The 57,671-nt window shown below is 66.3% G+C and carries 49 protein-coding genes, 1 tRNA gene and 1 pseudogene (2 of these 51 running past the window's edge); 16 read left to right on the forward strand and 35 right to left on the reverse strand.

The genetic code is table 11. The features are described from left to right. The 13 genes from murC to dinB all read right to left on the reverse strand — a co-directional run. A protein-coding gene (gene murC / locus G9E11_RS05165) for a UDP-N-acetylmuramate--L-alanine ligase (RefSeq protein ID WP_190603413.1) crosses the window boundary here: on the reverse strand, positions 1-88 show its 5' end (the start). It extends 1,289 nt beyond the left edge of the window; 88 of the gene's 1,377 nt are visible here — the first part of the coding sequence; it begins with the start codon at positions 86-88; the stop codon falls past the left edge of the window. Then, complete coding sequence (murG, locus tag G9E11_RS05170) at positions 85-1,185, reverse strand: undecaprenyldiphospho-muramoylpentapeptide beta-N-acetylglucosaminyltransferase (RefSeq protein WP_190603415.1); 1,101 nt, start codon at positions 1,183-1,185, stop codon at positions 85-87. Before murG ends, murC begins: the two co-directional genes overlap by 4 nt. A gap of 10 nt (positions 1,186-1,195) precedes the next feature. Further along, a complete protein-coding gene (gene ftsW, locus G9E11_RS05175; protein ID WP_190603417.1) occupies positions 1,196-2,527 on the reverse strand; it encodes a putative lipid II flippase FtsW in 1,332 nt (443 codons plus the stop codon). Positions 2,528-2,529: 2 nt separating this feature from the next. Next, the gene (murD, locus tag G9E11_RS05180; RefSeq protein WP_190603419.1) at positions 2,530-4,134 is read right to left on the reverse strand and encodes a UDP-N-acetylmuramoyl-L-alanine--D-glutamate ligase; all 1,605 of its coding nucleotides are present in this window, start codon (positions 4,132-4,134) and stop codon (positions 2,530-2,532) included. Then, positions 4,116-5,225, reverse strand: a complete 1,110-nt coding sequence (mraY, locus tag G9E11_RS05185; RefSeq protein WP_190603421.1) for a phospho-N-acetylmuramoyl-pentapeptide-transferase — start codon at positions 5,223-5,225, stop codon at positions 4,116-4,118. Before mraY ends, murD begins: the two co-directional genes overlap by 19 nt. Next, positions 5,222-6,694: a UDP-N-acetylmuramoyl-tripeptide--D-alanyl-D-alanine ligase gene (locus G9E11_RS05190; protein WP_190603423.1), complete on the reverse strand. Its 1,473-nt coding sequence runs from the start codon at positions 6,692-6,694 to the stop codon at positions 5,222-5,224. Before G9E11_RS05190 ends, mraY begins: the two co-directional genes overlap by 4 nt. 6 nt (positions 6,695-6,700) lie before the next feature. Then, positions 6,701-8,347: a UDP-N-acetylmuramoyl-L-alanyl-D-glutamate--2,6-diaminopimelate ligase gene (locus G9E11_RS05195; RefSeq protein WP_190603424.1), complete on the reverse strand. Its 1,647-nt coding sequence runs from the start codon at positions 8,345-8,347 to the stop codon at positions 6,701-6,703. Positions 8,348-8,429: 82 nt separating this feature from the next. Next, positions 8,430-10,238, reverse strand: coding sequence for a peptidoglycan D,D-transpeptidase FtsI family protein (locus G9E11_RS05200; protein ID WP_190603426.1), 1,809 nt, complete (start codon positions 10,236-10,238; stop codon positions 8,430-8,432). A gap of 43 nt (positions 10,239-10,281) precedes the next feature. Next, on the reverse strand, positions 10,282-10,947 hold the full coding sequence (gene ftsL / locus G9E11_RS05205) for a cell division protein FtsL (protein WP_190603428.1): 666 nt from the start codon (positions 10,945-10,947) through the stop codon (positions 10,282-10,284). Then, complete coding sequence (gene rsmH / locus G9E11_RS05210; protein WP_190603431.1) at positions 10,944-11,942, reverse strand: 16S rRNA (cytosine(1402)-N(4))-methyltransferase RsmH; 999 nt, start codon at positions 11,940-11,942, stop codon at positions 10,944-10,946. The genes ftsL and rsmH overlap by 4 nt, the downstream gene beginning before the upstream one ends. Positions 11,943-12,114: 172 nt before the next feature. Next, a complete protein-coding gene (gene mraZ / locus G9E11_RS05215) occupies positions 12,115-12,543 on the reverse strand; it encodes a division/cell wall cluster transcriptional repressor MraZ (protein ID WP_102973964.1) in 429 nt (142 codons plus the stop codon). A 358-nt stretch (positions 12,544-12,901) separates the two neighbouring features. Further along, entirely contained in the window at positions 12,902-13,273 is a 372-nt protein-coding gene (locus G9E11_RS05220) for a DUF3040 domain-containing protein (RefSeq protein WP_102973963.1), read from the reverse strand. A gap of 315 nt (positions 13,274-13,588) precedes the next feature. Next, the gene (gene dinB, locus G9E11_RS05225; protein ID WP_190603665.1) at positions 13,589-14,749 is read right to left on the reverse strand and encodes a DNA polymerase IV; all 1,161 of its coding nucleotides are present in this window, start codon (positions 14,747-14,749) and stop codon (positions 13,589-13,591) included. A 141-nt stretch (positions 14,750-14,890) separates the two neighbouring features. Between dinB and G9E11_RS05230 the strand changes: the two genes are divergently transcribed. Together G9E11_RS05230 and G9E11_RS05235 are read left to right on the forward strand one after the other, a co-directional pair. Continuing rightward, positions 14,891-15,448 (forward strand): hypothetical protein, encoded by a 558-nt coding sequence (locus G9E11_RS05230; protein WP_190603433.1) that lies wholly within the window; start codon positions 14,891-14,893, stop codon positions 15,446-15,448. Beyond that, a complete protein-coding gene (locus G9E11_RS05235) occupies positions 15,445-16,539 on the forward strand; it encodes a polyprenyl synthetase family protein (RefSeq protein ID WP_414635171.1) in 1,095 nt (364 codons plus the stop codon). Before G9E11_RS05230 ends, G9E11_RS05235 begins: the two co-directional genes overlap by 4 nt. An 87-nt stretch (positions 16,540-16,626) precedes the next feature. Here the strand turns inward: G9E11_RS05235 and G9E11_RS05240 are convergent, their stop codons facing one another. Continuing rightward, entirely contained in the window at positions 16,627-16,980 is a 354-nt protein-coding gene (locus G9E11_RS05240) for an Rv2175c family DNA-binding protein (protein ID WP_190603436.1), read from the reverse strand. A 250-nt stretch (positions 16,981-17,230) separates the two neighbouring features. Here G9E11_RS05240 and G9E11_RS05245 point away from each other — a divergent pair, with 250 nt between their 5' ends. Beyond that, positions 17,231-18,547, forward strand: a complete 1,317-nt coding sequence (locus tag G9E11_RS05245; RefSeq protein ID WP_190603437.1) for a lytic transglycosylase domain-containing protein — start codon at positions 17,231-17,233, stop codon at positions 18,545-18,547. Positions 18,548-18,660: 113 nt separating this feature from the next. Beyond that, complete coding sequence (locus G9E11_RS05250; protein WP_190603439.1) at positions 18,661-20,904, forward strand: Stk1 family PASTA domain-containing Ser/Thr kinase; 2,244 nt, start codon at positions 18,661-18,663, stop codon at positions 20,902-20,904. Positions 20,905-21,007: 103 nt separating this feature from the next. Here G9E11_RS05250 and G9E11_RS05255 read toward each other — a convergent pair whose 3' ends face one another. Together G9E11_RS05255 and G9E11_RS05260 are read right to left on the reverse strand one after the other, a co-directional pair. Further along, on the reverse strand, positions 21,008-22,399 hold the full coding sequence (locus tag G9E11_RS05255; RefSeq protein ID WP_190603441.1) for a class II 3-deoxy-7-phosphoheptulonate synthase: 1,392 nt from the start codon (positions 22,397-22,399) through the stop codon (positions 21,008-21,010). A 133-nt stretch (positions 22,400-22,532) separates the two neighbouring features. After that, positions 22,533-23,261, reverse strand: coding sequence for a lysophospholipid acyltransferase family protein (locus G9E11_RS05260; RefSeq protein WP_102973956.1), 729 nt, complete (start codon positions 23,259-23,261; stop codon positions 22,533-22,535). Positions 23,262-23,372: 111 nt separating this feature from the next. Between G9E11_RS05260 and G9E11_RS05265 the strand changes: the two genes are divergently transcribed. Genes G9E11_RS05265 through G9E11_RS05275 form a run of 3 tightly spaced genes read left to right on the forward strand, consistent with a single transcriptional unit; the run spans position 23,373 to position 25,655 of the window. After that, complete coding sequence (locus G9E11_RS05265) at positions 23,373-24,161, forward strand: alpha/beta hydrolase (protein WP_190603443.1); 789 nt, start codon at positions 23,373-23,375, stop codon at positions 24,159-24,161. Then, positions 24,158-24,970 carry an alpha/beta hydrolase gene (locus tag G9E11_RS05270; RefSeq protein ID WP_190603445.1) on the forward strand — a complete coding sequence of 271 codons (813 nt, stop codon included), beginning with the start codon at positions 24,158-24,160 and terminating at the stop codon, positions 24,968-24,970. The genes G9E11_RS05265 and G9E11_RS05270 overlap by 4 nt, the downstream gene beginning before the upstream one ends. Then, positions 24,963-25,655: a GlsB/YeaQ/YmgE family stress response membrane protein gene (locus G9E11_RS05275; RefSeq protein ID WP_190603446.1), complete on the forward strand. Its 693-nt coding sequence runs from the start codon at positions 24,963-24,965 to the stop codon at positions 25,653-25,655. Before G9E11_RS05270 ends, G9E11_RS05275 begins: the two co-directional genes overlap by 8 nt. Before the next feature lie 8 nt (positions 25,656-25,663). On the opposite strand, the gene G9E11_RS05280 is transcribed toward G9E11_RS05275, so the two are convergent. Continuing rightward, complete coding sequence (locus G9E11_RS05280; protein WP_246468678.1) at positions 25,664-26,809, reverse strand: ROK family glucokinase; 1,146 nt, start codon at positions 26,807-26,809, stop codon at positions 25,664-25,666. Positions 26,810-27,004: 195 nt separating this feature from the next. Here G9E11_RS05280 and G9E11_RS05285 point away from each other — a divergent pair, with 195 nt between their 5' ends. Continuing rightward, positions 27,005-28,825 (forward strand): AMP-dependent synthetase/ligase, encoded by a 1,821-nt coding sequence (locus tag G9E11_RS05285; protein ID WP_190603448.1) that lies wholly within the window; start codon positions 27,005-27,007, stop codon positions 28,823-28,825. A gap of 16 nt (positions 28,826-28,841) precedes the next feature. Here G9E11_RS05285 and G9E11_RS05290 read toward each other — a convergent pair whose 3' ends face one another. Both G9E11_RS05290 and G9E11_RS05295 read right to left on the reverse strand, forming a co-directional pair. Next, complete coding sequence (locus G9E11_RS05290) at positions 28,842-30,230, reverse strand: MinD/ParA family ATP-binding protein (protein ID WP_190603450.1); 1,389 nt, start codon at positions 30,228-30,230, stop codon at positions 28,842-28,844. Between the two features lie 211 nt (positions 30,231-30,441). Then, positions 30,442-33,837 carry a pyruvate carboxylase gene (locus G9E11_RS05295; RefSeq protein WP_190603452.1) on the reverse strand — a complete coding sequence of 1,132 codons (3,396 nt, stop codon included), beginning with the start codon at positions 33,835-33,837 and terminating at the stop codon, positions 30,442-30,444. Positions 33,838-34,170: 333 nt separating this feature from the next. On the opposite strand from G9E11_RS05295, the gene G9E11_RS05300 reads away from it, so the two are divergent. Beyond that, positions 34,171-34,992, forward strand: coding sequence for a ParA family protein (locus G9E11_RS05300; protein ID WP_190603454.1), 822 nt, complete (start codon positions 34,171-34,173; stop codon positions 34,990-34,992). Positions 34,993-35,084: 92 nt separating this feature from the next. On the opposite strand, the gene G9E11_RS05305 is transcribed toward G9E11_RS05300, so the two are convergent. The 5 genes from G9E11_RS05305 to gcvH form a co-directional block, all read right to left on the reverse strand. Next, complete coding sequence (locus G9E11_RS05305) at positions 35,085-35,681, reverse strand: MerR family transcriptional regulator (protein ID WP_190603455.1); 597 nt, start codon at positions 35,679-35,681, stop codon at positions 35,085-35,087. Between the two features lie 252 nt (positions 35,682-35,933). Continuing rightward, positions 35,934-36,440 (reverse strand): bifunctional nuclease family protein, encoded by a 507-nt coding sequence (locus G9E11_RS05310; protein ID WP_102973947.1) that lies wholly within the window; start codon positions 36,438-36,440, stop codon positions 35,934-35,936. Then, on the reverse strand, positions 36,440-37,156 hold the full coding sequence (gene ftsR / locus G9E11_RS05315; protein WP_190603458.1) for a transcriptional regulator FtsR: 717 nt from the start codon (positions 37,154-37,156) through the stop codon (positions 36,440-36,442). The genes G9E11_RS05310 and ftsR overlap by 1 nt, the downstream gene beginning before the upstream one ends. A 22-nt stretch (positions 37,157-37,178) precedes the next feature. Further along, complete coding sequence (locus tag G9E11_RS05320) at positions 37,179-37,655, reverse strand: FHA domain-containing protein (protein ID WP_111903683.1); 477 nt, start codon at positions 37,653-37,655, stop codon at positions 37,179-37,181. Positions 37,656-37,801: 146 nt separating this feature from the next. Next, positions 37,802-38,188, reverse strand: coding sequence for a glycine cleavage system protein GcvH (gene gcvH / locus G9E11_RS05325; protein WP_111903684.1), 387 nt, complete (start codon positions 38,186-38,188; stop codon positions 37,802-37,804). Positions 38,189-38,341: 153 nt separating this feature from the next. On the opposite strand from gcvH, the gene G9E11_RS05330 reads away from it, so the two are divergent. Then, positions 38,342-39,214, forward strand: coding sequence for an Fpg/Nei family DNA glycosylase (locus G9E11_RS05330; RefSeq protein WP_190603460.1), 873 nt, complete (start codon positions 38,342-38,344; stop codon positions 39,212-39,214). A gap of 96 nt (positions 39,215-39,310) precedes the next feature. Here G9E11_RS05330 and G9E11_RS05335 read toward each other — a convergent pair. From G9E11_RS05335 to G9E11_RS05380, 10 genes are all read right to left on the reverse strand, one after another. Next, positions 39,311-39,384, reverse strand: a tRNA-Pro gene (locus G9E11_RS05335). A gap of 138 nt (positions 39,385-39,522) precedes the next feature. Beyond that, positions 39,523-41,073: a ribosome biogenesis GTPase Der gene (der, locus tag G9E11_RS05340; protein WP_190603462.1), complete on the reverse strand. Its 1,551-nt coding sequence runs from the start codon at positions 41,071-41,073 to the stop codon at positions 39,523-39,525. Between the two features lie 10 nt (positions 41,074-41,083). Further along, positions 41,084-41,803, reverse strand: coding sequence for a lysophospholipid acyltransferase family protein (locus G9E11_RS05345; protein ID WP_190603463.1), 720 nt, complete (start codon positions 41,801-41,803; stop codon positions 41,084-41,086). Further along, entirely contained in the window at positions 41,796-42,509 is a 714-nt protein-coding gene (gene cmk / locus G9E11_RS05350) for a (d)CMP kinase (protein WP_190603465.1), read from the reverse strand. The genes G9E11_RS05345 and cmk overlap by 8 nt, the downstream gene beginning before the upstream one ends. Then, entirely contained in the window at positions 42,509-43,618 is a 1,110-nt protein-coding gene (locus tag G9E11_RS05355; protein WP_190603467.1) for a prephenate dehydrogenase, read from the reverse strand. The genes cmk and G9E11_RS05355 overlap by 1 nt, the downstream gene beginning before the upstream one ends. Positions 43,619-43,621: 3 nt before the next feature. Continuing rightward, positions 43,622-44,845 (reverse strand): pseudouridine synthase, encoded by a 1,224-nt coding sequence (locus tag G9E11_RS05360; RefSeq protein ID WP_190603469.1) that lies wholly within the window; start codon positions 44,843-44,845, stop codon positions 43,622-43,624. A 106-nt stretch (positions 44,846-44,951) separates the two neighbouring features. Further along, positions 44,952-45,581 carry an SMC-Scp complex subunit ScpB gene (gene scpB, locus G9E11_RS05365; RefSeq protein WP_190603471.1) on the reverse strand — a complete coding sequence of 210 codons (630 nt, stop codon included), beginning with the start codon at positions 45,579-45,581 and terminating at the stop codon, positions 44,952-44,954. Next, entirely contained in the window at positions 45,578-46,417 is an 840-nt protein-coding gene (locus G9E11_RS05370) for a segregation and condensation protein A (protein WP_190603472.1), read from the reverse strand. Before G9E11_RS05370 ends, scpB begins: the two co-directional genes overlap by 4 nt. A gap of 5 nt (positions 46,418-46,422) precedes the next feature. Continuing rightward, complete coding sequence (locus G9E11_RS05375; RefSeq protein ID WP_190603474.1) at positions 46,423-47,322, reverse strand: ParA family protein; 900 nt, start codon at positions 47,320-47,322, stop codon at positions 46,423-46,425. Positions 47,323-47,561: 239 nt separating this feature from the next. Then, a complete protein-coding gene (locus tag G9E11_RS05380) occupies positions 47,562-48,902 on the reverse strand; it encodes a cation:dicarboxylate symporter family transporter (RefSeq protein WP_190603476.1) in 1,341 nt (446 codons plus the stop codon). A gap of 140 nt (positions 48,903-49,042) precedes the next feature. Between G9E11_RS05380 and G9E11_RS05385 the strand changes: the two genes are divergently transcribed. Further along, a complete protein-coding gene (locus tag G9E11_RS05385) occupies positions 49,043-50,764 on the forward strand; it encodes a sensor histidine kinase (protein ID WP_190603478.1) in 1,722 nt (573 codons plus the stop codon). Then, on the forward strand, positions 50,761-51,474 hold the full coding sequence (locus G9E11_RS05390; protein WP_190603479.1) for a response regulator: 714 nt from the start codon (positions 50,761-50,763) through the stop codon (positions 51,472-51,474). Before G9E11_RS05385 ends, G9E11_RS05390 begins: the two co-directional genes overlap by 4 nt. 152 nt (positions 51,475-51,626) lie before the next feature. Here G9E11_RS05390 and G9E11_RS05395 read toward each other — a convergent pair. Continuing rightward, positions 51,627-53,178: pseudogene (locus G9E11_RS05395) on the reverse strand (HNH endonuclease signature motif containing protein). A gap of 239 nt (positions 53,179-53,417) precedes the next feature. Between G9E11_RS05395 and G9E11_RS05400 the strand changes: the two are divergent. The 4 genes from G9E11_RS05400 to G9E11_RS05415 all read left to right on the forward strand — a co-directional run. Continuing rightward, positions 53,418-54,074: a GntR family transcriptional regulator gene (locus tag G9E11_RS05400; RefSeq protein ID WP_190603482.1), complete on the forward strand. Its 657-nt coding sequence runs from the start codon at positions 53,418-53,420 to the stop codon at positions 54,072-54,074. Continuing rightward, complete coding sequence (locus G9E11_RS05405; RefSeq protein ID WP_190603484.1) at positions 54,067-55,587, forward strand: MmgE/PrpD family protein; 1,521 nt, start codon at positions 54,067-54,069, stop codon at positions 55,585-55,587. The genes G9E11_RS05400 and G9E11_RS05405 overlap by 8 nt, the downstream gene beginning before the upstream one ends. Next, positions 55,588-56,493, forward strand: a complete 906-nt coding sequence (gene prpB, locus G9E11_RS05410) for a methylisocitrate lyase (RefSeq protein ID WP_190603486.1) — start codon at positions 55,588-55,590, stop codon at positions 56,491-56,493. It abuts the gene before it with no gap. Positions 56,494-56,563: 70 nt separating this feature from the next. Then, on the forward strand, positions 56,564-57,671 hold the 5' portion of the coding sequence (locus G9E11_RS05415) for a bifunctional 2-methylcitrate synthase/citrate synthase (RefSeq protein WP_190603488.1). Its footprint extends 44 nt past the window's final position; only the first 1,108 of its 1,152 coding nucleotides appear in the window; its start codon is at positions 56,564-56,566; its stop codon lies off the right edge, out of view.

Consider the following 57,671-nt stretch of genomic DNA (forward strand, 5'->3'; position numbering starts at 1 on the left):
TTGCGACGGCGGACATGCCCACGCCCCCGATCCCGATGAAGTGCACGCGGCCCAGTGCTTCCTGGCTGAGTGCTGCGTTGGTGGTCATTTGGATACCGCTTCCAGTACGAGGTCGGCCATGAGCTGATCGGCATTTCGGATGCCAAGGTTCTCCGCGTTCGCCGCCATCGCGTCGAGGCGGGAACGGTCGGTCAGCAGCGGAATGAGGCTGGAGCTGACCCATTCGGGGGTGAAGTCACGGTCCGCCACCAGCAGGGCGCCGCCCGCTTCCACCAGTCCGCGGGCGTTCAGCGCCTGCTCACCGTTGCCGATCGGCAGCGGCACGAAGACTGCGGGAACGCCGACGGCGGCGACTTCACTTACGGTGGCGGCGCCGGAACGGGCGAGCAGCAGGTCAGCCGCGGCGTAGACAGTTTCCATGCCATCGACGTACTCAAGCTGGCGGTAGCCGTCGGCGCTCAGCGCGTTGCCTTCTGAGTCCGCCACAGACTTGCCGCGGCCGGTGATGTGGATGGTCTGGACGCCGGCCTTCGACAGTGCTTCGAGCGAGGCCGCCACAGTGCGATTGATGCTTTGTGCCCCGGACGAACCTCCGGTCACGATGAGCACCGGCTTCCCGGGCTGGAGGTCCAAGGTGCGCAGGGCGCCGTTCCGCGCGGTTGCCCTGACCATGGCCGAGACTTCGCGGCGCATGGGCATGCCCACGTGGCGGGCGTTGCGCAGCGGGGTGCCGGCGAAGGCCACGGCCACGTGCCGGCTCAGCCGCGCTCCGACCCGGTTGGCCAGGCCCGGCCGGGTATTGGCTTCGTGGATGACGATGGGGATCTTTCGCCGCCAGGCAGCGAGGTACATGGGCGTGCAGACGTAGCCGCCCACGCCGACGAGGACGTCTGCGCCGGCGTCGTCGAGGATGCGACCGGCCTGCCGCACGGCGCCGGCGAGGCGTCCCGGGAGGCGGAGCAGGTCCGCGGAGGGCTTCCGCGGGAACGGGACACGGTCGATGGTGGCCAGTTCCAGCCCGGCGGCCGGGACCAGCCTGGTCTCCATGCCGGCGGCCGTTCCGACCGCGAGCAGACGGGCGTCGGGGCGGGCATCGCGGATGGCGGCGGCGATGGCCAGCAGCGGGTTGATATGGCCTGCTGTTCCGCCGCCGGCGAGGACCACGGACAATGACTCGGTTTTCATCAGGTGCTGGTTACGCTTTCGTACGGGATTTCTTGCGCCCGGGCAGCCGCAACGGACCGAGCAACTTACGGGGCCGGATGTTGGGCGCCATCTGTTCCCGGGCCAGTGACAACACTACGCCGATCGCGCAGAGCGACATCAGCAGCGCCGAGCCGCCGTAGGAGATGAAGGGCAACGGGACGCCGATCACCGGCATCAGGCCGGTGACCACGGCCATGTTGACCGTCCCCTGGCCCAGCAGCCACACCATGATGGTTCCGGCAAGGACCCGGTGGAACAGGTCCTCCTGCGCCACCACCACGCGGTAGATGGCAGCACCCAGGATGGCGAACAGGACCAGGACGACGACGGTCCCCACCAGCCCGAGTTCCTCACCGATGATGGCGAAGATGAAGTCGTTGTGGGCTTCGGGAATCCAGCTGTATTTCTGCCGGCTCTGACCGAGCCCGACGCCGAACCAGCCGCCCGACGCCAGCCCGTAGAGGCCGTTGGTGGACTGGTAGTTGGCGTCGATGCCGTCGCCGCAGCTCTGGCCGGTCCACCACGAGGTAATGCGGCAGACCCGGTTGGAGCTGGTCATGGCCATGAACGCTATGACCGCACCCAGGCCCACCGCCGCGAACCCGAACAGGTAAAGGCGCACACCGGCGAAGAAGAGGGCGGCGGCCGTGATGAGCATGATGATCATGCCGGTGCCGAGGTCGTTTCCGACCAGGACGAGTCCAATGATCCCCCCGGCTATGGGAACCACGGGGACCACTGCGTGTCCCCAGTGGTGCAGCAGCGACGCCTTCTTGGCCAGCACGGTGGCCATCCACAGGGCCAGGGCAAGCTTGGCTGCCTCGGAAGGCTGCAGGGTGAAGAACCCGCCGACGTCGATCCAGTTCTTGTTGCCGTTGACGCTGGTGCCAATGACCAGCACGAGGGCCAGCAGGGCGTAGGCAATGATGATGCCCAGCCACGCGAGCCGCTTCAGCCATACGACGTTGATCCGGGACAGCATGAACATGCAGAAAATGCCGATGCCGGCGAACAGGCCCTGTTTGAGTGCCGCCGTGTACGGCGACTCACCCGCGGCAATGGCCTCCACACTGGAGGCAGAGAGCACCATCATGATGCCGATGGCGGTCAGGGCCAGCGTGGTGCCCAGGATGAGGTAGTAGGTGGAGCCGTTGCGCGACTTGCCGTTTCCCTCAAGGGCGGACCAGAAGCGCCTGTACCACCGGAGCAGCCGGCCGCTCGTGGGAATCCTGGATGCCGGAGTCTCCGGTGCAGCACCCGGTCTGGGGTTCTCCCCCGCCCGCTGCCGGGCGGCCGCGGGACGTGTGGGTGTGCTGACCATTCTTACTCCTTGCCGGTCCGGGCCTCCCCTTCCACGAGCTCGCGGACCGCTGCAATGAAGGCGTCGCCACGGTGAGCGTAGGAAGAGAACTGATCCATGGATGCAGCAGCCGGGGCCATCAGCACAGTGTCACCCGAGGCAGCGAGCTGTGCCGCCGATGCGACGGCCCGTGCCATCACCGCCTCCCCGGTTTCGGCTGAATCCGGCGCGGCGCCATCTCCGGTTCCGGCAGACTGCACAATTTCAGTGTGGCCTGCCGCCTGCCGGATGACGGGGACATCCGGTGCGTGTCGCTGCAGGGACTCTTCCAGAGTCGCCGTGTCCTTGCCGATGAGCACCACGGCCTTCAGGCGGCGTGCATGGTCGCGGACCAGGTCGTCGTAGCTGACGCCCTTGGACAGGCCGCCGGCAATCCACACCACAGGGTCGAAGGCGGCCAGGGACGCGGAGGCGGCGTGCGGGTTGGTGGCTTTGGAGTCGTTGATCCAGAGAACGCCGTGCTGCTTGGCAACCGGCTGGATGCGGTGGCTTCCCGGGATGTAGGCCTGCAGTCCCTCGCGCACGTGCTCGGGGCTGACGCCGTAGGCGCGCACCAGGCCGGCGGCGGCCAGGGCGTTGGCCACCATGTGGCGGGGGGCCACCGGGCCGAGGTCGGACATGGACGCCAGTTCGACGGCGCTGTCCTTCCGCTCGGCGATGAAGGCCCGGTCAACGAGCAGGCCCTCCACGACGCCGAGCATGCTGATGGCCGGCGTGAGGGTGGTGAACGCCACGGCGCGGCAGCCCTCCACCACGTCAGCGTCCTCCACCATGCGTTCGGTTTCGATCTGCTCGTCGTTGTAGATGCAGGCCTTCTGCGTGTTTTCGTAGATCTTGGCCTTGTCGGCGAGGTAGGACTCGTAGGAGCCGTGCCAGTCCACGTGGTCCTCGGCGACGTTGAGGCACACGCTGGCCACCGCCGAGACGGAATCGGACCAGTGCAACTGGAAGCTGGAGAGCTCCACCGCGAAGACCTCGTACTCCACCGGGTCACGCAGGGCATCGAGGATGGGCGTGCCGACGTTGCCCACTGCGATCGCTTTCAGACCCGCGGCCCGCAGCATGGACTCGGTCAGGCCGACCGTCGTCGTCTTGCCGTTCGTGCCGGTGATGGTGAGCCAATCGGCGGTTTTCCGGCCCTCGCGGACGCGCAGGCGCCAGGCGAGTTCGACGTCGCCCCAGACCGGGATGTGTGCACGGGCGGCAGCCGCGAGCAGGGCCTGGTCCGGACGCCAGCCGGGCGAGGTGACCACGAGGTCCGGCTTCAGGCCGTCGATCTTTGGCAGGGAGCGGACGGCCTCCTCCCCCAGGAGGACGTCGGCGGCACCCACGATCCGCAGCGTGTCCGCCTTGGCCTGCGCAGTTTCCGTGGTGGCGCCGTCGACCACCACCACGCGGGCGCCGAGTTCGATCAGGGTGTCCGCGGCAGCGAAGCCCGAGACACCGATTCCGGTGACCACGACGCGCAGTCCGGCCCAGTCGGAATCCCAGCTGACCAGGCCGCCGAGCCTGGCCGGACCGGATACTTCAGGGTGGGATTCGGAGCCGTTCACAGGAGGACCACCCATTCTGCGTAGAAGATGCCAAGGCCCGCGGCGACGAACAGGCCGGCGAGGATCCAGAACCGGACAACCACGGTGACTTCCGCCCAGCCCTTGAGTTCGAAGTGGTGCTGCAGCGGCGCCATCTTGAAGAAGCGCTTGCCCTTGGTCACCTTGAAGTAGCCCACCTGGATGATGACGGAGAGCGTGATGAGGACGAACAGGCCACCGATGAAGGCGAGGAGCAGTTCGGTGCGGGAGAGGATGGCGAACCCTGCGATGGCGCCGCCGATCGCGAGGGAGCCGGTGTCGCCCATGAAGATTTTGGCCGGTGAGGTGTTCCACCACAGGAAGCCAACCAGCGCGGCGCTCATGATGGCCGCGAGAAGCGCCAGGTCCAGCGGATCCCGGACGGAGTAACAACCGCCACCGGCCTGACGCGGCGAGCCACAGGCCTGGTTGCTCTGCCAGATGCCCATCAGCGTGTAGGCGCCAAAAACCATGACGGCGGCGCCCGCGGCCAGTCCGTCCAGGCCGTCGGTGAGGTTGACGCCGTTGGTGGCGGCGGTGACGATCAGGTTTGACCACAGCACAAAAAGGATCGCGCCAAGGACGGTGCCGCCGAACGCCAGGTCCAGCCACGGGATGTCACGGACCAGCGAGATCTTGGTGGACGCCGGCGTAAGGCCGTCCGTATCCGGGAAGTACAGGGCCATGACGGCGAAGATGATGCCCACCGCCGCCTGGAGGATCAGTTTCGCCTTGGCGTTCAGGCCCAGGCTGCGCTGCCGTGAGATCTTGATGAAGTCGTCCAGGAAGCCCACGAGGCCCATCCCCACCATGAGGAACAGCAGGAGCAGCGCCGAGGCCGACGGCCCGGCCGACTCGGGGTTCATGAGCCACATGATGAGGTGCGTCAGGCCGTAGCTCAGCAGGACTGCGCCCACCACCACGGTGCCACCCATGGTGGGCGTGCCGCGCTTGGTGTGGTGCGAGGTGGGTCCGTCATCGCGGATGAACTGGCCATAGCTCTTGCGGACCAGCAGGCGGATGAACAGCGGCGTACCCACCAGAGCCAGCAGCAGGGCCAGGCCAGCGCCGATCAGTAGTGCAATCACAGCAGCTCGCTCCCTTCATTGGCATTTGTGGGGGTGGCGTGTGGGGGTAATGCTATCCGATCGCCCAAGTGGCGCAGTCCGACGCTGTTTGAGGACTTGAAGAGCACCAGGTCGCCGGGTTCCAGCAGCTCCTGGAGCAGTTCGTATGCCTCATCAACAGTCTCGGCGAAGATGCATTCATCGCCCCAGGACCCTTCCTGCACGGCGGAAACGTACAGCGAACGCGCTTCCCGGCCCACCACCAGGAGGCGGGAGATGTTCAGCCGCACTACCTGCGTGCCGACTGCGGTGTGCTCGCGGATGGAATCGTCGCCCAGTTCCAGCATGGCCCCGAGCACGGCCCAGGTGCGGCGTCCGCGGCCGAGGTCGGCCAGCGTGCGCAGCGCCGCACGCATGGATTCCGGGTTGGCGTTGTACGCGTCGTTGATCACCGTGACGCCGTCGGGCCGTTCGGTCCGCTCCATGCGCCAGCGGCTTGCCGCGGACTGGGAGCTCAGCGATGCGCTGATCCTGTCAGCCGGTATGCCGGCTGCGTGCGCGGCCGCCGCGGCGGCGAGGAGATTCGCCACGTGGTGTTCGCCGATGAGTTTGCTGCTGACCCGGACCGTGGGCTCCCCCGGCACTTCGAGGTCGAACTCGGGGTTGCCTGAGGCGTTGGTGTCCAGGTTGGCGGCCCGGACGGCGGGAGCGTCCGGATCAGCATCCCGGGAGGAGAAGCCCAGAACAATGCCGCGGGTCCGGGCGGCCATGGCGGCAACACGCGGATCGTCAAGGTTCAGCACGGCGGTGCCTGCAGCGGGTACGGCCTCGGCGAGTTCGCCCTTGGCGGCCGCGATGTTTTCCACGCCGCCGAACTCCCCGGCGTGGGCTGTTCCGACGCCGAGCACCACGCCAATCTCCGGCCGGACCATGTCGGCCAGGTAGCGGATGTGTCCGATGCCGGTGGCCCCCATCTCGATGACCAGGAACCGGGTGTCAAAGCCCGCCTGGAACACGGTGAGGGGCACGCCGACCTCGCCGTTGTAGGAACCCTGGGGTGCAACGGTAGGCGCCTCGGCCGACAGGATTCCCGCGAGCAGGTCCTTGGTGGTGGTTTTGCCTGCCGAACCGGTGATGCCGATGACGGTCAGCTGTTCACCCGCCGACTCGCGGTGCTGCCTGATCCGCCGCACTGCCTCTGCCGCGAGGGCGCCCATGGCCAGCACCGCATCCTCGACGACGACGGACGGATAGTTCCGGCCGCCGTCGTCCTTGATTTCGCGTTCGGTGAGGGCCAGAACCGCTCCGCGGTCAAAAGCGGCACCCACGAAGCTGTGCCCGTCTGCGCTTTCGCCCGGTTTGGCGACATAGAGGGAGCCGGCAACGGCCTCCCGCGAGTCGGTCACCACGGATGCGGGGGTGACGCCGGGGTCGGCAAGCAGCCGGCCGTTGGTGATTTCGGCGATTTCCGCCGCAGTAAGTTCAATCATGTCGGTCTAGGACTCTATCCCGTCGTCTTGGAGAACGGTGAATCCTCGTGCCGTCAAGGCGTTCCGTAGTTCCACCCTGTCGTCGAGGGCAAGGTTCACTCCCTTGACCTCCTGCCACACTTCGTGCCCACGCCCCGCAACCAGGATGGTGTCCTCCGGAGCCGCCAGGTTGACGGCCTCACGGATGGCGGCAGCGCGGGGGAAAACTTCCATGATCTTGCAGTCGAGCCGCTCGGTTTCCTTGGCGTCCGTGGCACCGACCAGCACCTCGGCGCGGATCGCCGCGGCGTCCTCATCGTGGGGGTCGTCATCGCTGACGATCACGACGTCGGCGAGCCGGGCTGCGGTGGCGCCCATGGAAGGGCGCTTGCCCTGGTCGCGCTGGCCGGTGGCGCCGAAAACCACGATCACCCTGGACGCGGGCTCCGGGGACCGGACGGCCTCCAGGGCGCGTGCCAGTGCATCCGTGTTGTGCGCGAAGTCGACGACGGCGGCCGGCCGGGTGGAGACCAGCTGCATGCGGCCGGGCACTGCCACGGTGAACGGATCCCGGGCATCGAGTGCTGCCTGCACTTCGGCGGGGTCTGCACCGCCGGCGAGCACCATGGTCAGGGCCAGCGCCGCGTTGGAAACATTGAACGCCCCGGGCAGGCCCGTGTGTACGCGCAGTTCCGTGCCGTTCCGGCCGCGGAGCGTGAATTCCGTACCGAGGCCGCGGGGCTTCGGTGCGGTGACGGTCCAATCGGCGGCCGGCCCGCTGCCGGGCTGGAGGGTTGCGAGCGTGGTGACCGGAAGCTCAGTCCGGGCGGCAAGCCGCCGTCCCCATTCGTCGTCGACCGTCACGACAGCAGCACGGGCGCGTTCGGCGGTGAACAGCTCCGCTTTGGTCCGGTAGTACTCCTCCATGGTGCCGTGCAGGTCCAGGTGGTCCTGGGTGAGGTTGGTGAAACCGACGACGTCGAAGACCACGCCGTCCACGCGGCGGAAGGACACCGCGTGCGAGGAGACCTCCATGGATGCGGCGTCAAGGCCGCGTTCCCGCATGAGGGCAAGCAGGGCGTGGACATCGGTGGATTCCGGGGTGGTCAGGAGGCTCGGAATCGGGTCCCCGCCGGCCAGGATCTCGATGGTGCCGATGAGTCCGGTCTTCTTGCCCATCGCCTGCAGCAGGGCGTTGATGAAGTACGTGGTGGTGGTTTTTCCGTTGGTGCCGGTCACGCCGAACATCGAGGGGCCGGGGAGGTCGGCGGCCTGGCTCCGGTAGATCAGCCTGGACAGGCGGCCCACCACGCTGCGGGGCTCGGCCACCACAAGCACGGGCACGGCGAGGTCCGAGCCGACTGCAAGAAGCCGCGCACCGGCGTCGTCCGTCAGTACCGCAGCCGCGCCGGACCCGATCGCCGTCGCGGCGAAGTCGGCACCATGCCGCGACGCCCCCGGCAGGGCAACATACAGGTCTCCGCGTTCCACGGAGCGGGAGTCGAGCGAGATGCCGGTGACCTGAACGGACGCGGAGGCCCGGGGCACCGGAACACCCACTGACTGGCCGATGACACCCAGTTCGACGGCGGCAACGGCGGTGGGCCGGAAGCCGCTCTTGGATGCCTGCCCCTCCGGGGCGTCGGCAGTGCCGGGGTCATGGTGCTGTGACAACTGGATCTCCGTTGGTGCTAGCGGACCAGCGGACACGACAGAACTGTTGTTCAGGTGCACCGCGGGTCTTTCTTGGCGGGCGTTACTTAGCGAACTGCGGCAGCCTGACGGGCGTGCCCTTGGACGGCGGAACGTTGTACGTCCGCAGTGCCTGGCTCATGACCGAGCGGAACACGGGCCCGTTGGTGATCCCGTAAATGGATCCCTTGGGACGCTGCAGGACCACCTCCACAATAAACCGCGGATCGTCCATCGGCGCCATCCCCACCATCGAGGCGGTGTACCCGCAGAAGCCTGCGGTCCCGTCGTCGCAGGGCGATTGCGAGGTACCGGTCTTGGCCCCGACCCGGTAGCCGTCGATCGCGGCCTCCTTGATCTGGCCTTCGGTGACGGCACTTTCGAGGATGTCCCTCACCTGCTGCGCCGTCTGCTCCGAGACCACCCTGCGGGATGGCTTGGCCGCCACCTTTTCCTCGGTTCCGTCCGGGCTGATATAGCTGTCGATGAGCCGCGGCTGCAGCATCACACCGTCATTCGCAATGGACTGGTAGGCGCGGACCGTCTGGAGCGTTGACTGCGAGACACCCTGCCCGAACAGGACCGTGTACTGCTGGCGGCCGTCCCACTGGTCGGCCGGGGTCAGGATGCCTTTCGCCTCGGCCGGCAGGCCGATCTCCGGTGCCTCACCGATTCCGAACTTCTGCAGCCAGTCGTGCCGCTGGTCTTTGCTGAGGCGCTGGCCTGCCATCACGGTGCCCGTGTTCATGGACCAGCCCAGGATGCCCGCCAGGGTCCGCTTCTCGGTCCCGTGGGAAAAGGAATCGTCGAATTGCTGGCCGTCCACCACCAGGGAGGGCGGGATAACGAACGTGTCCAGCGGTTTGGCCTTGCCCTCTTCGATGACCGCGGCGGCGGTGATCATTTTTTCCACAGACCCGGGCTCGTAGGCGGCCGTAACGGAGCGGACGCCACGGTCCTTTGCGGCCACCTTGCCGGGGTCGTTGGGGTCGGGCGTATTGGTGTCGGCCATGGCGATGATGTTGCCGGTCTTCACGTCCGAGACGATGATGACCCCCCACTCGGCACTGAGCTTGTCCGACTGGGTCTGGATGGCCTGCTGGGCGAAATACTGGAGATCCGAGTTCAGCGTGAGTTTGACGTCCTTGCCGTCCTGCGCGGGCGTCAGTTCGTCGATGCCCACGGGAATGCGGAGGCCGTCGGCGCCGATTTCGAACACGCGCTTGCCCGCAGTGCCGCGCAGTACTTCGTCCTGGGTCTGCTCGAGGCCGGCCAGACCGGTGGTTCCATTCTCGAGGAAGCCCACAATGCCGCCGGCCACCGAGCCGTTTGGGTAGACGCGCTTGCTGGTTCCCTCGGAGAAGATACCCGGGATCTGCAGTTCCGAGACCCGGTTTTCGACGTCGGGCCGGAGGTCCTTCGCCACTATGTAGTAGGTCCTGGTTCCGGTGACGGATTTCCGCACGTCCTCGGCGTCCATGCCAAGGACGGCAGCAAGCTCGGAGATCCCCTGGTCCCGGGAAACGGTGACGAGTTCGTCCTTGCCGTTTACCTTTTCAAGACGCTTGAAGGATTCCGTCTTGGTGTTTACAGACTGGTCAACAGTGATGTTGTAGCGGATCACGCTGTTCGCCAGCACTGCTCCGCCGGCGTCCAGGATGCTGCCGCGCTCGGCCGGCAGCACGGTGGGGCGCAACCGGTTGTCCAAGGCAGCTTCAGCCATGCCGCCGACGTCCAGTCCCTGCACCAGGAAGAGCTTTCCGCCGACAACCACCAGCAGTGCAAGCATGATGCTGAGTCCGAGACGGAGCCTCTTCGTGGCGTTAGCAGCCTTCTTCTTGCTTGCCTTGCTCTTGCCTTGCGCCACGCTCATCCCCTACTGCTTGCCATGCGGCTACCAGCCGCCTGTTCCTGCCCTACTGCCCCGGCGTCCTTTGCTCGGGCGCTGGAATGGTGCCCCCGTTGAGGGCCGCGGGCTTGGCCGCAGCCGCCGGCGCGGCCGGCTTCGCAGCAGCCGGGCTCTTCGGCTGGGCAGCTGCCGCTTCACCGGCAGCCGGTGCCCTGCTTTCCAGCGGCTCGCCCGAACTGGCGGGCGGGACCACATTCAGTTGACCCGGGACGGCAGGGGCAGCGATCACCGCTCCTGCCGAGTCTCCCTTGACCGCCGGCTTGGCATCCCCGCTCACGGTCAGCGTGGAAAGATCAACCTGTCCCTTGCCGGTGGAAGCAACCATTCCCAATTGTGCGGCCTTGGCAGCAAGATTCTGGGGAGCCTCAAAGTTTTGCACCTGCTGTGTCAGATCCTGGTTCTCTTTGGTCAGCTTGGTCTGTTCCGCACGGAGCTTGACCAGCTGGTACTGCGCTGTGGAAACAGTGATGTTGAGCACCAGCACCGCAATCAGCGCGGCCGCCAGCATGCCGAAGCAGAGAACAACGAAGGGCGCGCGGCGCTTCGCCGGTGCTGACCGGACCAGGGACAGCGGGGTGCGCGCCTTGCGGGCCGACCCCGGAAGCCCGGCCTCTATGTCATGGACGCTCGGGCCGGACGGAAGGGCGAGGTTCCTGGCAGCTGCGGTGCTCATGTTGCTCTCCTGGCTCTGATGCGTTCCACTGCGCGCAGCCGGGCTGATGCTGCGCGCGAATTCTCTGCGATCTCGACGGCGGTGGGCACCTCGGTGCCTTTGGTCAGGGTTTTGAGTTCGGCCTTGTGTTCTTCAAGCTCCACGGGGAAGCCGAGCGGAGCTGATGATTTCGAGCGGGCTTGGAAAACGCCCTTGACGATTTTGTCTTCCAGGGAGTGGTAGGACATCACGACGATCCGGCCGCCGAGCGCGATGGCATCCACCGCCGCCGGAACGGCCCGCTCGAGGACTTCGAGTTCCTCGTTGACCTCGATGCGCAGGGCCTGGAAGGTGCGCTTGGCCGGATGCCCGCCGGACTTGGCTGCGGCAGCCGGAACCACCGCCCTGATCTGTTCGACGAGTTCCCCCGTGGTGGCGAACGGCTTTGCCGCCCGGGCGGCAACGATCCTGTTGGCGATGCGCCCCGCGAACTTTTCCTCACCCCACTTGCGGATGATCCTGACCAGTTCCTCTTCGCTGTAGTTGTTAACGACGTCCGCCGCCGTCTGGCCGCGGCTGGTGTCCATCCGCATGTCCAGGGGTGCGTCAAAGGAATAGGCGAAACCGCGTTCGCGCTCGTCGAGCTGCAGGGACGAGACCCCGAGGTCCATTAGGATGCCGTGGACCTCCGGAATGCCGAGGTCCTCCAGCACCTCGGCGATTTCGTCGTAAACAGCGTGGACCAGGTCCGTGCGGTCCGCGAAAGGCTGCAGCCGTTCACCTGCCAGCGCCAGGGCTTCTTCATCACGGTCGATGCCCACGAGGTGCAGGTCAGGAAAGCGCTGGAGCATGGCTTCGGAGTGCCCACCCATGCCGAGCGTGGCGTCAATGGCCACCGGCGTTTCACCGCGCAGGCGTGCCGCCTCGAATCCGGGCGCCAAAAGATTGATGCACCGGTCCTTCAGGACCGGTACATGGCGTTCGGACGTGGGCTTCGGCTGGTCGGGTTCTGTCATGCCTTCGTCCTTCCTTGAGCGCCTGGAATGATTCCTTGGGGTGGTTTCTTGGGCCAGATCCCCATCCGCGCCTATCCCGTTGGCTGCCTGGCTCCGGGGAAGTGAGCCAGGTAGTCGGCAGGGATGGGCGGCTGGAGATCTCGTCCAAGAAACGGATACGGTTCGGGCCGGCCTAAAGGATGCCGGCGATGGGGTTGTCAGTTTCAGAGAAGGAGGTTTCCTTTTCCGCCAGGTACTCATTCCAGGCTTGCGCATCCCAGATCTCCGCGCGGGTGCCGGCCCCAATAACGGCCAACTCCCTGCCGAGACCTGCATACTCCCGGAGCGCGGGAGGTATGGTCACGCGCCCCTGCTTGTCAGGTACCTCGTCCGAGGCTCCAGAGAGAAAAACCCGGATGTAGTCACGAGCCGACTTGTTGGAGATCGGAGCCTCCCGGATCTGCTCGTGTACCCTCGCGAATTCCTGCTCGCTGAAGACGTAGATGCAGCGCTCCTGGCCTCGCGTGAGAACAAGTCCGCCGGCAAGTTCCTCACGGAACTTGGCGGGAAGAATGATCCTGCCCTTTTCGTCAAGACGCGGCGAGTGTGTCCCAAGGAACACGTCCCACCGCCCGTCTGCCGTCTGAAGCCGAACAACCCCCGCGCTGCCACTACCCTCTTACGCGCTCCACTTTACTCCACTTCTCCCCACAGTCAACGCGACGCGGGCAATTCTCTGCTACTGGGACGAACATATTTCCGCGGAATCGCGGGGATTTTGCCCGGGGGTGGAAAGTGGAGGGAAATTGGGCCGCCCGGGGACCAGTTCCGCGGGTCAACAGGCGCCGTTCCGCTGGTTAAAGCAGAATGACCCGCCGTAGCGGGTCATTCCTGGATTATGGGCGACCAACCGGGATGGACCCCGTGGTGCAATATGGAGGGTGGTGCGAAGTGGAGGTGGTGGGAAGTGGAGCGCGGACTCAGGACTCCCCGCGGCGCCTTTCATCCCATCGTTCTTCAAGGCTGTTCATAAAGGAGCTCTTGCTCTTCGACTTCCGGCCATGCCCGCCGGCCTTCGCTTTGCCGGCGGCAACGCTGCGCATCGTGGCAAAGTAAACTCCGGCACCCATGACGACGAACCCGAGGACCCCTACGAATATGTTCTGGAGGGAGACCCCTACCAGGAGGAGCAGCACCCCGGCCAGCGTGGCCAGTACGCCAATAACGATGTGCCGGGTGGACCAGCTGCGGCCGGGATCCGAGCCCATGGAATTGGCGAACTTGGGATCGTCCTCATGCAGTTGCCTCTCGAGTTGCTCGAGCAGCTTCTGTTCGTGCTCCGAGAGCGGCATCACGACCTCCTTAAGTAGGCCAACGTCCAGACAGGCCGGAACCGGTTGTTCCTGCCTCGTCAACGACCGGCATGCCATCCAGGTTCCCGGTCCTGCCAGCGTTGGCAGATCCAGGAATTCAAGCATACTGACGCGGCGGGTCAGGTGATCCACACATGTCGACGTTCGAAATCTTTGTATCTATAAGGATAGTTTGTTGGGCGCTGTTCTGAAAGACGCTTTTCACGGGCGGCAAAACTGCATGGGCCTTGACCTGACACTGATCCGCGGCCATGAACACGGTTTCCCGCGCCCGCCGGTGTCGCCGGAATCACGTCAGGGGTTGCCGCTTCCGGGCTCAAGCAGCCGGGCCGGAAGAACGGACTTGCTGCCGAACTTCTCCGCCACCTTGTCCAAAGCCTGTTCAGCGGCCCGCCAGTTGTCGTCGCGCCTGTCCAGGCTCAGCTGAAGGGATGTCTGGGCGGCCGCTTCCAGCTGCTCCGCACGGACACCTACCAGCCGGACCATCAGGGGACGGCTGCCCAACGACTCCAGCAGCTGAATGGCCACGGCATAGATGAGCTGCGCGCTGTCCAGCGGCGTGTGGACCGTGCGGCTTCGGGTCACCGTCGAGAAATCGGCGTACCGCAGCTTGAGCGCCACAGTCCGGGCCACTAACCCGGAAGCGCGCAGCCGCTCGGCGGTGCGGTGTGACAGCCGCAGCAGCTCCCGGTGCAGCAGGGCATTGTCCGCCGTGTCCAAGGCGAACGTTTCCTCCGCTCCGATACTCTTCTCCACCCGCACCGGGGTGACCGTCCGGCTGTCGATACCCCAGGAGAGCCGGTGAACGTGTTCGCCCGTGGCGCCCAGCACCTTCTTGAGCGAAGAGACCGGGGTGGCGGCAACATCCGCCACGGTACGGATTCCCATGCGGGCCAACACTTCCGCCGTCTTGCCTCCAACACCCCACAGGGCGTTGACCGGAAGGCTGTGAAGATAGGGGACGGTCTGCTCCGGACGGATGAGCAGCAGCCCATCCGGCTTGCACCGGGTGGAAGCGATTTTGGCCACAAACTTGCTGGCAGCGATCCCCACGGACGCCGTGATGCCAAGTTCGCTAGCAACCCTTCTCCGGATCAGCTGCCCTATGTCACTCGGCGGACCAAGCCTGCGGATTGCCCCTCCGACGTCAAGGAATGCCTCGTCCACACTGAGCGGCTCAACGAGCTCGGTGATGGACTCGAAGATGCCCATCAGCTGGCCGGAGACTTCGTAGTACAGCTTATGCCTGGGCTCGATGATAACTGCCTGCGGACACAGCCTGTGGGCCACGGCCATAGGCATCGCCGATTTCACGCCGAACCTGCGCGCCTCGTACGAAGCTGACAGCACCACGGAACGCTCCGCCGGAAAACCCACTATCACCGGCTGGCCACGCAGATCAGGGCGGGCGCGCAGTTCTACCGAGACAAAAAAAGCGTCCATATCGACGTGCATGATGCTCGCCCGCCGGAGCTCCCGCAGCCGCGCTTCCGCCTGCCCTCTGTCGTCGTCCAGCCCCACATCTGCAATCCTATGCCCTGCACCTGACTAAACTGGAGGCTGAATCCGGCATCAACACCCAGGAGGACCGCACCTGTGAAGGTCATTGGAACGCTCATGCCTGCCCGCCTTGGGCTGCTCGCCGCTGGAGCGGCCGTAGTGGCGGCGGCATCGGCGTGCACGGCACAGGCGCCCGGTTCCGCAACACCCGCCCCAACGGCTTCGGCCTCCCCCGCTGCCGCGGCAACGAACACAGCGGCCGCCACGGCGTCCGCGACGGCAACCGCCAGCCCGTCTGCTTCCCCCGGCACGTCGGCCACCGTAGGAGCGCTCGTCGCCGGCTTCCCGTCAAAGCTTCTTCCCGTGATGCCCGGGGCCAAGGTGGTAGCCAGCAGCTTCGACAAGTCAATCTCCCCGGCCACCGTCGCACTGGTTGGCTCCATCTCCGCCAAGCCGGCCGCCGTCGTCGCCTATTACACCAAAGCCCTGGAGGGACAGGGCTTTACGGCTGTTCCCGGCAACGCCGTGGGAAGCGTGGCGTCCAAGGACTTCGTCCGCGCGGGAAGCGAGACCGTGAATATCGCCGTCCCGGCTACGGGCGGCGTTTCAACCTTCACCATCGGCGCCAACGTGACTCCCGAGTCCGTCAAGTGATGGTGGCCGAGCAGCTTCGCGTGGAGCAGGCGGACTTCGTGGCCGCCGTGGCGGGAAAGCTGACAGACTTCCTGACCACCCGGCAGTCGATCATGACCGCAATCTCGCCGGACATCGATCCCATCATGGGATCAATCTCCAACCTGGTCACCGGCGGCAAGCGGCTGCGTGCCCTCATGTGCTACTGGGGATGGCGCGGAGCGGGCGGCCCTGCCTCCGCCGAAGACATCATCACAGCAGGCGCAGCCCTTGAGCTGTTCCAGGCCGCTGCACTGATCCACGACGACATCATTGACCGGTCGGACACCCGCCGGGGCGGACCCAGCGTGCACCGCCGCTTTATCCAGCTCCACGAGTCCCAGGGCTGGGCCCTCGACAGCGAACGCTTCGGCCACGCCGCAGCCATCCTGGCCGGCGACCTGTGCTTGTCCTTCAGCGAGGAAGCCTTTACCGACATCGGCGCAACGGCGGCCTCAGGAAGCAGGGCAAGGCTGATCTTCAACCTCATGCGTTCGGAGGTCATGGCCGGCCAGTATCTGGATATCCTCGAAGAGGTGGCCGGGCCGGTCCGGGACCGCGCCGGGGCCGTCAGCCGCGCCCAGTCAATCATCCGTTTCAAGTCAGCCAAGTACTCGACGGAACACCCGCTCGCCCTGGGCGGGGCGCTCGGCGGGGCCTCCGACGAACTGCTCCGGGGCTACTCCGCTTTCGCGCTCCCCCTGGGCGAGGCCTTCCAGCTTCGCGACGACGTCCTGGGCGTATTCGGGGACCCGGTGACCACCGGAAAGCCCGCAGGAGACGACCTCCGGGAGGGCAAGCGGACAGTGCTCGTGGCCTTCGCCCTGGACCTGGCCACCCCAGAGGAGTCCGCGTTCATCGACTCTAAGCTCGGCAGCCCCGAGTTGGGCGAGGACGACGTGGCCGAGATCCGCCGGATCATGGCGGACTGCGGAGCGCTGCAGGCCACGGAGGTGCTGATCGAGGAGTTCGGCGCCGCGGCGTACGCAGCCCTCGAGCTTCTGCCGCTGGAAGACCTCCCCAAGACCGCGCTGCGGCGGCTGGCAGAGGCGACGGTGAGCCGGGCCGCCTAATCGGCTGGCCCGGCCCGTTTGATCACACTGGGCTAATTACCAGACTGGGTTTGTTACTGGGCGGGGTTTGCTACCAGGCCAGGTTTGCTACCAGGCCAGGGACTGCGCCCGGCGGCGGATTTCCGTCTTGCGCCCCTCCCGGAGGGCATCGATGGGCCGCCCGCGCAGTGACTCGTCAGGGGTGAAGAGCCAGCCAATAAGCTCTTCATCCGAGAAGCCGGCGTCTGCCAGCACAAGGATGGTGCCCTTGAGGCTGTCCACGACGTGGCCGTCCTGGAGGAATGCCGCGGGCACCGAACGGATCCGGCGTTCCCCGATCCGCAGGGCGGCCAGCGCACGCTCGTCAAGGAGCCCGTGGACTTTGGTAATGGACACATCCAACAACTGGGCAACGTCGGGCAGGGGCAACCAGTCGCCTACAAGGGTTTCTACAGTACTCACGGGTCAAGGTTGCCATGACGGGCGCCCGCAAGCCTAGTCGAAACGGCGCCCGTGTACGCGCGCTCCATTTTCGCGCGCGACACTCCCAGCCAGGCGGACTTTCCGGCTGAAATCTGATTCTTGTGCTAACCCAAAAATCGTGAGAGATTCACATAGATAACATTCGCAACACGATTAACACCAGTAACATAAGTATCACGAGCAACTGGCATGACCGACAGCATTCGCCGCTGAGAAGAGGATCTTTCCCATGACGACGACCCGCTCCACCAAGCAGTCACCCCGGCCGGGCCTGCCACTGATCGCGGCCACGACGGCCACGCTCCCCGCCGTCATGCTTTCCTCCCTTGCGGTGGCCCAGCCCGCAGCGGCCGACGTCCAGCCCAAGGCAGTGCCCGCGACGCTCGCCGCCGCCATCGAGGCCCAGGCGGCCGCAGTCAAAGCGGGCATCATCCCCGCAGCCTCCGTACCGGCTGCGCTTCCTTCAGGCCTTCAGCCCACCCGCGTCACACCGACGGCCCACACGGTGGTCCGCGGGGACACGGTCAGCGGCATCGCCGGCCGGTACGGGCTGAGCACCACTTCCGTGCTGAAGCTCAACAAACTGAAGGCAAACTCCGTGATCTACCCGGGGCAGCGGATCAAACTGAAGGCTGCCGCGGCTCCGGCGGCCAGGGCTGCTGCGCCCGCCGGCACCGCTGCCAGGACGTACACCGTCAAGTCCGGCGACACGTTGGGCGGCATCGCCGGGCGGCACGGCGTCAGGCTCTCCCAGGTGCTCAGCTGGAACGGGCTCAAGGTGTCATCGATCATCTACCCCGGCCAGAAGATCCGGCTCGGTGCCGGCACCGCTGTCGCGGCGGCCCCGGCCAAGGCGGCCGCACCGGCCGCCGCCCCCTCGGCGTCCTACGTCATCAAGTCCGGGGACACCCTGTCCGGCATCGCAGCCAGGCACGGCGTCAAGCTCGCGGCCATCCTGTCGGCGAACCGGCTGAAGGTCACAAGCGTCATCTACCCCGGCCAGAAGCTCGCCATTCCCGGGAAGACCGGCTCCGTCCAGCCGGCTTCCAGCGTCACGCCGCTCGTGCCCAGCTCCTTCCTCGGCTACACCTACCCGGCAGCCGTTGTCAGCTCAGCCAACAAGAACAAGGCCCTGCTCAACGCCTCGCCGGTTCCGTCCCTGGCCCAGATGCAGTCCATCGTGGCCGACACCGCCCGGCGGATGGGCGTGGATCCGGCACTGGCACAGGCCTTCGCCTATCAGGAATCCGGGTTCAACCAGCGGGCAGTGTCACCGGCCAACGCTATCGGCACCATGCAGGTCATCCCCTCCTCCGGCGAATGGGCATCCGACCTCGTGGGCCGGAAGCTGAACCTGCTTGACCCGTACGACAACGCGACTGCCGGAGTCGCGATCATCCGCCAACTGATCCGGACCAGCAAGAACCTGGATTACGCCATTGCCGGCTATTACCAGGGCCAGTATTCGGTCAACAAGCACGGAATGTACACCGACACGAAGCACTACGTGGCAGCCATCAAGGCCCACCGCAAGACCTTCAGCTGACGCCCTCGACTCGCCTCACGGCCGGGCTACCCCGGCCGCCGGGAGCATAACGATACGGGTCCGGATCGCATGTTGATTCGGACCCGTTTCCATGCAGCACTTAGTATCGAAGAGTGCAGGAAAACGCTTTAGGCAGTTTCGTTGGATCGCTGGTGGACAACCGCTACCAGGTGAAGTCCCGATTGGCGCGGGGCGGGATGTCCACCGTCTATGTGGCCACGGACCAGAGGCTGGACCGTGATGTTGCACTGAAGGTCCTGCATCCCCACCTGGTTAACGACGGCAATTTCCTCGACCGCCTGGCCCGCGAAGCACGGGCAGCCGCAAAGCTCTCACACCCACATGTGGTCGGTGTCCTCGACCAAGGGCACGACGGAGACACCGCCTACCTCGTCATGGAGTACATCAAGGGGCACACCCTCCGCGACGTCATCAACAGCAAGGGCGCCCTGTCCCCCCGGCTGGCCCTGGCACTCATCGATCCGGTGGTGGAAGGGCTGGGGGCTGCACATGCCGCTGGTATCATCCACCGCGACGTCAAGCCGGAGAACGTCCTGATCGCCGAAGACGGCCGGATCAAGATCGGTGACTTCGGCCTCGCGCGCGCCGTGACAACGTCAACCAGCACAGGCGCCCTGATCGGCACCGTCGCGTACCTCTCGCCGGAACTGGTGCTGGGCAAAGCGGCCGACGCGCGAAGCGACATCTACGCCACGGGCATCATGCTGTTCGAGATGCTCACCGGACGCCAGCCGTTCGAGGGCGACGTCCCCATCCAGGTGGCCTACCAGCACGTGAATTCCACCGTGGGCGCTCCCTCTGGCTTGGTTCCAGGGCTCGCCGAGGAGGTGGACGAACTCGTGCAGTGGTGTACCGCCAGCGATCCCGAGCAGCGGCCGGTGGACGGCAACGCCCTGCTGGCGGAACTCCGCCACATCCGAACCAACCTCACCGACTCCGAACTGGATCTGCAACCGCCTGCAGCCATTCAGGCGGCCGCGGCGACGGGCACGGTCCCCGACGCCGGCCCGCGCGGCATGGGCGCTCCGCCCGCACCCGCCCGGATGCCGTCCCGAATGCCGGGAAGCCCTCCCGGCCAGGCAGGCCAGGGCGGGCCGGGAGCACAGGGAAGCCAGGCAAATCAAACAGACCTGGAAAGCCACACCGAGCTGCTGGCACCTATTCACGGCGATGACGTCCCCCGGGGCCGTCCTACGGAAGTCATTTCACGCACCAGCAACCCGACCACCGTGTTTTCCACGCCTGTCTCACCAACGCCCGTCTCTCCAAGGCCCGTCTCTCCTCCAAAATCCCGCCCGGTGCTCCCGTCCTACGGATTCGACGACGACGAGGCGGAGGCGGCGCCGCTCCCCCTGAGCAAGCGGGAACAGCGGAAACTGGACCGCCACGAACAAAAGGAGCGGTCGCGCGCTGCGGCCACTCCCGTCCGGACGCTCCGGGAGGGCAATTCCCGGCGCAGGGGCGCGCTTTGGATTGTTGTCCTGCTGCTCCTTGCCCTCCTTGCCACCGGCGCAGGATGGTTCTTCGGTATGGGACCGGGCTCCCCCGGAACCGTGCCGGCCGTGGCGAACAGGACAGTGGCGCAGGCCCAGCAACTGCTCCGGGACGCAGGCTTCCAGTCCAGCACCCAGGACGTCTTCGATGACGACGTCAAGGCCGGTCTTGTGGTGGGATCCGAACCTGGCGCCGGAACGGAAATCCGCAAATTCCAGCAGGTCTCGCTGTTCGTGTCCAAGGGTCCGCAGCTGTTTCCCCTGCCGCAACTGACGGGCAAGACGCTCGATGCCTCTAAGGAAGCGCTTAACGGCGCCGAGATGGCACTGGGCAAGGTCACGGAGAAATTCGACGAGGAGATCCCGGCAGGAACGGTCCTAAGCCAGGCCCCGGAAGCGGGAACGTCCGTGCGGCACGGCACGCCGGTGAGCCTCACAGTTTCGAAAGGCCCGCAGCCCATTCCGGTGCCGGACGTGCGCGGACAGGACCAGAACGAGGCCGTCCGCTCAATTGAAGCTGCCGGACTTAAAGCTGAGGTGGCCGACGAAACGGTGCACGACAGGAACATTCCCAAGGGGGCCGTGGTCAGCCAGGAACCCGCTTCGGGAACACTGACAAGGGGCCAAACGGTCACTCTGACGATTTCCGAGGGTCCCAGGCTCGTGAAGGTGCCCAACTACATCGGCAAGCAGGTCCGGGAGGCCCGCGAAGCCTTGGAGAAGCGCGGTTTCGATGTCCGCGTCAACGAAGTCCTCGGCGGCTTCTTCGGCACGGTGCGGGACCAGGATCCCGTGGACACAGAGGTACCCGAAGGCTCCGTCATCACCCTCACCGTGGTGTAGCCGGGACGAAGAACGAAAGACCGGCGCCGGGGAGTCTGTGCTCCCCGGCGCCGGTCTTTCGTTGTGCTGCTGGATCTGCCCAGGCCGCTTAACCCAGGGCCGCTTAGCGGCGGGTGAGCGCGCCCGCCACGAGGAACGCCATCTCCAGCGACTGCATGTGGTTCAGCCGCGGATCACAGACCGACTCGTAGCGATCGAGGAACGCTTCCTGGTCAATGGGGTCGGCGCCGCCGAGGCATTCGGCCACATCATCGCCGGTCATCTCGACGTGCAGACCGCCCGGAACCGTCCCCAGGGCATGGTGCACCTCGAAGAACCCGCGCACCTCGTCGATGACGTCGTCGAAATTCCTGGTCTTGTAGCCGTTGGGTGAGGTGACGGTGTTGCCGTGCATCGGGTCCGTGACCCACAGGACCTGGGCGCCGGAGGCGGTGACCTTTTCCACGAGGGACGGGAGCTTCTCGCGGATGTTGCCGGCACCCATGCGCGTGATGAACGTGAGCCTGCCGGGTTCGCGCTCGGGATCCAGCTTGTCGATGAGGCGCAGGGCGTCGTCGCCGGAAGTGGACGGGCCGAGCTTGACGCCGATCGGGTTGCGGACCCGGGACAGGTAGTCCACGTGGGCGTGGTCCAGCTCGCGCGTACGCTCGCCGATCCACAGGAAGTGGCCGGAGGTGCCGTAGGGCAGGCCGGTGCGGGAGTCGATGCGGGTCAGCGCACGCTCGTAGTCGAGCAAAAGGGCCTCGTGGCTGGCAAAGAACTCAACGCGCTTCAGGGCTTCGAAGTCGGCGCCGCAGGATGCCATGAACTTGATGGCGCGGTCGATGTCGCGCGCGAGGGACTCGTAACGGGCGTGGGCAGGGTTCTCGGTGAAGCCCTTGTTCCAGGTGTGCACCAGACGGAGGTCCGCGAATCCGCCCTGGGTGAAAGCCCGGATGAGGTTCAGCGTGGAAGCGGAGGTGTGGTAGGCGCGGAGCATGCGGCTGGCGTCATGGCCCCGCGACTCGGGGGTGAAGTCGTAGCCGTTCACGATGTCGCCCCGGTATGCCGGCAGCGTCACGCCGTCACGGGTCTCGTCGTTGGAGGAGCGTGGCTTGGCGAACTGGCCGGCCATGCGCCCCATCTTGATGACGGGCATTGCCGCGCCGTAGGTCAGGACCACTGCCATCTGCAGGATCGTCTTCACCCGTGCGCTGATTTTGTCCGCCGTGGCACCCTCAAAGGTTTCGGCGCAGTCACCGCCCTGGAGCAGGAAGGCCTTGCCCTGGGCTGCCGCGGCGAGACGCTCGCGGAGGATGTCCACCTCGCCCGCGAAAACGAGCGGCGGGAGCACCGACAGTTCCTTGACGGAGGCGTTGAAGACCTCGGAGTCCTGCCAGCTCGGCTGCTGGGAGATGGGAAGGTCCCGCCAGTTGTCGAGTCCGGGATAGTTGGCCGCACCGCTCTGTGAAGTGCTGGTCAGGGAAGAGGCAGGTTTTGCAGATAGCTCAGTCACACTACTAAGAGTAGTTGGCCGGACCGGCTCGGGACACCCGGACTGTCATGCGCCCGGGCCCGGCGTCACAGACCCAGAGCGTCGCAGACACAAACAGACACAAGGCGTCACAGACACGCGGCGTCACGGTCAGCTACGACGCCGAGCGGGAGGAACCGGCCTCCCCTGGCTCCGGCCCGGCCTTCCCCGCCAGCCTGAGCTTGACCACCGAGGCGTACTCGTCCACGTATTCCTGGCCGGAGAGCCGCATTAGCTCGTACATGACCTCGTCCGTAACCGACCGCTGGATCAGCCGGTCATCGGCCATTCCCTCATACCTGCTGAAGTCCAGGGGCTTGCCGAAGATCATACCGATCCGCCGGATGTTCGGCAGCCGCTTGCCGATGGGCTGAACCTTGTCCGTTCCGATCATCGCCACTGGGATGACGGGGACACCGGCCTGGAGGGCCAGCCGGGCCACCCCCACCTTTCCGCGGTACAACCGCGAGTCGGGGCTGCGCGTGCCCTCGGGGTAGATGCCCAGCAGTCCGCCGTGGGTGAGCACATCCATGCCCGCATCGAGCGAGGCCGCCGAAGCCGCTCCCCCGGAACGGTCCATGGGGAGCTGGTTGGTCAGCCGGAAGAACAGGGCGGTTAACCGGCCCTTGAGCCCCTTGCCCGTAAAGTACTCGGATTTGGCCAGGAAAATGACGGGCCGCGGCACCATCAGCGGCATGAAGATTGAGTCCGAAAATGAAAGGTGGTTGGAGGCGATAATCGCCGCCCCCTCGGACGGGATGTTGTCCAGCCCTTTGACCCACGGCCGGAAAAGAGTGCGGACCACCGGCCCCAGGAAGATCCGCTTCATGACCCAATAGAACACGTGTCTTACCTCTCCGGAAGGCTACCGCCCGGGCGTTCCAAAGGGCCCGGCGGCGCTGCAATGCAACCCTACTCTAGTGAGAATTGTCCGGAACAGTGACACGATGGATTCATGACAGAAAGCAGCGACCGCACAAGGCCCGCCGCTTTCAGCTACGCGGGACACGGAGCCAATGCGCGGATCGGAATCGCGATTTCGCACGGCTTCACCGGCAGTCCGCTCAGCATCCTGCCGTGGGCTGAATTCCTCGCCGGGCGCGGCTTCGCCGTCACTGTTCCGCTGCTCCCCGGGCACGGCACGAGCTGGCAGGAACTGGCCAGGACAGGATGGCGGGAGTGGCACGGCGCCTTCGAACAGGCGTACCTGGAACTGGCGGCCAGGACGGACGAATGCTACGTGGCTGGCCTCTCCATGGGCGGCGCCATCGCCCTGCTCACCGCAGCCCGCCACAACGTGGCGGGCGTCGCCGTCGTCAATCCCGGCCTGAGCTTTTACGACCGGCGCGTCCGGATTATCGGCCTGCTGAAATACATCCAACGGACCACCGTGCCCATCGCCGAGGAAAATCCGACGGCGCCCCACACCGACGACGGCGACTACTCCCTTACGCCGCTGGCGGCTGTGCACCAGCTGAAGAGGCTGTTCGCTGCCGCAGTCCGCGGCCTGCCGCGAATCACTGCCCCGGTGCTGGTCTTCAAGTCGGCCAATGACGCAGTGGTGCCCCCGACTTCGCTCAGCCTGATCCGGAGGCGCCTCGGCTCGGCGGCCCTCGACGTGGTGCTGCTGAGGAACAGCGGTCACGTGGCCACGCTGGACACGGACGCCCAGGAAATTTTCGAGTCCTCGGCGCGGTTTTTCCAGCTGCATTCCCGAAGCCACATACCGTCGGAGAAGTCATGACCACACTTCCCGATCACAGCCCGTTCAGCAGCGCCTTCTCGGGCGAGGGGCCGTCCATCGGCATCGCCCTGTCCCACGGCTTCACCGGCAGCCCGCACAGCCTGCGTTCATGGGCCCAGTCGTTTGCCGATGCCGGCTTTGCCGTCAGGATGCCGCTGCTGCCGGGCCACGGCACCACCTGGCAGGAGCTGTCCCGCAACCGCTGGCCGCAGTGGCACGACGCGATGGACGCCGCTTACCTTGAACTCGAGTCCGAATGCGACCTTGTCTTCGCAGCGGGCCTGTCCATGGGCGGCGCCCTGGCACTGCGCATCGCCGCGACCAGGCCCGTCGCCGGAGCCATCGTGGTCAACCCCGGCCTTGTCATTGATGACCGCCGGGCCCCGTTGGCCGGGATCCTCAAGTTGGTCCTGAAGAGCACGCCGGCTATAGCCAACGACATCCGGAAGCCGGGCGTCGACGAGGGCGCATATTCCCGTACCCCTGTGGCGGCCGCCCACGAACTGAATAAGATGTTCAAGGACACGGTCCGGCTGCTGCCGCGCATCACAGCGCCGGTCCGCGTGTTCCGCTCCACGGTGGACCACGTTGTTTCCGATACCAGCATCACGGCCCTGCGGCGCGGGCTTATCCACGCCCCGCTGCAGCTCACGCGGCTCGACAACAGTTACCACGTGGCCACGCTGGACCACGATGCCGACCAGATCTTCAGCGGCTCGGTGGACTTCATCCACTCCGTGGTGGCGGACGGCCACCGGGGATCCGCCGACTCCGCGACAGCCAGCCAGAAGGGCGCGACCGATGAATAGGCCCGATTCGAATTCATCCGATCCGAGTGCCAACCAGGATGACGCCGTCTGGCTCGACCTGGTGGCCAGGCTCCAGGGTGACAGCCCTGCTCCGGATGCGGACGCCGTCCCCAGCGACGGGGAATCCCCCGCCGCCGGGTCGCCGCGCCATCACGGCGGTCCCCGGCACAGCACGGCTACCAGCGACAACGGAGCCGACGACGCCGGCTCCGCACGGGCAGAAGAGCCGGACTCCGGTTCCGGTCCGGAAAGCGCGGCCAGACGCTTCACCGACTTCGATCCGCTGGGCCTGGCGCCGCGGGCGCCCCGGGAACTGTCAGCCGCTGAGCGGCAGCAGGCCGCCGACCGGGAGAAAGCAACCGGGCAGGAGAAAGCTGCCCGCTCCGGGCAGCCCGACGTTCCCCCCGGCGCCGGGGACCCGCGCGACTACAGCGTCGAGGACGACGACGGTGAGTTCGTGCCGGAGGAGCCGCCCAAACTCTCGGCGACGGACCCGCTGACGATGCTCGCGTGGCTGGGCGCCGTCGGCGCTCCGGTTGCCCTGGTCCTGTCGTCGATGTTTTGGCGCTCCGCGCCGCTGCTGGCAATACTCGGCATGGTGGCCGCCTTCATCGGGGCTGTGGTCTATCTGATCATGAAGCTGCCCCAGGAGAAGGACGAGAACGACGACGGCGCCCGGGTCTGACGCTTCCGTCAGCGGTGCGTACGGCTGCTGGCCCGGGACAGGTCGGCAGCCCCGATCAGGCCGGCATTCGGCCCAAGGGCGGCCAGGTCTATTTCTGCGGCAGGACGGAATCCGCGGCCGGTGAGGTTGCGGGCGAAGGCCTTGCGCGCCGGAGCCACCAGCAGTTCGCCGGCCGCGCAGAGACCGCCGCCAATCACGAACTTCCCGGGGTCGAGGGCGGCGGCAAGGTTTGCCAGCCCCAGTCCGAGCCAGTTCCCGACGTCCTCCAGGAGCTCCCGGGATGCGGCGTCGCCGGCTATGGCCAGTTCGGTCACCGTGGCGCCGGTGATGCGCTCGGCGGTTCCGTCGACGGCCTTGAGAAGTTCCTGCGCCACCGGCGAATTCGCCATCGCCAGTTCCCGGGCCTCCCGGCCGAGGGCGTTACCTGAGGCGTACTGTTCCCAGCAGCCGCGGTTGCCGCACTCGCACCGGTGCCCGCCGGGCATGATGATCTGGTGGCCGAACTCCCCTGCCACACCAAACTTGCCGCGCTCGACGCGCCCGTCCATCACCATGGCTCCGCCGATGCCGGTGCCAAGGGTGATGCAGACAAGCCGGTCCTGCCCCTGCCCGGCACCGAAGCGCCACTCGGCCCAGGCCGCAGCGTCGGCGTCGTTAACCAGCATCACGGGGCGCCGCAGCAGGTGCTGCAGATTCTCCCGCAGCGGTTCGTTCCGCCAGGCGAGGTGCGGGCTGAACAGCACCGTGCCGCCGTCGAGATCCATCCAGCCGGCGGCGCCAATGCCCACCGACCGGATACGGGCACCGGCGCTCAGTTCCTCAACCAGTTCCACGATGACGCGCTCCACCGCACGCGGGTCGCTTCCCGGCGTGGACCGGCGCGCCTCTCGCAGGATGCGGCCCTCGGCGTCCACCACGCCGGCGGCAACTTTGGTGCCGCCAATGTCGATGCCGATGGCAAGTCCCCGCCGGCCCAGCCGCAGTTGCTGCCGGAACAGGCGGTGGCCAGCCAACCGGACCCCGTGCCCGGAGGCCGGGCGCCGTGACACTAAGTGGCGCGACTCCGCGCGCCGGGACGCCCATGCCCCGGGCTCGCCGCTCCGGATGGAGTCAAAGGGCGGTGCTGGCTGCTCGTTGGGCGGGGAGGGCTGCATAGTCCCCCATTCTAGGTGCCGCCACAGAGCATCAGCGCAGGTAGGACACCCGAACGACACGACCTGCACACTGGTGGCGGGCACCGCCCCAGGCGTAAAGTTACTGGTGAGTAACCCCGATCCGCCAGCCCTCTCCACCTGACGTACTAAGGTTAGGACTACCCGCTGCGGCCAACGGATATCAAAGGAGCTAACGTGCGCGAATTCAGCGTTCCGCCCTTGGCGAACGTCCCCCTGGACAGCAATATCACGGACCTTGTTCTGCGCCAGGCAGCCAAGGCATCCAACCCTGCCCTGTTTTCGCGCCTCGACTCTGCCGGCCAGTGGCAGGACATCCGGGCCAAGGAATTTGTGGCCGACGCGTCCGCCCTCGCCAAGGGGCTCATCGCCAGCGGCGTCGGTGCGGGCGACCGCGTGGGCATCATGTCGCGCACCCGCTACGAGTGGGCACTCATCGACTTCGCCATCTGGTTCGCAGGTGGCGTTTCCGTTCCCATCTACGAAACGTCGTCGCCTTCCCAGGTCGCCTGGAATCTGGGCGACTCCGGCGCCGTCGCTGCATTCGGCGAATCGGACCACCACGAAAACATCATCCGGCAGGCCGCTGCCACCGAAGGCCTCACGGCGCTGACCCACGTGTGGCAGCTGGAAGGGGACGGCCTCGACACCGTGCGTGCGGCCGGCGCCGCCGTCACCGACGACGAGCTCGACGCCCGGCGGCGCTCCGCCGGGCTCCGCGACCTCGCCACCATCATCTACACGTCGGGCACCACCGGCCGGCCCAAAGGCTGCGAACTCACGCACGGAAACTTCGTGGAGCTGTCCGAGAACGCCCTGGCCACCTCGCTGCGCGGCGTAGTCAATGAGCAGTCGCGCACCATCATGTTCCTTCCGCTGGCACATGTCTTCGCGCGCTTCATCTCGGTCCTGGCGGTGGCCGCCGGCGTCACCGTGGCGCATACCCCCGACATCAAGCACCTGCTGCCCGACCTGCAAAGCTACAAGCCGACGTTCATCCTTGCCGTGCCGCGCGTGTTCGAAAAGGTCTACAACTCGGCCCTCACCAAGGCCGAAGACGGCGGCAAGGGCGCGATCTTCCACAAGGCCGCCGACACGGCGATCGCTTACTCCCGCGCTCGGCAGGCCGGCAGCATCGGCCTGGGCCTGAAGATAAAGCACGCCATCTTCGACAAGCTCGTCTACGGCAAACTCCGCGCCGCCATGGGCGGGGAGGTGGCCCATGCGGTATCGGGCGGCGGTCCGCTGGGCGAGCGGCTGGGCCACTTCTTCCAGGGCATCGGCCTGCAGATCCTGGAGGGCTACGGCCTCACCGAAACCACGGCCCCCGTCAGCGTCAATACGCCGGAGCGGATCAAGATCGGAACGGTCGGCGTCCCGATTCCCGGCAACAGCGTTCGGATTGCCGACGACGGCGAGATCCTCGTCAAGGGCTCCTGCGTCATGCGGGGGTATTTCCAGCGGCCCGACCTCACCGAGGAGTCGTTCGCCGACGGCTGGTTCCGCACCGGCGACATCGGCCAGCTCGACGACGACGGCTACCTGCTGATTACCGGCCGCAAGAAGGAAATCATTGTCACCGCCGGCGGCAAGAACGTGGTTCCCGCGCTGCTCGAGGACCAAATCCGGGCTGATGCGCTGGTGTCACAGGTCCTCGTTGTGGGTGACAACCGCCCGTTCATCGGCGCCCTCGTGACCCTCGATGAGGAAGCACTCCCCGGCTGGCTGCAGCGCCACGGCCTGCCGGCGGACACGAACCTGAGTGACGCCGTCGGGCATGCCGAGGTCAAGGCCGCCGTGCAGGAGCTCATCAACCAGGCCAACCAGTCGGTGTCGCAGGCGGAGGCCATCAAGTCCTTCCGGATCGTGCCGAGCGACTTCACCGAAGCCTCCGGCCACCTGACCCCGTCCATGAAGGTCAAGCGCGCGCAGGTCATGAAGGACTTCGAAAGCGTGATCGACGACATGTACAAGTCGCCGAAGCCCACCCGCGCCTAGCCCGGGCTTGATCCGCCTAGGCCTGCTGCAGCTCGTCCACTACCAGCGCGGCCAGCTCCACGGCTGCGGCGCGGGTTGCGGGCTTCAGCTGGCCCAGGCTGATCCGCGAGCCCTCCGCCAGGTGCCGGTCATGCGGAATCCGCACCACGTTCTTCACCCGCGAGAGGAAGTGCTGCTCGATTTCGTCGATGTTGACCAGCGTGCGGTTGCCGGCGGCTATGTTGATGACCACTGTTGCCTTGGCGACCAGATCCTGGCGGCCGTGGGCTTCAAGCCAGGACAGAGTTTCGGACGCCAGCCGGGCCTCATCCACACTGCCGCCCGAGACGAGCACCACGGCATCGGCCTTCTCCAGTGTGCCCTTCATGACCGAGTGCACCATGCCGGTGCCTGAGTCGGTGAGCACGATCGAGTAATACCGGCCCAGGATGTCGGTAACTGCACGGTAGTCGGCGTCGTCGAAGGCGTGCGCCACCATGGGATCGGTGTCCGAGGCGAGCACATCGAGGCGCGAACCTTCCCGCGCCGTGTAGTTGGACAGCTGCGCGAACGAGTCGACCGTGAACCTGTCCTTCACCAGCTGGCGGGCCGTGAAATCAGCCCTGCCCGGCGACCGGTCCGAAAGGGTGCCCCGGTCCGGATTCGCATCCATCGCGATGACCCGGTCCTCACGCAGCTCAGCCAACACCATGCCGAGCAGGGTTGTGACCGTGGTCTTACCCACCCCGCCCTTGCGCGAGAGCACCGGCACGTACCTGGTCCGCTCCCCCAGCCGCACGGCGATGCGGTGCTCCATGGCCCGCTGGATACGGACCTGGTCCGAGTCGCCGAGGTTCACGTAGCCCAGGGTTGCCTGGTACAGCCAGCGGCGCCAGCCCGACACCGGGGCGGCTGCAGCCCTGGTCAGGAGACGGTCGGCGGTCAGGGCGGCAGCGGGCTCCGGCCCCTCGGGCCGTTCACGGCGCCCGGGAAGGCCCTTCGCTTCTTCAGTGATGGCAACCTGCTCGGGCGCCAATTCGGCGGTGGCTGCGTCCGATGCATCAGCCGGCTCTGTGCCCGCCACGAGTGTGTCGCTTGTGCCAAGTTCGCCGATGCCGCCGGCGGCAACACCGGGGCCAGCGGTCACAACGGGCATGGCCGATGTGACCGTCCCCTTCTGCACCACGCCGCCGACTGCCGGGAGCGATCCGGCAGAGGTGCGGTCCTGGGCGCCGGAAACGGTCACCACGCTGATGTCCCCTGCCGGAGCCACGTCACTGGTCACCGCTGCGTCCGCGGCGTCCGCCGGAGACACGCGGTCGGGAGCGGCCCCCGCCTCCGGCGCAACGTCGACGACGCTGCCTTGGGAGATTGAAGGCCTGCGGTCGGGGCGCGGCCCTGGCTTGGGCGTATTCGTCTGCGTCATGGCTTCCGCTCTGTTTCGTACCGGCTGCACGTTGGGTCAGCGGCAGCCAGTGTGGTTCGGAAATGGCTGTGGGGGCGGCTTGGCGCCGTCCCCCACAACCCTTTTTCTGTCTACCACCCTACCTGCAGGGCGGCCGCCGGCCGCCCCGCAGGCTATTCAGCGGCAATCCAGCCGCAGGTCACCGCTCAACAGTCATCTATTCGACCGCCGTTTATTCAACAACGACCAGCAGGTCACCGCCCTGAACCTGTTCCACGGCGGAAATGGCCAGCCGCGTCACCTTGCCGCCCACCGGCGTCGTGATGGATGCCTCCATCTTCATGGCCTCGATGGTGGCAACCGTGTCACCAGCGTTGACGGTGTCACCCGCCTTGACGGTGACCGTCACGGCGCCGGCAAAGGGAGCGGCGACGTGGCCAGGCACGGACGTGTCCGCCTTCTCGGCCGCTTTCACATTGCTGACCACGGACTTGTCGCGCACCGAAACCGGGCGGGACTGCCCGTTGAGCGTGCACATGACCGAGCGCATGCCCTTCTCGTCCGGCTCCGACACAGCTTCCAGGGACGCGATCAGGCGCACACCCTTTTCGAGCTCGATCACGTGCTCTTCGCCGCGCTGCAGGCCGTAAAGGTAGTCGCGCGTGTCCAGGACCGAAACGTTGCCGTACGTCTCAACGCTCTTGAGGTAGTCCTTCGTCGGCCCGGCGAACAGCAACCGGTTCAGGGTTTGCTGGCGGGTCTTGGAGTCGCCGCGGAGAGCTTCGCTGTCCTCGGCGCTCAGCTCGGCGTCACGCACCTTGACGCTCCGGCCCTGAAGGGCCTTGGTGCGGAACGGCTCAGGCCAGCCTCCCGGAGGGTTGCCCAGCTCACCGGACAGGAATCCAATGACGGAGTCGGGGATGTCGTAGTTCTGCGGGTTCTCGTTGAAGTCGGCCGGGTCAGCGTTCAGCCCGACGAGGTGCAGGGCGAGGTCGCCCACCACCTTCGACGACGGGGTCACCTTGACCAGGTGGCCCAGGATCCGGTCCGCAGCGGTGTACATGTCCTCGATCGCCTCGAAGCGCTCGCCCAGGCCCAGCGCCATGGCCTGCTGACGGAGATTTGACAGCTGCCCGCCCGGGATTTCGTGCTGGTACACGCGGCCGGTGGGACCCGGAAGGCCCGATTCGAAGGGAGCGTAAACCCTGCGCACGGCCTCCCAGTACGGCTCGAGGGAGCTGACCGCGGCCAGGCTGAGCCCCGTGTCACGTTCCGTGTGGGCCAGCGCCGCAACCAGGGCCGACGCCGACGGCTGGCTCGTGGTGCCGGCCAGGGATGCCGAGGCGACGTCGACGGCGTCCACGCCGGCATCGACTGCCGACAGCAGGGTGGCGAGCTGGCCACCGGCGGTGTCGTGGGTGTGCAGGTGGACCGGGAGGTCGAACCGTTCCCGCAGGGCTGCGACGAGCTTCGCGGCGGCTGCCGGACGCAGCAGGCCTGCCATGTCCTTGATGGCCAGAATGTGGGCACCGGCGTCGACAATCTTGTCCGCCAGGTCCAGGTAGTAATCCAGCGTGTAAAGCGTCTCTTCCGGGTCCAGCATGTCGCCGGTGTAGCAGAGTGCCACCTCGGCGACGGCGGTGCCCGTGGCCCGGACAGCGCGAATGGCCGGCGCCATCTGGCTGACGTCGTTCAGGGCATCGAAGATGCGGAAGATGTCGATGCCGGTGGCCGCTGCCTCGTTGACGAAGGCCTCGGTCACTTCCTCGGGGTACGGGGTGTAGCCCACGGTATTCCGGCCGCGAAGCAGCATCTGCAGGCAGATGTTCGGCAGGGCCTTGCGCAGCGCGGCCAGCCGGTCCCAGGGATCCTCACCGAGGAACCGCAGTGCGACGTCATAGGTGGCGCCGCCCCAGGCTTCAACCGACAGCAGTTCAGGCGTGAGGTTGGAGACCGCGGGTGCGGCGGCCACCAGGTCCCTGGTGCGGACGCGGGTGGCCAGCAGGGACTGGTGGGCGTCGCGGAAGGTGGTGTCGGTGACGGCCACAGCCTTCTGTTCGCGCAGCGCCTTGGCGAAGCCCTCCGGGCCGAGTTCGAGGAGCCGCTGGCGGGAACCGGGGCGGGCCTCGGTGCCGGTGACCGGGGGGAGCTTTTCCGCCGGGTCGGTGCGGACCGGAAGCTCGCCGTTCGGCTTGTTCACGGTGACCTCGGCGAGCCAGGTCAGCAGCTTGGTGCCGCGGTCGGCGGAGACACGCGCCTTCAGCAGTTCGGGCCGTTCATCGATGAAGGACGTGGCAACGTTGCCGGCGATGAAGTCCGGATCATCAAGCACGGCCTGCAGGAATGAGATGTTGGTGGAGACACCACGGATGCGGAACTCCGCCAGCGACCGGCGCGCCCTGGCAACCGCCGCGGGATAGTCCCGGCCGCGGCAGGTGAGCTTCACCAGCATGGAGTCGAAGTGCGGGCTGATTTCGGCACCCGAGTAGACAGTGCCTCCGTCGAGCCTTACGCCGGCGCCGCCGGCGGAGCGGTAACCAGTGATCTTTCCGACGTCGGGCCGGAAGCCGTTAGCGGGGTCTTCGGTGGTGATGCGGCTCTGCAGCGCGGCACCCTTGAGGAAGACGGTCTCCTGGGACAGGCCCAGGTCAGCCAGGGTCTCGCCGGCGGCGATGCGCATCTGAGCCTGGACGAGGTCGACGTCTGTGACCTCTTCGGTGACGGTGTGCTCCACCTGGATGCGGGGGTTCATTTCGATGAAGACGTGCTGGCCGGCGCGTTCGCCCACAGTGTCCACGAGGAACTCGACCGTTCCCGCGTTGACGTAGTTCAGGGCCTTGGCGAACTTCACGGCGTCCCGGTACAGGGCCTGGCGGATGCCTTCGTCCAGGTTGGGGGCCGGGGCGATCTCGATGACCTTCTGGTGGCGGCGCTGGATGGAACAGTCACGCTCGAAGAGGTGCATGACGTTGCCCTCGGCGTCGGCCAGGATCTGGACCTCGATGTGGCGCGGGCGGAGCACTGCCTGCTCAAGGAACATGGTGGGGTCACCGAAGGCGGCGTCGGCCTCGCGCATGGCGGACTGCAGCGCTTCCGGCAGGGCTTCGCGGGTGTTGACGCGGCGCATGCCGCGCCCGCCGCCGCCGGCCACAGCCTTGGCGAAAATGGGGAAGCCGATCTCATCCGCAGCAGCGATCAGTTCGTCAAGGTCCTTCGAGGGCGCGCTCGACTTCAGCACGGGGACGCCGGCCTTGCGTGCGGCCTCCAGTGCGGCCACCTTGTTGCCGGCGAGTTCCAGGACCTCCGCGGGCGGACCCACGAAGGTGATGCCTGCGGCCTTGGCGGCACGCGCCAGGTCGGGGTTCTCGGAGAGGAAGCCGTAGCCGGGGTAGATGGCGTCCGCCCCAGACTCCTTCGCCACGCGCACCACTTCGTCGACGTCCAGGTAGGCGCGGACGGGGTGGCCCTCTTCGCCGATCAGATACGCCTCATCGGCCTTCTGGCGGTGGATCGAGTTGCGGTCCTCGTTGGGGAACACGGCGACTGTCTTGGCGCCCAGTTCGTAGCCGGCGCGGAAAGCCCGGATTGCAATTTCTCCGCGGTTGGCCACCAGAATCTTGGAAAACATACTTCTCCTGCATCATTGCGGGTGTATCGGTGAGTGGTCACAGTGTGTAAGACGGGCCGGACGAAACACAAATCATTGTGTCTACCGTCACAGAATTATCCGTCATCTCAGGACCATATTCACTGCCGGCCCGCAATTACTCCTGTTTTTGCTGCTGCCGGATGCCTCGGCGGCCGGGCCGGCCGGCGAGGCATGCCCGGATCCGCAGAAGAAGGGATTCCGGCCGAGGTCAACATATGATGAATGGGGCGGCGGAAGCCTGCCCCGGTTCCGGCAGCACCGGAACGGAACGTACCCCAACACGGCAACCGGCGTTAGGTATTGGTCTCTCAAGTGCAAGTAGTCAGCATCAGCAGCCTCAAGGGCGGTGTCGGCAAGACATCCGTTACAACCGGACTGGCGTCTGCGGCACTGGCCGCAGGCATCCCAACCCTCGTAGTGGACCTCGATCCCCATGCCGACGCCAGCACAGCCCTCGGCGTGCAGCCCAGCGACAAGCTGGACATCGGCAGGATGCTGAAGAATCCGCGCAAGGCCAAGATCGCTGAGAACGTCGTGCCCAGCGGCTGGATCAGCCGTGCGGCCATCAACGGTTCCGGCCCAGCGGTGCTCGATGTCGCCGTCGGGTCCGCGTACACCGGTATCTACGACCGGCCCGACCTTGGCAAACGCGATTTACGCAGGCTATCAGCGGTGCTCTCCGGCGCAGATGCGTATGAACTCGTCCTGGTGGACTGCCCGCCGTCCCTGAACGGCCTGACCCGCATGGCCTGGTCTGCCAGCAACAAGGTGGCACTGGTCGCCGAGCCGGGGCTCTTCTCCGTGGCCGGCACCGAACGCACCATGCGGGCCATCCAGCTGTTCCGGCAGGAATTCGCACCGAACCTCTCCCCTGCCGGCATCGTGGCCAACCGCGTGCGCTCCGGATCCTCCGAGCACGCGTTCCGGCTTGCCGAGATGCAGGCCATGTTCGGCGACCTCCTGCTGGCTCCGCACATCCCGGAACAGGCCAACTGGCAGCAGATCCAGGGCGCGGCGCACTCCGTCCACCACTGGCCCGGGGACTCCGCCAAGACGGCGGCCGGGCTATACGACACGCTGCTGGGAAATCTTCTGGCCACCAACAAGACCAGCCGCAGCCGCAGCGCCCGGTAAGCGCAGCCCCGGTTCCCGGTGGCCCTGCCGAATGCAGAAGGCCGCCTCCCCGACGGGAGGCGGCCTTCTGCGTAATCTTATGGCTGGCGCCGCTAGCCGATCTTGCGTGCCGCGCGGCGCTTGCTGAGTTCGTCGTCCGGGAACGTCTGTTCGCCTGCGTGCTCGCTGGGCAGTGAGGCGAGGCTCCCCTCGACTTCGCGCCACACCCGGCCCACAGCGATGCCGAACACGCCCTGGCCACCCTGCACGAGATCAATGACCTCGTCCGCGGACGTGCATTCGTAGACGCTGGCGCCGTCGCTCATGAGGGTGATCTGGGCCAGGTCCTCGACACCGCGTTCACGGAGATGCTCTACCGCGCTGCGGATCTGCTGCAGCGATACGCCGGTGTCCAGCAGCCGCTTGACGACCTTCAGGACCAGGATGTCGCGGAAACCGTAGAGCCGCTGGGATCCGGAGCCGGCTGCGCCGCGGACTGCAGGCTCCACCAGGCCGGTGCGGGCCCAGTAGTCGAGCTGCCGGTACGTGATGCCGGCGGCCTTGCAGGCCGTGGGGCCGCGGTAGCCGGCGTCCTCATCCAGAACCGGGAGATCCTCAGTGAAGAGAAGACCCTGAGCACCGCTTGCGGGCACGGCAACACCGGCCGCCGAGGGTTGCTTCAGCTCGCCTGCTTCGCCTTTCGGACTCACGTGGATCCTCCTTGTCATGAGCTCCCCTGGGGAAGTTGCCGCAACAGCTGCTACACGCATGAAGTCCGGATGAAATTCACGCTTGTAATTCGGCCGGAGTAGCACTTTCCAGTGTGACTTGCGCCGCTGTCGTATGCAATGGGAACTTGGTACCTTCGACGTTAGGCCTGCCATGGCCCAAGGTCAAAGACGTTCGCATGAATGGCGGGGCGTGTCGAAAGTTTCAGCCTCAACTTTAACCTTAACGTGACCTTAGCCGTCGAAATCCTCGGGCTCGACGTCGTCAAGGAACTCCCGGAACCTGCGCAGCTCGCGCTCCTCCTCCACGGTGGGGGGCCCGGGTTCCGTGTCCTCGCCCTCGTCATGCTCGGTGATACGCACGCCGGCCTCGTCCATGACAGAGTCAGCGCACCAGATCCGGCATTTGGCGCGCAGCGCGATTGCCAGGGCATCGGATGCCCTGGAGCTCACAGTGGCCCCGTTGTCGAACTGCAGCTGGCCGTAAAAGATGTTGTCCTCCACGGCCACGATGTTCACGCTGACCACGGAATGGCCAAGCGTCTCCACCACGTCCACGAGCAGGTCGTGCGTCATGGGCCGTGGCGGCACCACGCCCTGCTGCGCCAGCGCGATGGCGCTTGCCTCGGGCGTCCCGATCCAGATGGGAACGTGGCGTTCTCCGTGCATCTCGCGGAGCAGGACCAGGGGCTGGTTTGAGGGCAATTCGATGCGGACGCCCACAATCTCGACTTCGATCATCAGATTTCCATCCGCGAGATACGGTCCTGGACAAGGGCCCGGTGCAGGGTGAGGCAGAGGTCGCTGATTTCCCTGGCGGCTTCCGCCGCGCGGGCCTGTGACGCAGCGTCCCTGCGCGAGGTCAGGGTGGCCACGGCGCGTTCCACGAGTCCGAACTCGCGCTCCGCGGCAGCCTGGAAGGGGCGGAGGTGCCGCGGCTCCAGGCCGTGGCTCTCCAGCTGGACGCAGGCACGGGCCACTTGGAGGGCGTGCTCGTCGAATTTGCCGTTCGTGTGCCCGATGAGGCCAAAACTGAGGAGGGACTGCAGAAGCGGCACGCTGGCCCCCGACTCCGCGCGCAGCTGCTCCTCGCTGAGCCTGCGCGCCTTGTTCTGCAGTTCCGCGGCGAGCTCGTCCGAGACGATGCGCGGGGACACGGTGACCCCGGGCGGGAGGTTCTCGGGCCGCTCGCCCCGGTCGATGGCGTCAAGGTAGTCCTTGATGACCTTGAGCGGCAGATACTGGTCGCGCTGAAGCGACAGGACGAAGCGCAGCCGTTCGACGTCGCTGTCCGAGTACTGCCGGTAGCCCGCGGGTGTGCGCCGGGGATTGATGAGCCCTTTTTCCTCAAGGAACCTGATTTTCGACGCCGTAATGCTCGGAAAGTCGTCGCTCAACTGAGCGAGCACTTCCCCGATGTTCAGGACCAGTGGTCCCCGGCGCTCCGGTTGTGCCATTGCCACAGGCAGCCGCTCCGAATCAGACGCGTCCTGCTGCGCGGGCAGGGCTCAGGTAGAAGGTGAGGCGGAACTTGCCAATCTGGACTTCGTTTCCGGACCTCAGTTCCACGCTGTCCACGCGGTCATGGTTGACATAGGTGCCGTTCAGGCTTCCGGTGTCCACCACCTCGAAGCTCCGCGGTGTGCGCCGGAACTCCACGTGACGGCGGGACACCGTCACGTCGTCGAGGAAAATGTCAGCATCCGGGTGCCGCCCGGCCGTGGTGACATCGGAGTCAAGGAGGAAACGGGCACCCGAGTTCGGCCCGCTGTGGGCCACGAGCAGGGCCGAGCCGGAGGGCAGTGCCTCGACGGCAGAGCGTTCCTCCGGTGAGAGCTTGGGTACGATCGTCGGCTCGTCATGAACCGGAGTGAGGTTGATCGAGGTGGTTTCCGAAGCCCTGCCCGCACCTGTGCCGTAATCGCCGCTGGTGTGGTTCTGTTCGCCGCCAACCATGGATTCCTCCTCATTCGTTGCAGATGTCCCCCTGCAATCAACGCGTACCGTCCGGAGCTGCCTGGCAGCTCCGGTATGCCGCCCGCCGTCCGGCCGCAGGACTCCATGCATGGAATCCGGTGGCCGGGCAGCGGGACCGGTTAGCTTTAGCCTACCTGTTGTTCGTACTCCGATGCACTGAGCAGGGAATCCACTGCATCAGGTTCGGCCAGCTTGACTTCAATGAGCCAGCCGTCCCCGTACGGATCGGAGTTAATAAGCGCGGAATCGCCGTCGAGTGCCTCGTTGCGGGCCACGATCTCGCCGGAGACAGGGGCGTAAATGTCGCTGACGCTCTTCGTGGACTCAACCTCGCCGACGACGTCGTTTGCCTTAACAGTGGTGCCAACTTCGGGCATCTGGGCGTAGACGACATCCCCGAGGGCGTCCTGTGCGAAGTCGGTGATCCCCACGCGGACAACACCGTCGGCGTTCGGTGCGGTCACCCATTCGTGCTCGGCGGTGTAGGACAGATCAGAGGGAATGTTGCTCATCAGGGGCCTTTCATCGGGTCAATCACCAATGTCAACGGAGGCGTAGGGAACAGCCACCGGTTGAAAGTATATGCACAACTCCCTGGCCGCAGGATGAGCCATTATGCAGGCGGGAACCGCCCAATCCGGCATCCCGTGTGGCAAAGTGGTGCCATGCCGGAACTACCCGAGGTGGCCGCACTGAGCACGTTCCTCGACACACGGCTGCGCGGCGCGGTGCTGGAGAAGATGCAGATTCTGTCCGTGGCGGTCCTCAAGACGGCCGACCCGCCCTACACGGCGCTGGCGGGCCGGGCTATCAGCGGAGTGGAGCGGTTCGGGAAGTTCGTCAGCATCGACGCGGACGGCCTGTATCTCGTCTTTCATCTTGCCAGGGCCGGCTGGGTCCGTTACACCGAAAAACCCTCGCCCGATCCGCTCCGGCCCGGCAAAGGTCCCATCGCGGCCCGGCTGCACCTTGCGGGCGGCGACGGCGGGAAGGTGGGCATCGATTTGACCGAGGCCGGCACCAAGAAGGGCCTGGCAATCTACGTGGTGTCAAAGCCCGGCGACGTTCCCGGTATTGCAGACCTCGGACCGGATCCACTCGCCCCGGCCTTCAGCCGGGAGATGTTCGCCGAGATCCTTGCCGGGCACGCGCACCAGATCAAGGGCGTGCTGCGGAGCCAGAGTGTCATTGCCGGCATCGGAAACGCGTACAGCGACGAAATCCTGCATGCAGCGAAAATTTCCCCGTTCGCCATGGCCAATTCCTTGGAGCCGGCGAAGGTCGGGATCCTGTTCGACTCCATCCACAACGTCCTGGGAGCCGCAGTGGCCCAGGCCCAGGGAAAGGCGCCCGCGGACCTCAAGGATGCGAAACGGAGCGGCATGAATGTGCATGGCCGCGCCGGCCAGCCCTGCCCGGTATGCGGGGACACGGTCCGGGAAGTGTCCTTCGCTGACACGGCCCTGCAGTACTGCCCGACCTGCCAGACTAACGGCAAGATCCTGGCCGACCGCAGAACGTCGCGCTTCCTCAAGTAGGTCCTCAGGTAGCGCCTGACGCTCACCCACGTGCCGCCGTCGAACGGGCAACAAAAAACCCCGCCAACCCTGTGGGTTGGCGGGGTTTTCACGCGGTCGGGCTGACAGGATTTGAACCTGCGACCCCTTGACCCCCAGTCAAGTGCGCTACCAAGCTGCGCTACAGCCCGTCAGTTCCGCCGTTCTCCGCCAGGTGGGCTTCCGAAGAATTTCACCTAAGCAGTCCGGCCGAACCACCTAGAAGAGCTTACACGATTCCGGCGGGTGCCAGTGACACTTTCCGGCATTCGCCGCCCGGTGTGTCGTAATTAACGCTTCTTGCCGCGCTTTTCACGCACGCGCATGCTGACTTCGATGGGCGTTCCCTCGAAGCCAAAGGTTTCCCGCAGGCGGCGGGTGATGAACCGGCGGTAACCCGGGTCCAGGAATCCCGTGGTGAACAGGACGAACTTCGGCGGCCGGCTGGAGGCCTGCGTGCCGAACAGAATGCGGGGCTGCTTGCCACCGCGAACCGGGTGCGGGTGCGCCGCCACCAGCTCGCCCAGGAAGGCGTTGAGCCGTCCGGTCGGAATGCGCCGGTCCCAGTTTTCCAGCGCCAGCTCCAGCGCCGGCACCAGGCGGTCCTTGTGCCAGCCCGTCTTCGCGGAGATGTTGACGCGCGGTGCCCACTCCACGTGCGCCAGGTCCTGCTCGATTTCGCGTTCCAGGTACCGGCGACGTTCGTCGTCCAGAAGGTCCCACTTATTGAAAGCGAGCACCAGGGCACGCCCCGACTCAATGGCCAGCTGGAGGATGCGGACGTCCTGCTCGCTGAGCACCTCATCAACAGCAAGAAGAACGACGGCGACCTCCGCCTTTTCCAGCGCACTCTGGGTCCGCAGCGAGGCATAGAAATCGGCGCCTTGCGCCATGTGCTGCCGCCGGCGGATGCCGGCGGTATCCACGAAGCGCCAGGTTTGGCCGCCGAGCTCGATGAATTCATCGACCGGATCGCGGGTGGTGCCGGCAGTATTGTCCACCACCACGCGCTCGGAGCCGGCTAGCTTGTTCAGGAGGGAAGACTTGCCGACGTTGGGGCGTCCGATCAGGGCGATCCGGCGCGGGCCGCCGGAGCGTTCGATGCCCTCAACGGTGGAGAACTCCGGCAGGGTGTCCATGACGTGGTCCAGCAGGTCGGCGACGCCACGGCCGTGCAGGGCGGAGACGGGATACGGCTCGCCGAAGCCCAGGCCCCACAGGACTGCGGAGTCGGCTTCCTGCACAAAGTCGTCCACCTTGTTGGCCACAAGGATGACAGGCTTCTTGCTCCGCCGCAGCATCTTCACGACGGCCTCGTCGGTGGCGGTTGCGCCCACTGCCGAGTCGACGACGAACAGCACTGCGTCAGCCAGTTCCACTGCCATTTCGGCCTGCTCAGCCACCCGGGCATGGATGCCGCGGGCATCGTGCTCCCAGCCGCCGGTATCCACTAGCGTGAAGTTCCGCCCGTTCCAGTTCGCCGAGTACATCACGCGGTCGCGCGTCACGCCAGGGGTGTCCTCCACAACGGCCTCGCGGCGGCCCAGGATGCGGTTGACGAGGGTGGACTTGCCAACGTTCGGGCGGCCGATGATGGCGAGCACGGGGTCCAGCTTGAGCGGGCCCTCGAGATCGTCCTCGTCGTGCAGGCCGCTGAGGAGCGCAGCGTCTTCTTCGTCGAGTTCGTAGTCGTCCAGTCCGGCGCGGAGCGAAGCGGCGCGAAGCTCCGCCTCGTCGTCGTCCATCGCCGCCAGATGTTCAGCCACCTGGTCTGTGCCGGTGGGCGTGTATTCGTCTTCGCCGGCGCCGGAGTGGCCGGAAGTTTGAGTCGTATCGCTCATTGCGCTTTCCTTAATGGTGGTCTGCCGGCGGTCCGGCTACTGCGTTGGAACGTTGGTGCGGATGATCCGCGGAGGGCAAAGACATCCCGCTGTGCCGGACAGTGGTCCGGACGTGCGCGGCCAGAGTGTCCCGGATTTCCGTAGCCGCCCTGTCCATTGAAGCACGCCCGGTTTCACCCGGATTCCGGCCGAGCGTGAGGGCCTGGCCGAAGCTGACGTGCAGCCGGCGGCGGGGTTTCGGGATGCTGTCCAGGTGTTCGCCGCCCTGCCGGGTGCCCAGGATGGCCACGGGCACCACAACGGCGTCCGAATTCAGGGCGAGCCATGCCACCCCGTTGCTGATGCCGGTTGCTGTGCCGCTCCCCCGGGTCCCCTCGGGCAGGATGCCGATGCAGCGCCCGGCGTCGAGCACATCCTTGCTGAGCTGCAGGACCGAACGGTCCCCCGCCCGGTCAACCGGAAGCTGGCCCGAGGCCCTCAGCACGCGGCCAAGGAAGCCCTTGAACATCTCCTTTTTAACGAGGATGTGCATCGGCCGGGGTGACGCGCCGAACATGACGGGTCCGTCGAGGAAGCTGATGTGGTTTCCTGCGAAAATCACCGGCCCGGCGGCCGGAACGTTGGAGCGCCCCGTGACGGACGTGCGGTAGACGGCGTTGTTCAGGAGCCGGCCGACCGGCCGGCTCCAGGCCACGGTCCACGCACCGGGAACAGTGGCGGCATCACTCATGGTTGATGACCTTGGTGACGATGCGGAGCGCGGCAACTACGGTTTCCTCGAAATCCAGGTCGGACGAATCCAGCGTCACCACGCCGTCCGCCGCCTGGGTGAAGTTCACCACGGTGGAGTCCTTCGCGTCCCGCTGGGTTACCTGGGCGGCCAGTTGCTCGGCGCTTTGCGTCCCGCCGAGCTGGATACCGCGGCGGCGGAGCCGGGCTTCCTCGCTGGCCGTCAGGAGCATGCGCACCTGTGCACCGGGCACGACGACGGTGGTAATGTCCCGGCCCTCCACCACCATACGGCGGTTGTGCTTTTCGATCAGGGCGCGCTGGCGGCGGATGAGTTCGGTCCGGGCACCGAGCGTGGTGGCGACGGCGCTGACGGCCGAGGAGATGCCCGGTTCCCTGATGGCGTCGGTGACGTCGGCGCCGCCGACCCGGACAAACTCTCTGTGCGGGCTGGTGCTGATGTCCAGCGGCAGTTCTTCGGCTGCCAGTTCAACGGCGGTGGCGTCGGCAAGGTCCGTTCCGCGGTCGAGGCAGTACCAGGTGAGGGCCCGGTACATGGCACCGGTGTCCAGGTAGGCGAGGTTCAGGCGGCGTGCCACTTCCTTGCTGACGCTGGATTTCCCCGAGCCTGATGGCCCGTCGATGGCCACGACCAACGGCCGACCAAGCCGGAGGGCAGGCAAAGTGTCAATCAGTTCCTGTGTCATTACTGAAGTACCCGCCATCCACGGTCGCTTAGTGCTTCTACAAGTAGGTCGTGCGCGCTCGGCAGCACCGAGATCTCCACCATGCCCACGTTTTGTCCGGAGGAGTGATCCAGCCGGAGGTCTTCGAGGTTGACGCCAATCTCACCGATCTCGGTCAGCAGCCTTGCGATCTGGCCGGGCCGGTCATCGACAAGCACTGTGAGCCAGGAATAGGCCTGCGGAGGTCCGCCGTGTTTACCCGGAATCCTGGCCTGTCCGGCATTGCCTTCGCTTATCAGCTGGGCCAGGTCAAGACGGGCCCCGGCGGCCGCGGGGTCTTCGAGCGTCCCGATCAGCCGGTTGAGGTCTTCGCGCACACCGTAAAGGATCTCCACCACCTTGGGGGCGTTCGCCCCCAGGATCTGGACCCACAGCGTGGGGTCGCTGGCTGCGATACGGGTGGTGTCGCGGAGCCCGTTCCCGGCGAGGGAAAGGGCATGCATCGGAGTGTCCTGCAGCCGGCTGGCCAGCAGCGAGGACATCACCTGCGGCAGGTGGGAGACCAGGGCCACGGCCCCGTCATGCTCCTCGGCCGTGAACTGCGAAACGAGGCCACCCAGGTCGGTGGCCAGCGCCCGCGCAGCCTGGACCGCCCCGGCCGAGGATTCCTCGGTCGGGCACATGACCCACGGCATCGAGGTGAAAAGCTCCCCCCGGGCGGCGACGGGCCCGGACTTCTCGCGTCCTGCCATGGGATGTGTGCCCACGTAGCGGCTGAGGTCCGCGCCGCGACTCCGCAGATCATGCAGGATCGCTGCCTTGACGCTGGCGATGTCGACGACGGTGGCGTCCGGGTAGTCTGCCAGCGCACGCTCCACAACGTCCGCGGTCACGTCCGGCGGAGACGCGACGACAACCAGTTCGGGACGTTCGTCACCCATGGCAGCCAACGGGACTCCTGCGCCGATGTCGACGGCGACCGCCTGGTTGGTCGGCGACGGATCGGACAGGTACACGGCAACGCCGCGGCCGCGCAGCCCGAGGCCGATGCTGGTGCCGAGCAGGCCCGTGCCGATAACGACGACCGGTCCATTCAGGTGTCCGCGGCCGTGGGTACGGAAAGCCGACATCCTTTACAGCCCCACGGATGCCAGCAGGTGGCCGACTTCCTGCTTGCCGAGGTTGCGGATGCTTCCCTGGCGCTGGTCGCCCAGGCCGATCGGGCCGACCTTGACGCGCACCAGGCGCAATACCGGGAAGCCGACGGCGTCGAACAGGCGCCGGACAATGCGGTTCTTGCCGGAGTGCAGGACCACTTCGATCAGGACATGGCCCGGCGTCGAGTCGACCAGGCGGAAGGAGTCGACCGACGCGAAACCGTCCTCGAGCTCGATGCCCTCCTTGAGCTGCGCGCCGATGCCCTGCGGGAACGGCCCGCGGACCTGGACCAGGTAGGTCTTGGGAACCTCGTAGGACGGGTGGGTCAGCCGGTTGGCCAGCTCGCCGTCGTTGGTCAGCAGCAGCAGGCCCTCGGTGGCGACGTCAAGGCGCCCGACGTGGAAGAGCCGTTCGCCCTGGTTGTTGCGGACGTAGTCGCTGATGCACGGCCGGCCGTCGGGGTCCTCCATGGTGGACACCACGCCCTTGGGCTTGTTGAACACCATGTAGACCAGCGTGTCATCGAGCTGGATGCGCAGGCCGTCCACGTGGATCACGGCGGTCTTGGGATCGACGCGTACGCCGAGCTCGGTGACGACCTTACCGTCGACCTCAACCCGGCCCTCGGCGATCATCTCTTCGCAGACACGGCGGGAGGCGACGCCGGCGGAGGCCATGACCTTCTGCAGGCGGACGCCGTCGGCGTCGTGGACTTCGGACTGCGGCACCGCGGCGCGGGGACCGCGCGTGCGGGAGGGCCGGCGGACCGGCCCCAGGTTCTGGCCGAAGCGTTCGCTGCCGAAGGCGCGCGGACCCGCGGCCTTGGGGGCGCCCGACTTGGGCTTCAGTGCGCCGGGGGTACCGGGGGCCCTGTTCGCGCCGGGCTTCCGGGCATCGGCCCTGCGTGCGCCGGTCTTGGGTGCACCTGTCCTGGCTGCGGGGGCCTTGGCGCCCCCCTTCCAGTCACCGGCGGGCCGGCGGCCGGCGGGTGCCTCGTCGGGATCGACGAAGCGCTCCTCGCGGGGCTTGGCCTTGTGGGTGCGGTCGCCGAAGGGGCGGTCGCCGCCCTTGGGGAAGTCGCGCTTCCCGGCGCCTGCGCCTGCGCCGCGGCCTTGTGCCGCGCCGCGTGGAGCGTTGCGCTCCGGACCTTTACGTCCGGAGCTGTTACGTGGTGAACCCTGGCGTCCCGCCTGTGTCATGACCCGTCCTCTGTGATTTTGACCGGCAAAGGTTGTCCAGAGACAACACTAGCCAGCCGTGCAGATTAAATCTGCCCTGGTAAAAACTGCTTCGCAGGCGTGCCGCCTACATTCTTCCGGCGTCGTAGAACTCTTCAATTCCTTCAAGCCCCGGAAGGTGCGGTGAAAGCTGAGGCAACTCAGCCACCGAGCCGATTCCCATGCGTTCAAGGAAATACGACGTCGTGCGGTACAGGACAGCGCCCGATTCCGAGTCTGTTCCGCCATCCTCGATCAAGCCGCGCTGGGTCAGCGTCCGCACAACAGAGTCAACGTTGACTCCCCGAATTGCAGAAACCCTTGCCCTGGATACCGGCTGGCGGTAGGCGATGACAGCAAGTGTCTCGAGCGCCGCCTGGGTCAGCCTGGCTGTCTGCCCCTCCAGGACGAAAGCACCAACGACGTCGGCGAATTCAGCCCGTGAGTAGATGCGCCAGCCGCCGGCGACATTCCGCAATTCAAAACCCCGGGGGCTGGAAGTGACGTCATGCCTGTGTCCATTACTGCCAGTTTCCAAATCCGGGGCTTTAACAGTATAGCCGTCATAGTCGCGCTGCAGATCCAGCAGCAGCGCCTCGACAGCAGCCACGGTCAGGTTCAGCCTGGCGGCAAGGGCGGTGGCAGTGGCGGGCTCGTCCAGCACCATCAGCACCGCCTCAAGCGCGGCCCGTTCCCGGCCGGCAACTGGATCGGTCATTGCTGCTCCTCGTATTCCTCGCTCAGGTGCTCCCCGGTCCATCCCGTGCCGGCCGCCGCCCAGCGCACAGTCAGGTCGGCCAGCGGCGCCACCTGGTCGAAGGCCACCACCTGGTCCCTGAACAGCTCCAGGAGAGCCAGGAAGCGTGCCACCACAACCAGCGTGGATTCGGCGTCGGCTATCAGTGCACGGAATGTCAGGGGCCGGCCGTCCTGCAGGAACAGGCCGATGAGTTCAGCCTGTTCCTTGACGCTGACCGTGCTGCCGTGCAGGTGGGCCACTCCGACCTCTGTCGGTGCGGGGTCCTTTGGCTTGAGCGCTGCCTCGGCCAGTGCCGCGAACTGTGCGGGGCTGTGCTTCCAGACGAGCTCCGGCAGCATCGCTGCAAAGTGTTCCTCGAGGGCCACCTGCCGCGGATAGCGCCGGGATTCCAGTTCCAGGGTGGCGTCCATCAGCGCGGCAACCTTCTTGAAGGCCTTGTACTGCAGCAGCCGGGCAAAGAGCAGGTCACGTGCCTCGAGAAGGGCGATGTCGTCGTCGTCCTCCACTTCACCGGCGGGCAGCAGGCGCGCTGCCTTCAGGTCCAGCAGCGTGGCCGCGATGACGAGGAATTCACTGGCCTCGTCAAGAGCCCACTCCTCCCCCAGGTCCTGGAGGTTCCGGATGTACCGGATGAACTCGTCGGTAACCGTGGCAAGCGCCACCTCGGTGATGTCCAGCTGGTGTTTGGAGATCAGTCCCAGCAGGAGGTCGAAGGGGCCGCTGAAGTTGGCCAGACGTACTTCGAAGCCGGACCGCCTGGCCTCGGCGGCTGGCGTTGCCGGCTCTGCGGTCATTCCGGCTAGGGCGCGCCGCCGCGCGAAATCAGTTCCTTGGCGAGGCGGCGGTAGGCGTCGGCGCCGATGTGGTTGCCGGCGTAGCTCGTGATGGGCTCGGCGGCCACGGTGGCGTCGGCGAACTTGATGGAACGCTTGATGACAGTTTCGAAGACCTTGTCGCCGAAGGCCTCCACCAGGCGGCTGATGACCTCGCGGCTGTGCAGGGTGCGGGCGTCGTACATCGTGGCCAGCACGCCGTCCACCTGCAGCCGCGGGTTGAGCCGGTCCTGGACCTTGTCGATGGTTTCGACCAGCAGTGCAACCGCGCGGAGGGCAAAGAATTCGCAGATCAGCGGAATGATCACGCCGTGGGCCGCGGTCAGGGCGTTGACGGTGAGCAGGCCGAGGGAGGGCTGGCAGTCGATGAGCACGACGTCGTAGTCGTCCTCGACCTTCTTCAGCGCCCGGTCCAGGACCTGCTCGCGGGCCACCTCGTTGACCAGCTGGACTTCCGCCGCCGAGAGGTCGATGTTGGCGGGCAGCAGGTCCACGTTCTCCACGCCGGTCTGGTGGATGGCGTCGCGGATGTCGATCTTGCGGTCCATCAGGACGTTGTAGACGGTCAGATCGAGTTCGTGGGGGTTGACGCCGAGCCCGGCGGACAGCGCACCCTGCGGGTCAAAGTCCACCAGCAGCACGCGGCGGCCGTATTCGGCGAGCGCTGCGGCAAGGTTGATGGTGGAAGTGGTCTTGCCCACCCCGCCCTTTTGGTTAACCATGGCTATGACGCGGGCCGGTCCATGGGAGGACAGCGGCGCGGGCTCCGGAAATTCGCGGTGGGGGCGGCCGGTAGGACCCATGACGGCGTCTTCCAGGTCGAGTTCCGTGCCTTCCAGAGTTGCTGAACCCTGTTCGCTGCTCACGTATCTATCCACACTTTCGATGACGGTGATTTTTCTGCCGCTGTCTGCCAGCGCCCCTGCTTCTTCCACCCCAAGGCTACAGCGCCCGACACGGCATTCCATGGACCTTGACTTTTGATGGTGTTTGAGCCTTTACCTTGTACCTGAGGTCGAAGGTTGACTTTCGGGCGGCAATGGAACCGCCCGCACAGGCAGGGCCTGTGCGGGCGGTTCATTATTGGCTGTGCTGGCGCCAGGCCTTAGGCCTTGGCCGGTACGGCGCGTTCGGGCGTTTCGGCCTCACCGTGGTGGTGCGCCACCATGGTCTGTTCGTCGAAGGGTGCCTCGCCGGACAGGACCCGGTTGACCTGTTCGCCGTCCACCTCCTTGACCCAGGTGCCGACCAGCAGGGTGGCGACGGCGTTGCCGGTGAAGTTGGTCAGTGCACGGGCCTCCGACATGAAGCGGTCGATGCCGACGATCATGCCGACGCCGCCCAGGAGCTCGGGCCGGTGGGCCTGCAGGCCGGCAGCGAGCGTGGCCAGGCCGGCACCGGTGACACCGGCTGCGCCCTTGGAAGCGATGATCATGAAGATCAGCAGGGAGATCTGCGCGCCGAGGTCCAGCGGTGTTCCCATGGCGTTGGCCACGAAGAGCGACGCCATGGTCAGGTAGATGGCCGTGCCGTCCAGGTTGAAGGAGTAACCGGTGGGAACCGTCACGCCGACCACCGGCTTGGAGACGCCCAGGTGCTCCATCTTTGCGATGAGGCGCGGCAGGGCGGCCTCGGAGGACGACGTCGAGAAGATCAGCAGGTATTCGCGGGCCAGGTACTTCATCAGCTTGAAGATGTTCACGCCGGTGACCACCTGCAGCAGGCCGCCGAGGATGACGACGATGAACAGCGCACAGGTGATGTAGAACGCAATCATCAGGGTGAACATGCTGATGATGGCCTGGAAGCCGGTGGCGCCGACTACGGCGGCGATGGCACCGAAGGCACCCACGGGGGCAAGCCACATGATCATGATGAGGATGCGGAAGACCAGGGCCTGGCCGTGGCCGATGGCCTTCAGGATCGGTGCGCCCGAGGGGCCCATCTTCTGCAGCGCGAAGCCGACGAGGATGGCGGCGAGCAGGGTGGGAAGCACCGGAATGTCGCCGGGGATGATGCCCAGCAGGAAGTCTACGGTGCTGTCCGTGGCCGCCTTCTTGTTGGGGTCGTACGGCGTGAGCTTCAGGCCTTCGCCCGGGTGGATGATGTTGCCAACGACGAGGCCGATCGCCAGCGCGAAGGTGGACATCACGACGAAGTAGCCCAGTGCCAGGCCGCCGACCTTACCAACGGTGGCCGCCTTCGCGATAGAGCCAATGCCCAGCACGATGGTGCAGAAAATAACCGGGGCGATCATCATCTTGATCAGCTTGATGAAGCCGTCACCGAGGGGCTTGAGTGATTTTCCGACCTCGGGGAACAGCAGTCCCACCAGAGCGCCGAGGATGACGGCTACGATAACTGCGATGTACAGGTAATGGGACTTGTCAAGTCCCTTACGCTCGGCTTTAGCCGGCGCTGCCGACTCTCCTCGTTGAGAAGCCATCTTGTCTCTCCTTATGGATAATCTGGAAGACGCTTCGGCACAATCTCTGGGCTCCGCGCGTCGGTCCTTTGTGATTTCCATCATTAGCCACAGGGTGACTTGGCTCACCGTTGCGTTCATATTGGTCATGGGAGGTGTTAATGATCCACCGGTGGAGCATCGCCAGGCGGCTGTTCGTCGCGAACCTCCTGTTCATGCTGGCTCTCACGGCCATCGTCGGCACGGCCGTTTTCGTCGACGCCCGGGACCACGCCTACGAAGAGGCCGGCCGCCGGATGGGCGCCCTCGCTACGTCCATCGCCGATAGCCCGCTGGTTCTGCAGGCCGCCGGCTCCCGGAATCCCTCGGCGCAGCTGCAGCCCTACGCGCTGAAAGTCATGGCCGATTCCGGAGCCGATTTCATCACCATCATGGCGCCGGACCGGACGCGGTGGACGCACCCGCTGGACGAGGAGCTGGGCCGCCCCTACATCGGTTCGATCGAGGAGGCCATCCAGGGACGGGTGTTCACCGAGATTACCGCCGGAACGCTGGGTCCGTCGGTGCGGACGATCGCCCCGGTGAAGGACGCCAAGGGCGCCGTCCGCGCGCTCGTGGCGGCCGGGGTGACCGTCAATACGGTGGACGTGGCTGTGTCCGGCAGGCTGCCGGCGCTGCTGGCAGTCTCCGGCTTCCTGCTCGCGGGCGGATCGCTCGCGTCGTGGTTTCTTGGCCGCTACCTGCGGCGGGTGACCAGGGGGTGGGGTCCCGAGCAGCTGGCCCAGCTCTTCGCCTACTACGAATCGGTGCTGCACTCGGTCCGGGAGGGTGTTGTCCTGATCGACCCGGCCGGAAGGGTGGTCATCTACAACGACCAGGCGGCCGAGCTGCTGGGGTTGGAGCCGCGTGAAGCGGAGGACGACCACGCGGCCACGCCGTTGCTCGCCGACCTGCCTTTGGCCCCCAGCCTCAAGGAACTCTTCGAGTCGGGGCGCACGGCCCATGACGAAATCCACCTCGCGCGTGACGGCGTGCTGGTGGTTAACCAGCGGCCGGCAGTGGGGCCAGGATCGTCCGCTGGACGGCAGCGGGGCCCGCTGTTCGGCACCGTCGCCACTATCCGCGACCGCACGGAAATCGAGTCCCTGGGCACCGAGCTTGAAAGCATGCGGACACTTTCCGATGCCCTCCGTGCGCAGACCCACGAACACGCAAACCGCCTTCATACCATGGTCTCCCTGCTGGAGCTGGGCCGGACTGATGAGGCCCTCGACTTTGCCACGAAGGACCTGGAGCTGAGCCAGCAACTGACGGACGACGTGGTCGGTTCAGTCCAGGAGCCGGTGCTTAGCGCACTGGTCATGGGCAAGGCGGCTGAGGCCCACGAGCGCGGCGTCGAGCTGGTGGTCGGGGCGTCCGGGCCGGCCCTCAGCGGAGAGTTGGCGGTACAGGACCTGGTCACGGTCCTTGGCAATCTTCTGGACAACGCCATCGACGCTGCCGCCGAGGCCCCCGCACCAAGGCGGGTGGAGCTGCTGGTGGACACGACGGGCGGGAGCCTGGACATCACCGTGCAGGATTCGGGCAAGGGCATTGACCCAACAGCTGTGGACGACGTGTTCCGCTACGGTTTCAGCACCAAGACGGCCGGGCCCTTCGGGCGGGGCCTCGGCCTGGCGCTGGTGAAACAGGCCGTCCAGCGCCTGGCCGGTACCATGAGCATCAGCAACTCGAGCACCGGCGGGGCACGCTTCCACATAGCGCTTCCGGCCACAATCGCTTCGGACGCCTCGCTTTCACACACTTCCTTCCCCGACACCTTTCCACCAAGCACATTCCCGTCCAGCACGGCCGCATCGAGCCCCCCGGAGGAGCACGCGTGACAGACATCCGAGTCCTCGTCGTCGAGGACGAGCCCGTGGCGGCTGCGGCACACGCCGCCTACGTGGGCAGGGTGGACGGCTTCACGCTGGCCGGAACGGCCCCGGACGGCCAGTCGGCGCTCCGGATGCTCACCGAGTTCTCCGCCGCCGGCAGCCCGGTGGAGCTGATTCTGCTGGACATGAACCTGCCGGACCTGCATGGACTCGACATCGCCCGGCGAATGCGCTCCGCCGGGCACTTCGCCGACATCATCGCGATTACGGCCGTTCGGGAACTGGCGATTGTCCGCAGCGCCGTCTCCATCGGCGTCGTGCAGTACCTCATCAAGCCGTTCACCTACGCGACGTTCGCGGACAAGCTGGAGAGCTACCGGCAGTTCCGTGAGCAGCTGGCAGGACCGGCGGCGGGGACGGCGAAGGCAGCCGCATCGCAGAGCGATGTGGATCAGGCCTTTGCCAGCCTGCGGGCGCCGTCGGAGCTGCCGCTGCCGAAGGGCCTGGCCCCTTCAACGCTCGACGCCGTCCGCGACTTCATGAAGGAACAGCCCGGGGCTGTCTCGGCCACCGAAGTCATGACCGCCTTGGGGATGTCGAGAGTCACGGCGAGGCGCTACCTCGAGTACCTTGCCGACGCCGGAACGGTCTCCCGCACGGCACGGTACGGCGCGCCGGGCCGCCCTGAAAACGAATACCGCTGGGCGCGCGCCTGACCAACAACCGGCATCTGGATACTGACGCGGCTCACTACCTAGGGCCCCGTTGAGGACGGCCCTTTGCAGACCAGCCGCTTACAGATCAGCACTTCAGGCATTCCGATGCCTGAACTGGAGCAAAGCACAGGCACCGGAATGGAGACCTGACCTCAGGCGGCCGTGGGTGAGGACCAGTGGGGCCAGGGATCCAAAGGCAGCGGTGGATCCAGGTCGTCGGGCCTGGCCGGCTGCTCCGGCCAGTCCGGCGGTTCCGGCAAGTCTTGGGCGGGTGGTGGTTCTGGCCAGCTGGGTGGTTCCCAGTCCTGGTACTCGGCCGGGTAGGACCGGCCCGACGGCGAAATCCAGCCCGGCGGTTCGTCACGGGTCGCTCCGACGGGTCTCCATGCTGTGGAGTGTTTCAGTCTGTGGTGTTTCGGGCACGGCTGGCCGAGATTGGCGATGCCGGTCCCGCCGCCGTCGGCCCACGCCAGGATGTGGTCGGCCTCGTTGTCCAGGGAGTGGTTGTTGCAGCTCGGGAACGTGCATTTCGCGTCGCGGAGGCGCTGCCATTGGCGCATTGGCTTCGTCAGCCGATAGCTGGTGCGTCCGATCTCCAACGGCGCCCCATCCCGCGGATCGGTCAGCACCCGGAGGAACGATGTTGCGCCGTCGGCGACGAGCCGGCGGGCCATCGACGGCGGGATCGGCCCGTACCCGTCGAGTGTGGCAGGTTCGTCGGTCACACCGAGCAGCGAGAACACCGGAACCGTGCCCAGGACCTGCGCCTTGGGGGACGGCACACCACCGACCGGCACGGAGCCTGCGGGAACCGACTCTGCGGACGGGCCGCCAGCCGGCCGTCAACCGCGCCGACAACCGGGTGGCCTGCGGTGAGCAGCCACGTGGCGAAGGTGTCGACGCGGAGCTGGGTCAGGGTGCGGGTTTCGGCCGGGCCCTGCATTGATCTGGCGGCGGCGGTGGTGCGGTCCCAGATCCCGGCGGCCTGGTCCGCGGGCAGATAGGCCGAGAACCAGGCCATGCCGTCCCGGTCCGGGACGTACTCCAGCCGCCGGTCCTTCGCACTCTTGGCGTGCCGGGGTTCGATGCTGACCGGATGATGCCGCTCCCGCCAATACCGTGCCTTAGCCCGGAACCTCGATGGGGTCAGCTCCCCCGCCGGGCAACCCTGCGCGCGTACCCGGGCGTGTCCGGGTCCAGGAAATGCGCCTCGAAGGCCGCGGCGGCTTCCGGATCCAACCCCTCGGTCTCATCGCATATAATCCGGGCGTGCTGCCACGAAATACTCCCCGACCCGAGCGCGGCCAGCGTCAACGGCAGGTCCCTGCTCAGCCTGGACGATTCCTCCAGAAACCGGGCCGCCGACCCCTCACTCAGCGTCAGCGCGCCCGCCACCTCCGCCGTCACTGACATCTCCAGCAGGTCCCGCTCCGACCGGGAAGCATCAGGAGCCGCCAAAGCCGCCTCCGCAGCGGCGAAACCGGCCGCGGCCTGCACCTCCAACGCCGCCACCCGGGCCTCCAACCTCGCAGCCTCGGCCAGCGCATCCAACCAGGCATCCGCCTGATTCCGCAGCGGATCACCACCCGGCCGGGCTGCCCCGGAACCGGCCTCGGCGCCGGCGGCCTCACGAACAAAAACAGCCAACGCGGCAACGGAGGACTCCACGCCCTCCACCGTCTGCACCGCTGCCTTCCCATCCATACCCGCAGCATGACAGGAGGCACCGACATTCAAGGGGCGGATACGGCCCCACAAGCGGGCCGGATCGGAAAGTTTTTTGGGCCGCTCAAAATCGAAAACCGGTATCAGCTCAGGGTGCCTTCCGCGGTAGCATGTATACATTGCACTGCCGCTTTCGAAGGAAAAGCGCACAGGAGCTAGGCAAACCCGCACCCCGTGTATACACTAAAATTTAAGTCCGGCCGAAGAAGGGAGACGAAATGCGTGCCAGTGACAGGGCCTATGCGGCGCTGCGCGATGACATTATCGAATGGCGCCTACTCCCCGGCACGGTACTCGCCGAAGTCGAACAATCGGAACGCCTCGGCGTCTCACGCACGCCGCTCCGGGAGGCGCTGAGCCGCCTGACGGCGGAGGGGCTGACGACGCCGGGCGGCCGCGGCGTCGTCGTCACGGATATCTCACTGGCCGACATCGACGAGCTGTTCGAGCTCCGCGAAACCCTCGAGGGAAAGGCTGCCGCGCTGGCAGCCCAACGCGGAGATGCCGACGTCTTCCTCCAGCTCCAGAGCGAGCTGCTGGACGCGCCAGCCCTGCTCAACTCCCCGGATCCCGCCCGGCACGACTATTACGAGCTTGTCGGCCGCCTGGATGCAGCCATCGATGCTGCCATCGCCAACTCCTACCTGGCGCAGGCCATGCGGGGCCTGCGCGTCCACCTTGTCAGGGTCCGCAGGCTCGCCGCCGACGACCACGCCCGGCTCACAGCCGCGGCAGCTGAACATGCCGCCATCGCCGAAGCCATCGCCGAAGGCAACCCTAGGCTTGCCGAAGCGGCCACCACCCTCCACCTGCACCGCAGTCTTTCCCACGTCAAAGCCGCCCACACATCCGCCCAGAAGGAGTCCCATGGTTAAGGAACACCACGTCCGCGTGTACAAGAGCGAGGAAAACCTCCCCCGCGAGGACCAGCTCGCCCACAAGATTGCCGTCGTGGCAGCCGACCCGGTGGAAGTAATGGCGGATGTCACGGATATGGTGATCAACCGGATCATCGACAACGCCTCCGTGGCCATCGCCTCGCTGAACCGCGCCCCTATCGTTGCGGCCCGGGCTCAGGCCCTCACGCACGGCCCGTCCAGCGGCGGCAAAGGGGCCAAGGTCTTCGGCATCGGGGAGCGGGTCTCCCCGGAGTGGGCGGCGTGGGCCAACGGCGTGGCGGTCCGCGAACTGGATTACCACGACACCTTCCTCGCCGCGGACTACTCGCACCCGGGCGACAACATTCCACCGATCCTCGCCGTGGCCCAGCACGTCGGATCCAGCGGGGCGGACCTGATCCGCGGCATCGCCACCGGCTATGAGATCCAGGTGAACCTGGTGAAGGCCATCTGCCTGCACAAGCACAAGATCGACCACGTAGCCCACCTGGGCCCGTCCGCGGCGGCCGGCATCGGCACCCTGCTCGGCCTGGACGTGGAGACCATCTTCCAGTCCGTGGGCCAGGCCCTGCACACCACCACAGCAACGAGGCAGTCGCGAAAGGGCGAGATCTCCACCTGGAAGGCGCACGCGCCGGCCTTCGCAGGGAAGATGGCGGTGGAGGCGGTGGACAGGTCCATGCGCGGGCAGACCTCCCCGGTGCCGATCTATGAGGGCGAGGACGGCGTGATCGCCTGGATGCTGGACGGCCCGGATGCCTCCTACGAGGTTCCCCTGCCCACGCCCGGTGAGGCCAAGCGCGCCATCCTGGACACCTACACCAAGGAACACTCGGCCGAGTACCAGGCACAGGCCTGGATCGACCTCGCCCGCAAGCTGAACAGGGAACACCCCGAAGCCACAGATGCGGCGAACGTGAAGTCCGTCCTGATCAAGACGAGCCACCACACGCACTACGTGATCGGCTCTGGCGCCAACGATCCCCAGAAGTACAGCCCCACCGCCTCCCGGGAGACGCTGGATCACTCCATCCCCTACATCTTCACCGTCGCGCTGCAGGACGGGGCCTGGCACCACGTCGACTCCTACTCCCCCGAACGTGCTGCCCGCCCGAACACGGTGGAGCTGTGGCAGAAGGTGTCCACGGTGGAGGATCCGGAGTGGACCCGCCGCTACCACTCCCTGGACATCTCGGAGAAGGCCTTCGGCGGTTCGGTGGAAATCACGCTCATCGACGGCACCGTCATCCGGGACGAGATTGCCGTAGCCGACGCCCACCCGCTGGGCGCCCGCCCGTTCACCCGCGAGCAGTACGTGAACAAGTTCCGCACCCTGGCCGCCGGGCTGGTGACCGAGGAAGAAATCGAAAGGTTCCTGACCGCCGTCGAACGCCTCCCGGAACTCGCGGCAGGCGAGCTGGACCAGCTCAACATCGCCGCGGCGCCCGGCGTCATCGACCTCAACGCCGCGCCCAAGGGGCTGTTCTAAATGCTGTACTCCGCGGCCACCCCCGAGCAGAAGCGGCTGCGCTTCCGTGAATTGCTGGCTTCCGGAACTATCCAGCAGTTCCCCGGAGCGTTCAACCCGCTCTCCGCACGGCTGATCGAGGAGAAGGGCTTCGCCGGGGTGTACATCTCCGGCGCCGTCCTCGCCAACGACCTTGGCCTGCCGGACATCGGCCTCACCACGCTCACCGAAGTGGCCACCCGGGCAGGCCAGATCGCCAGGATGACCGACCTGCCCTGCATCGTGGACGCGGACACCGGCTTCGGCGAACCCATGAACGTGGCCCGCAGCGTACAGGAACTGGAAAACGCCGGGCTCGCCGGCTGCCACATCGAGGACCAGTTCAATCCCAAGCGCTGCGGCCACCTCGACGGCAAGAACGTCGTGGACCTGGACACCGCCACCAAACGCATCCGCGCCGCGGCGGATGCGCGGCGGGACCCAAACTTCCTGATCATGGCCCGCACCGACATCCGTGCGGTGGAAGGTCTGGAAGCAGCGAAGGACCGCGCCAAGGCCCTCGTGGAGGCGGGCGCGGACGCGATCTTCCCCGAGGCCATGGCCACGCTGGAGGAATTCCAGGCCATCCGCGACGCCGTCGACGTGCCGATCCTGGCCAACATGACCGAGTTCGGCAAGAGCGACCTCTTCACCGTGGACCAGCTGCAGGATGTGGGCGTGAACATGGTGATTTATCCGGTGACCCTGCTCCGTAGTGCCATGGGGGCGGCTGAGCGTACGCTGGACTCAATTAAGGCTGACGGAACGCAGGAAGCGCAGGTAGGGAGCATGCTGACGCGCGCGCGGCTGTACGACCTGGTGGATTACGAGGCCTACAACCGCTTTGACACAGGTGTCTTCAACTTCCGGATCCCCGGGACCGACTGACACCCAAATCCCCGCAGGACCACCGGCCCATCCAGCCGGTAATCGGACGCAAGGAACGAAGGAGTTCAGCATGGCTGAAGAAGAGATCAAGAAGGGCCTCGACGGCGTCGTGGTGGACTACACCGCGGTCTCGAAGGTCAATCCCGACACGAACTCATTGCTGTACCGCGGCTATCCCGTCCAGGAGCTCGCCGCCCGGTGCAGCTTCGAAGAGGTCGCCTACCTCCTGTGGAACGGCGAGCTGCCGTCTTCCGGCGAGCTGGCTGACTTCACGGCCCGCGAGCGCGCCGGACGGCGGCTGGATCCCGTGGTCAAGCAGGTGATTGATGCCCTGCCGACGACGTCGCACCCCATGGATGTCTGCCGCACCGCCGCGTCGGTGATGGGCGCCCGCCACGAGCTCGCGGAGGATTCATCCCGGGAGGCCAACATGGCCAAGGCCCTGGACCTGTTTGCCGCCATGCCGGCCGTGGTGGCGTACGACCAGCGGCGCCGCCACGCGGCGGGACGCTCCGTTGAACCGGTGGAGCCGAGGGACGACCTCGGCTACTCGGCCAACTTCCTGTGGATGACCTTCGGCGAGGAGGCCGTCGCCGAGGTGGTGGAGGCCTTCAACGTCTCCATGATTCTTTACGCGGAGCACTCCTTCAACGCCTCCACCTTCGCCGGGCGCGTCATCATGTCCACGCTGTCCGACCTCCATTCGGCGGTGACCGGCGCCATCGGTGCTCTCAAGGGGCCGCTGCACGGCGGGGCCAACGAGGCCGTGATGCACACCTTCGACGAGATCGGCATCCGGCCCGAGGAGTCCCTCGAGGAAGCGGCCGACCGCGCCAAGGCATGGATGGAAAATGCCCTGGCCCAGAAAAAGAAGGTCATGGGCTTCGGCCACCGGGTCTACAAGCACGGCGACTCCCGGGTGCCCACCATGAAGGCCGCCCTCGACAAGATGATCGCCCACTACGGCCGGCCCGAACTGCTGGGCCTGTACAACGGGCTCGAATCGGCCATGGACGAAGCCAAGGGCATCAAACCGAACCTCGACTACCCGGCCGGCCCCACGTACCACCTGATGGGCTTCGACACGAACATGTTCACGCCGCTGTTCGTGGCCAGCCGGATCACGGGCTGGACGGCCCATTTCATGGAGCAGCTGAATGCCAACTCGCTCATTCGCC

The sequence above is a fragment of the Arthrobacter ipis genome (assembly GCF_014694315.1).
GTDB classification, from domain to species: Bacteria; Actinomycetota; Actinomycetes; order Actinomycetales; family Micrococcaceae; genus Arthrobacter; species Arthrobacter ipis.

Excerpts from the sequence above, each read along its gene's own strand:
- murG (WP_190603415.1), bottom strand. The coding sequence starts at position 1,185 with ATGAAAACCGAGTCATTGTCCGTGGTCCTCGCCGGCGGCGGAACAGCA.
- ftsW (WP_190603417.1), bottom strand. The coding sequence starts at position 2,527 with ATGGTCAGCACACCCACACGTCCCGCGGCCGCCCGGCAGCGGGCGGGG.
- murD (WP_190603419.1), bottom strand. The coding sequence starts at position 4,134 with ATGGGTGGTCCTCCTGTGAACGGCTCCGAATCCCACCCTGAAGTATCC.
- G9E11_RS05190 (WP_190603423.1), bottom strand. The coding sequence starts at position 6,694 with ATGATTGAACTTACTGCGGCGGAAATCGCCGAAATCACCAACGGCCGG.
- G9E11_RS05200 (WP_190603426.1), bottom strand. The coding sequence starts at position 10,238 with ATGAGCGTGGCGCAAGGCAAGAGCAAGGCAAGCAAGAAGAAGGCTGCT.
- ftsL (WP_190603428.1), bottom strand. The coding sequence starts at position 10,947 with ATGAGCACCGCAGCTGCCAGGAACCTCGCCCTTCCGTCCGGCCCGAGC.
- rsmH (WP_190603431.1), bottom strand. The coding sequence starts at position 11,942 with ATGACAGAACCCGACCAGCCGAAGCCCACGTCCGAACGCCATGTACCG.
- G9E11_RS05220 (WP_102973963.1), bottom strand. The coding sequence starts at position 13,273 with ATGCCGCTCTCGGAGCACGAACAGAAGCTGCTCGAGCAACTCGAGAGG.
- dinB (WP_190603665.1), bottom strand. The coding sequence starts at position 14,749 with ATGCACGTCGATATGGACGCTTTTTTTGTCTCGGTAGAACTGCGCGCC.
- G9E11_RS05245 (WP_190603437.1), top strand. The coding sequence starts at position 17,231 with ATGACGACGACCCGCTCCACCAAGCAGTCACCCCGGCCGGGCCTGCCA.
- G9E11_RS05265 (WP_190603443.1), top strand. The coding sequence starts at position 23,373 with ATGACAGAAAGCAGCGACCGCACAAGGCCCGCCGCTTTCAGCTACGCG.
- G9E11_RS05270 (WP_190603445.1), top strand. The coding sequence starts at position 24,158 with ATGACCACACTTCCCGATCACAGCCCGTTCAGCAGCGCCTTCTCGGGC.
- G9E11_RS05275 (WP_190603446.1), top strand. The coding sequence starts at position 24,963 with ATGAATAGGCCCGATTCGAATTCATCCGATCCGAGTGCCAACCAGGAT.
- G9E11_RS05280 (WP_246468678.1), bottom strand. The coding sequence starts at position 26,809 with ATGCAGCCCTCCCCGCCCAACGAGCAGCCAGCACCGCCCTTTGACTCC.
- G9E11_RS05290 (WP_190603450.1), bottom strand. The coding sequence starts at position 30,230 with ATGACGCAGACGAATACGCCCAAGCCAGGGCCGCGCCCCGACCGCAGG.
- G9E11_RS05295 (WP_190603452.1), bottom strand. The coding sequence starts at position 33,837 with ATGTTTTCCAAGATTCTGGTGGCCAACCGCGGAGAAATTGCAATCCGG.
- G9E11_RS05310 (WP_102973947.1), bottom strand. The coding sequence starts at position 36,440 with ATGATCGAAGTCGAGATTGTGGGCGTCCGCATCGAATTGCCCTCAAAC.
- ftsR (WP_190603458.1), bottom strand. The coding sequence starts at position 37,156 with ATGGCACAACCGGAGCGCCGGGGACCACTGGTCCTGAACATCGGGGAA.
- G9E11_RS05320 (WP_111903683.1), bottom strand. The coding sequence starts at position 37,655 with ATGGTTGGCGGCGAACAGAACCACACCAGCGGCGATTACGGCACAGGT.
- gcvH (WP_111903684.1), bottom strand. The coding sequence starts at position 38,188 with ATGAGCAACATTCCCTCTGATCTGTCCTACACCGCCGAGCACGAATGG.
- G9E11_RS05330 (WP_190603460.1), top strand. The coding sequence starts at position 38,342 with ATGCCGGAACTACCCGAGGTGGCCGCACTGAGCACGTTCCTCGACACA.
- der (WP_190603462.1), bottom strand. The coding sequence starts at position 41,073 with ATGAGCGATACGACTCAAACTTCCGGCCACTCCGGCGCCGGCGAAGAC.
- G9E11_RS05345 (WP_190603463.1), bottom strand. The coding sequence starts at position 41,803 with ATGAGTGATGCCGCCACTGTTCCCGGTGCGTGGACCGTGGCCTGGAGC.
- cmk (WP_190603465.1), bottom strand. The coding sequence starts at position 42,509 with ATGACACAGGAACTGATTGACACTTTGCCTGCCCTCCGGCTTGGTCGG.
- G9E11_RS05355 (WP_190603467.1), bottom strand. The coding sequence starts at position 43,618 with ATGTCGGCTTTCCGTACCCACGGCCGCGGACACCTGAATGGACCGGTC.
- G9E11_RS05360 (WP_190603469.1), bottom strand. The coding sequence starts at position 44,845 with ATGACACAGGCGGGACGCCAGGGTTCACCACGTAACAGCTCCGGACGT.
- scpB (WP_190603471.1), bottom strand. The coding sequence starts at position 45,581 with ATGACCGATCCAGTTGCCGGCCGGGAACGGGCCGCGCTTGAGGCGGTG.
- G9E11_RS05370 (WP_190603472.1), bottom strand. The coding sequence starts at position 46,417 with ATGACCGCAGAGCCGGCAACGCCAGCCGCCGAGGCCAGGCGGTCCGGC.
- G9E11_RS05380 (WP_190603476.1), bottom strand. The coding sequence starts at position 48,902 with ATGGCTTCTCAACGAGGAGAGTCGGCAGCGCCGGCTAAAGCCGAGCGT.
- G9E11_RS05385 (WP_190603478.1), top strand. The coding sequence starts at position 49,043 with ATGATCCACCGGTGGAGCATCGCCAGGCGGCTGTTCGTCGCGAACCTC.
- G9E11_RS05400 (WP_190603482.1), top strand. The coding sequence starts at position 53,418 with ATGCGTGCCAGTGACAGGGCCTATGCGGCGCTGCGCGATGACATTATC.
- G9E11_RS05405 (WP_190603484.1), top strand. The coding sequence starts at position 54,067 with ATGGTTAAGGAACACCACGTCCGCGTGTACAAGAGCGAGGAAAACCTC.
- prpB (WP_190603486.1), top strand. The coding sequence starts at position 55,588 with ATGCTGTACTCCGCGGCCACCCCCGAGCAGAAGCGGCTGCGCTTCCGT.